Origin of the sequence: Streptomyces bottropensis ATCC 25435, assembly GCF_000383595.1 — a bacterium.
Classification (GTDB): Bacteria; Actinomycetota; Actinomycetes; order Streptomycetales; family Streptomycetaceae; genus Streptomyces; species Streptomyces bottropensis.
The window spans coordinates 5553387-5611057 of sequence record NZ_KB911581.1; the positions used below are offsets into that span (position 1 = coordinate 5553387).

Here is a 57671-nt window from a genome sequence, read left to right on the forward strand (position 1 = left end):
AGCCGCTGGCGACGGCCGTCTTGCGACCGAGGTTGTCGTAGCCGTAGGTCAGGACGGTCTTGCCGCCGTTGCTGGTGGTCTGGCTGATCTGCCCGTTGACGTCGTACTCGGTCGTCGAGGTGCCCGCGTCGGGGTCGTCGACGGTGCGGCGCTGCCCGGCCCAGTCGTAGGTGTAGAAGGTGTTGTTGCCCCGGGGGTCGGTGATCTGGCTTCGTAGGTGTTCGTTGACTCCGTTTGTCGGCGGGTTCTGACTCCACCTCGCGGCCGGAGAGTCTCGTTTGGTAGGTGAGAAGTGACTCCACTTTGCGTGGTGCCGACGAGGGGGTGCCTCCTCGATCATCACCTGGGAGGGCATAGAAAATACGGCCGCCCGATCCTTCCGCCCGTGCGATCATCACAAGGTGACCAAGATCGTTCCAGGCCGCTTGCGGGCCGCAGAGGCAAGCGACTGCGCCCAACTTCTGCATCTTTGGGCACTTTTGTTTGACGATGGTGGCACGCCGCGGGAGAAGCCCTGGTCGGGCCACGCACGTGAGTGGTTCACGCGCCATGTCGAGGATTCTCGCCAGGCCCGGTTCCCTGTGATCGAGGTAAACGGACAGCTTGTAGCTACGGCCATCGGCACCCTGGAGCTCGGCGTGCCCAACCCTCAGTGCATTCGGGGGCGCACCGTGCGCCTCGCGAACGTCATCACTCTGCCCGAGCATCGCGGCCACGGTCACGGAACGATGCTCGTACTGGACATCGTGGCGTGGGCCCGTTCGATTGCCGCCGACCGTGTCGATCTGAGCGCCACTCCCACGGGTCAGCGCATCTACGAAAAGCTCGGATTCACGGTGACCTCAGCCCCACGCATGAAACTCGTTCTCTAACGTGCAGCTCCGGTGTCAGCCGGCGGCCTGCTGTTCTGCGCGGGCTCGGGTGGCTGCCAGCCGGTAGGAGTCGGTGCCGGTCTCGATGATGTTGCCGCCGAACGTCAGCCGGTCGACGATGGCCGCGCAGAGCCTCGGGTCGGTGAACGTCTTGGTCCATCCTCCGAAGGATTCGTTGGAGGCGATGGCCACGCTGTTCTTTTCCTCCCGTTCCGTCAGAACCTGGAACAGCAGTTCGGCGCCTCGCCGGTCGAGCTCCATGTAGCCCAGCTCGTCGATGCAGAGAAGGTCGACGCGTCCGTAGCGGGCGATGGTCTTGGCCAGTAGCTTCTCGTCGGCGGCCTCCACGAGTTCGTTGACGAGCTTGGTGGCCAGGACGTATTTAACCCGGTACTCGTGCATCGCGGCCTCGGTGCCCAGCGCGATGAGCAGGTGGGACTTGCCGGTTCCGCTGTCGCCGATCAAGCAGAGCGGCAAGCCTTTCTTGACCCAGTCGCACTGGGCGAGGGTGTGGATCGTTGCCGGGTCGATGACGGGGTTGGCGTCGAAGTCGAACTGCCGGATCGACTTCTCGCGCGGGAAGCCGGCCGCCTTGATCCGCCGCTCCGAGCGCCGGCGGGCCCGGTCGTCGCATTCGGCCAGCAGCAGCTCGGCCAGGAACCCGCGGTAGGTCATCTGGTCCCGGACCGCGGCCTCGGCCAGGTCGGGGTACTGGTTTCGGATGGTGGGCAGCCGGAGCATCCGGCATGCCTGGTCCACTGCGGTGTCGGCGGCCTGTTCGGTCAGTCCGCGGTTGCGCTTGACGGTCACGGTGCCTCTTCCTGGGTCATGTCTGGCCGTCGGCGGGACGCCGGCGGAATCGCAGCAGCTGGTCGTAGGCGGCCACCGACGGCAGCGGCCTGGGATCGGGCGGCAGTGCGGCCAGGCGCCGCTCGGTCAGCGAGGTCACCGTCGCCCCGCCGTCCACCCTGCGCCGCGGCGCGCTGTCCTGGTCGGTGGGCTGTTCGCTGCCCTGGTCGGCCTCGCCCCACTTGCGGGCCTCCAGGGCGACCGCGTCGGCGGTCAGCGCGCCGGCCCGCAGCGCGGTCGCGATCCCGGCCACCACGTGTTCGTGGACCATGTGCCGGTGCAGCAGCAGGACCGCGATCAAGGCGCGGGTGCCCTCGGCGTCGCCGTGGGCCTTGCAGGCCGCCTGCCACCAGGCGTCGTGGACCGGGGTGAACTTGCCCGCCGATCTGGCCTGGTCCAGTGCGGTCGCGCCAGGCAGGGCGCCTGGTTTGCGGACCAGGGCCTCCAGGTAGTGGTCCAATTCCAGGCGGGAGCCGCCCTTGGCGATCAGCCGCTCGTGGCGGGCGACTTCCCTGTGCGCGTCGTAGACCACGAGCTCCGAGGCGTGCAGCACGACCCGCACCATCCGGCCGATCAGCCGCACCGGCACCGAGTAGTGGTTGGTGCGGACACTAACCTGGCCGTAGCGGTTCACCCGCAGCGAGGAGACCAGTCCGGTCTCGAAGTCCTCCTCGGGCAGCGCGACCAGCAGCGGGCGCTCGATGGCGAACATCTCACCGATGGTCAGCGCCCGCTGCATGATCCGGCGGGCGTCGTCCTCCTGGTCCCAGCGCTCGACCATCATGTTCAGCTCGGCCAGCGAGGCGACCTTCGGGACGGGGACCAGGTGGTTCCTGCGGAACCAGCCGATCTGCCCTTCGACGCCGCCCTTCTCGTGGGCGCCCTCGATGCCCGGATTGCAGTAGAAACTATTGATCGAGAAGTGCGAGCGGAACGCCGTCCACCGGTCGCTTTCCACCCGGCCCCGGGTGTGGCCCTGCACCTGGCTGACCGCGGCGCGGAGATTGTCGTAGCGGACCTTCCCGCGCGGCACCCCTCTAATATGCGGGTCTCGTTGTCAAGTCATCGTCGAATCGAGGGAGAGTCTCGCGCTGGAGGCGTTCATCTACTCCCAGATTCGGCCAGTCCAGGATGCGGCTGGCGAGACCGGGGACACGTTCTGCGCGTTGCGTTCCCTGGAAATCTTGGTCTGCGACTCGGCAGGACTGATGCTCGCACTCCTCGACCGGGGCGGGCTTGGCCAGGAGGAGCGGTCCACCATGCTCCGTGAATGGAACCGGCTGTGGACCACCGCAAGCTGGTGGAACTATCGCGACGGATACGACAGCGACCGCTGGAATCGACTGGAGCATGTGGACGCCCCTGCCGAAGCCTCACACCATGCCGAGATTGCACGAGCTCAGGCAGCCGCTGGGGAGGTCCCGTGAGGTGGGCAACTGTCGTACGAACTTGGCGAGTCGACACAGTCAGGAGGCTTCTCCGTCGAGTCGGCTGAGGAGTCCGTCGAAGATCTGCTCGCGTGCGACCTGTCCCTTGGCCGCCGCGTCGTCTCGCTGGCGTTCGAGGGTGGGCCGGAACTCGATCGTGGTGACGAAGAAGGTGCAGGACTCGCAGATCGACTCGAAGTGGCAGTCCATCTCGACGGGGCGAGCGCAGTAGCCGTTGCCGAGCATCCGGCGGTGCATCTCCCGCCTGAGCTTGGTCATCTCCGTTCCCTCGGCGTCGGCCGGCAGCTGGCGCGGGGCGTCGTAGAGTGCCTCGACCTTCTCCGAGACGGCGAAGTACTCGTCGGCAACGGTCCGGTCAGCGATCCGCGCGTAAACGCGTGTCATGGACAGTGACTTGTGTCCCAGGAGTGCGGCGATGGCCTCCAGGGACATGCCTCGGTTGATCGCCTGGGTGGCCAGAGTATGGCGCAGTTGGTGCGGGGTGACCCTGCCCAGTCCGGCCCGCTCGGCGGCCTTGCGGACGGCGGCCTCAATGCGGGAGGCATTGACCGGGCGGCCGTGGTCGGTGAACAGCAGGTTCGAGCGCAGGCCCTCGGGGCGGTGCAGCAACCAGTCGTCCAGCAGCGCCTTCAGCTGCGGATGCAGGGGAACATAGCGGTCGGTGTGCATCTTGCCGACCGGGACACGGAGCCAGTAGGCGGAGCCGATCTGCACGACCGCATCGATGGTGAGGCCGAGCATCTCGCTGCGTCGCATCCCAGTGCGGGCGAGAATTTCGATGGCCAGGCGGGCGAATACGGATCAGGATCCTTGCGAGCGGCGGACAGAAGTTTGGCGGCCGCGGCGTCGTCGAGGAAGCGCGGCAGTGGCTCGTCCGCGATCGGGAAGTCGCTGTCGAACACCAGCTGGCGAGGTGGCCGGTCGGCGGTGTCCCATTCGTCGAGGCGGCGGAGAAAGCCGCGGACTTTGCTCAGGCGGTCGCGGACGGTGTGCCGGTGCAGCGGGCCTCCGCGGGCGGCCGGCCGCTCCAGCAGCCACTGTCGGTAGCGTTCGACGTGTCGCCGCTTGAGCTCGGCGACGCAGCTGACGGCCGCGTCTTCGGCGGCGACCAGCAAGGCGAACTCTCGCAGCGTCAGCTCGGCGTTCTTCACCGTGCCCGGCCGCAGCGTCCCGGCGATCTGCTGCAGATAGTGCTGCATCGTCTCCGCCATCCTGGCCGGGACGCGGGCCCATTCGCGGGCTCGCATGTCGGCCCGGTCCGGGGTGCGTCGGCGCGGGAGCTGGTCGGTCAACTCGCAGTGGAACAGAGTGGCTTCGAGGTTGAACAGGGCGGTCGACAGGGCCTTGACGCCGCGGTTGGGGATGCGGCGTGCGGCGTCCAGCAGAAGGCGGCGTCCCTCGTCCCAGTCGCGTTGCTGCAGTTCGTGGGGCTGGTTGGCGAACAGTGCCACGAAGTGACCCAGCAGGTTGAACTGGGTCATGGCCACTGTGTCGCGAAAGCCGAGTGTGCGGGCGGTCTCCATGAACCGCAGGTGCAGTTCCGGCTCCGTGCGGGCGAGTACGATCCCCAGTCGCGGGCGCCGGGCGACCAGGTAGTCCGCGCCCGGCTGCATCCGTCCCGTGACCGCAAGCCAGCTGATGAACCGGTGGGTCTCGTGGTTGAAGGCGAGCTGACGTTCCAGTGGCAGGCGACAGAAGTCGGTCAGGTCAGGCACTGCGGCAAGCAGTGCCCGGGCACCCCAGCGGACCTTGTGGTCGGTGTTCATGCCCTGCGCGGCCCGGTGGGCGAGGTAGAACTCGACCAGGTCCGGGCGCACTATCGGCAGGGCCGCGGCGCGGGCCCGGCGCATCAGGACTCCGCTCGGTCGGCGTCGATCGCGGCACTGGCCTCCAGGTACTGCTCGACGAGCCAGCTGTTCGCGAGGTGGATGTAGACGCGGGTCGACTCGATGGAGCGGTGTCCGGCCTGGGCCTGTACCGCTTCCAGAGCCATGCCTGCCTCCCGCAGCCGCGTCAGGCAGGTGTGCCGGAGCTGATGGCATGTCAACTTCGGTAGTCCGGTTCGTCTTCGGACTCCGTCGAGGATCTCGTCGAGACCGTCGGCGGAGAGCGGCCGGCCGCGGGTCGGCCCGCGCAACACCACGAACAGCTGGTCGTGGTCCACGGGTGGACGCTCACGGTCCAGGTAGTCGCCGACCGCGCTGAAGAACTGCGCGGAGACGGGTATCAGGCGCTGGTGCCCGCCCTTGCCCTCGCTGATGAAGACCCGACGCTCGCCCGGTGAGAGGTCACCCAGGCGCAGGCCGAGGACCTCGCAGCGGCGCAGCCCGCCCAGCAGCATCGCCAGGATCATCGCCCGGTCCCGTGCGGTGTTCAGGGCGCCGAGGACCGCCTCGACCTCGGTCGGCCCGAGGACGCGTGGGAGGGTGCGAGGCGTGCGCAGCAGAGGTGCCCCGCGGGTGCCACTGCGGCGGCGGTTGGCCAGTCCCGTCGGCACCGGGTTGCGGTCGACAGCGAGGTCGTCGCGGGTCATCAGGTAGCCGAACAGCCCAGAGACGCTGGCGAGCCGGCGCTTGATGGTCCGGGCTGAGAGTCCGGCTTCACCGTCTTCGAGCCGGACGACCTTCGGGCCTTGACGCGGCTTCTTCTGCGCGGTGATGAACGCGAAGATGTCTGCGGTGACGACGTCGGCCGGCTCCTTGGGCACCACCGAGAAGAAGACCTTCAAGTCGTAGGCGGTGGCCAGCAGGGTGTTCGGCCTGCAGCGGGCCGCCACGAACTCCAGGTAGTCGTCGACCAGGACGTGGCCGAGCGATGCAGCAGGGTTGCCCGCGGCATCAACACGTCGTACCAACTCCGGCTGCCAGGCCATCCGAGCTCCTCGACGGGAGCGACCATCCTGACGGGCAACACGAGATCGAGGAAGAGTTGTCACCCACATAACCGTCGAAGTAGCGGAAGGCCGCGACGTGCGCCTCGGTCCACGCGTGCTGGTCCAGGTTCAGGACCGGGCGGACGAACATGTGCCGTGAGCAGGGCAGTACCATCACGAACGCCCAGACGCGGTGCCGTTTGCCGGTGCGGGGGTTGGTCCACTGGCCCAGGAAGCCGTAGTCGATCTGGGCCTCCTCGCCAGGCTCGACCTCGTCGCGCAGGACGGTGACCTGTGAGCGGCTCACCTCGTCGGGCAGTGTGGCGTGCACCCAGCGGCGGAACGAGGAGACCGACACCTTCAGTTTGTGCTCGTCCCGCAGCCGCTGGTGGATCGTGGAGACCGTCACCGTTCCCAGCAAGTCCTTGATGTAGTCGCGGTGTTGGTCGATGTCGGACCAGGTGACCTGCCGCAGTCTCCTGTCGACGAGGCCGGGGAACCAGCCTTCGATCAGCCCGGCCCAGTCGGCCTCGGTCATCGGCGGCCCGCCCGGGGTGATCCCGGACGCCTCCGCCGGCGCCAGGTACTTCCTGACTGTCTTGCGGTCCACCCCCAGCGACGCGGCCAGCGCGCTCTTCGAGCGGCCCGCGTACCAGTGGACGTAGATCTCGGTGATGTCGACCACGACGAACGTTCTCCTTGCCATCCGGGCTGCCCATCGGCGTTCGGGACCCACCGGGCGAGGGCCATCCGCAGCTCCGCGATGACCAGGTCCCTCGATCCCGAACTCCGCCGTACCCATGGCCAATCAGGAGGATTCAGAATAGAAGTCGCATATCTAGCAAACCGCCCCATCTGCTGAAAATCTGGTGCCAGTGACGCCGCCTCGTGTGACGCAGCCACTCCAAAGCATTTGATGCAAAGATTTCATTGCAAGCATTGCTTTGCATCGCTATCTTTGTAGGCATGAACGAGCCCCAGGACTCGCACGTCCGCAATCTCGATGCCCGATCCCTGCGTGGGCTCGCACACCCACTGCGCATGCAACTGCTGGACGCCCTGCGCTTCGGTGGCCCGGCCACCGCGTCTCAACTCGCCGAAAAGCTGGGCGAGTCAAGCGGTGCGACCAGCTACCACTTGAGGCAGCTCGCCATTCACGGGTTCATTGAGGACGCTCCCGAGCGCGGCAAGGGCCGGGAGCGGTGGTGGAAGGCGGTCCACAAGGGCCTGCGCTTCGACGACGCACTGCTCACGGATGCCAGTCCGGACGTGCGCGGGGCCGCCGACATGTACCTCCACGAGATCGCCACCACCCAGACCCGGGACCTGTCGACCTGGCTTGGCAACCGCCAGGCATGGCCGGAGGAATGGAACCGCACCTGGGACATGAGCAGCGCGACACTGCGGCTGACGCCCGAACTGACACGGGAACTCGTCGAGAAGATGCACGCGCTCGTCGACACCTACCGCGACCGGGCCACCGACGAGGACGACGCCAACACCGCCCAGGTACGCATCCACACACACGCGTTCCCCCTCACCACGGAATGAAAGGCCACAGCCCGATGCACCCCGAGCACCACCTTGCCCTGCACCATGCCCGCGCCGCCGAACTCCGCGCCGAAGCCGACGCGTACCGTCTCGCCGCAGCGGCCCGGCACCCACGGCACCCCCGGGACCTCCGTACCCGTCTCGGCTGGGCCCTCGTGGAAGTCGGCCTGCGACTGGCCGCCGCCCCCAAGGCGGCAGCCGCCATCCCTTAGCGCCGTTCGCGACCGCCGTCCCCGTGGGGAAACATGACCGCGCGGATGGGGAATTAGCTGACGCCGAACCCGCCTGAGGTGGCGAATTGCATGACCGTCGACACCAAGTCCTCACCATCCGGGACGAGGACCGCACCGGGTACGAGCGGACGAAGTTCCGACACCGGATCGACGCCGACCGCGACGGCTGCCACACCCGCTCGGAGGTCTTGATCGAGGAGGCCGTCACCGCCCCCGAACAGGGCGTCAACTGCGCGCTGAGCGGCGGCATCTGGTACTCGCCGTACGACAGCATCACCTTCGACCAGGCCCGTGCTCTCGACATCGACCACCTGGTCCCCCTCGCCGAGTCCTGGGACTCCGGCGCCTCCAGCTGGACCGCCGGCGAACGCCAGGCCTACGCCAACGACCTCGACGACCCCCGCGCCCTCATCGCCGTCTCCGCCTCCAGCAACCGCTCCAAGGCGGACCAGGACCCGACCACCTGGCAGCCGCCGGCCGAGGGCTACCGGTGCACGTACGCCACCGACTGGACCGCGATCAAGACCCGCTGGGCTCTGGCCGTCGACCCGGCCGAACAGGCCACACTCACCGACGTTCTCGACAGCTGCCCAGAGGCGGTCATCGAGGTCACCCGCGCCCGCTAACCGCTCCCGGCTCGTCTCAGGCGGCGTCGGCGATCTTTTCCGTCCGGGATTCGTTGCACAGGCATGACGCCGCACAACGCCTGGTCGAGGGCGGAGCAGTGCGCCGAAGAGCTCGCCGACACCGCCTGCCATCTCGCCGACACATCCAGGCCGGATGCCTGAAGCAGGGAGGCCAAGGACGATGCCCTGGAGGCGATCGACACCCTCGCCCAAGCGCTGTCGACACTCGGACCTGAGTAGGTGTTTTTGAAGGTGGGCAGAGGACTGAGGCTCCGCAAAAAGGGATTCAGGGTTGAGTAGTGGCTCGCGTAGGGTTCCCCAGTTGCGAGCTGAAAAGGTGGGTCGTGGACGTGGCACCTCGGGAAGTGATGCGGGACCAGCTGGCGGGGGCGGCCCGGGCCGCACTGGGGGGCGGTCGGCAGCTGGAGGCGGTCGAGCGGCTCACCGGCGGCACCACGAAGGGCGTGTACCGCCTCACGATGAACGACGCCACGACGGCAGTCGCCTATCTGTGGGAGAAGTCGGAGAACTACTGGCCAGCGGATGAGGGCGATGGCGACCTCACCGACCCGTTCTCGCCCGGTGTCGGACTTGACCTGTTCGAGGCCAGCCACGCGCGCCTGGCCTCGCTCGGCCTGCGGGTCCCCGAGGTCCACTTGGTCGACCGGGACCGCACTCACTACCCGGCCGACCTGGCGATCGTGGAGGACTTCCCTGGCGAGGACCTGATGGACCTGTTCAACCGCGACCCGCGCGCCGCAGAGCCGACGATGGCCCGCCTCGCCGACGCCCTGGCGGCGATGCGACGCCATCGAGCGCCGTCGTTCGGCAAGGTGGCCCAGATCGACAAGGGAGGAAGGTCCAAGGCGGCGTCGTGTGAGGAGGCAGCGCTTGGGTTCGCGCTGCGCTGCCTCGCTGAGGCGGCGTCCCGTGACCGGAGGATCGCGGACGCCCGCGGCAGGCTGGAGGAACGGCTGCGTGAACTCGCCGCGGAGGTGCGGCCGCGTGCCGAGTACTCGGTCGTCCATGGCGAGCTGGGGCTGGACCACGTGCTGGTGGACCGTGCCGGTAACCCGGTCGTGATCGACTTCGAGGAGTTGCTGTACTTCGACGTCGAGTGGGAGCACGTGTTCCTGCGGCTCCGCCACTCCGAGGACCAATACCGGCGGTTGGCGGTGGAGGACCTCGACGAGGACCGACTCGCCCTCTATAAGCTCACCCAGCACCTGTCCCTGACGGCGGGGCCGCTCCGGTTGCTCGACGGAGACTTCCCCGACCGGGCGTTCATGCAGGGGATTGCCGAGCACCACTTGAACCAGGCGCTGGCGCTGGTCTGAGGTTGTTGGTCATCAGGGGGACATACTTGGCTTTTTTTTATCCCAGTCGGTGCGGGGGCTTTTGCGGGTGAGGCGTCGGGTCATCATGGTGATGAGCGCCCAGTTCAGGTGGCCTTCGGAGTGCTGGGGCAGCCGTTCGTAGTCGCGCGCGTTGCGACGCGCGTTCATGCACCAGCCGATCGTGCGCTCGACTTTCCAGCGACGGGGCAACACGACGAAGCCCTTGACCCCTTTGGGCCGGGAGACGATGCGCAGGGTGAGCCAGAGGCGGTCGCGGGCCCAGTCCACGAGTTCGCCGGCGTAGCCGCGGTCGGCCCAGACCTGGGTGATCTGTGGCTGGGTGAGGCGCAGGCGCCAGAACACGTCGCGGGCGGCGTCGCGGTCCTGGATGTCGGCGGGCGTGACCGTGATCATCACGGGCAGGCCGAGCGTGTCCACGGTGATATGTCGCTTGCGGCCGTTGATTTTCTTCGCGGCATCGTAACCGCGGCTGTCCTTCCCAACAGTGGAGGCTCCCTTGACCGACTGGGAGTCCACGATCAGCGTCACCGGGTGGGGGCAGCGGCCCTTTCTGGTACGGATCCTCCGGCGGAGCTGGTCACAGATGTAGGTGACGACCCCGGCCCGGTTCCACCTCCAGAAAAACCCGTAAACCGTCTCCCAGGGTGGAAAATCTGCAGGCAGAGCCCGCCACTTCGCACCGTTGTCGACGATGTAGCGGATGCCGTCGACGATCTCCCGCCGCGACCACTTCTCCGGGTGACCGCCGGTCGTGGTCTGGCAGGCCGGGATGGGCAGCAGGGGTTCGAGAAGGGCCCATTCGGCGACAGAGGTTGAAGCCATGGGCTACCACAGCCACGATGAGGTCCCAGACGAGCTGCGCGAAGCGGCACTTTCCCGCCCCTCCGTACCCCGCGCGGTCACGGATCAGGAGCACGTGGCCCTCACCGAGATCGAGCTGTGCGGTGACCTGATCATGGCAGCGGCCAGCGAGCCGGGTGAACGGCTCAGCTGGGACCGCATCGACGAGGTACTACGCGTGCGAAACGACGAGAACGATCAGGCCGCTCCATCCACCGCACACAGTGAAGGCACAGACCGAGCCCAAACGACGCGATGCTGACCGCGAACAGTCGGATGCCCGGGCTCTGGTAGCAGTAGACCCTGCTGCAGCTGTGCAAGGACCCCGCAAGGGGAGCCTGGAACATAGCCGGTCGGGTTGGTGACCTCCGCAGGCGAACCCACCGACGCCCAGATACCGGCCCCAACCACAGCGCCGGCACCCGGTCTGACGCCGGGACACGAGTCATGTAAAGTCAGGGGAGCGTGCTGATCTTCAAAATCCCAGCTCAGCAAGGGTATTCCCCATACGCGTGGGGGTCTATCCCTTTTCGCCCGTCTCTACAGCGACCAGTTCCGGGTATTCCCCATACGCGTGGGGGTCTATCGTACCGAGCTCTGCGCACAGGCCAGACTCACTGAGTCTTCCCCACCGCGTTGGGGGTCATCCCCCCGCCAGCAGGGATCCGGCAGGGTGTTTGGGTCTTCCCCACACACGGTGGGGCACCAGCCCAAGGCGTGCGCGTCGGCACGGGCAGTCCAAGGATCGAGCGACGCCACCCATGGCGCGGTCAGCAAAGCTGTCGGCGGCACTCGCCCAGCAGCCCACTTCACTTCTTCCTGCCCTGCGGCAGCAGCACCTCAGTTCCCTCCGCCAGTGGTCACCACCAGGTTGTTCCCCACGTCGGTTGTGGTTGCCCTAAGGGGTGCTTTCAGAAAGCCGGGTGCTTGCGGGCGAGTGTCATGCAGTGGGCGAGTTGAAGGAAGGCGTCGTGCATGTCGTCACGTGCTTCCCAGCGGGTTCGTAGGCGGCGTGGGCCGTGGAGCCAGGCGATGGCGGACTCGGCGACCCATCGGACTTTGCCCAGGCCCGAGCCGTGTGGCTGGCCGCGTCGGGCGATCTTCGGGGTGATGCCGCGCTCGCGCAGGCGGCGGCGGTAGATGTCGTAGTCGTAGCCGCGGTCGGCGTATAACGTGCGGGGCTTGCGCCGCGGCCGGCCCCGCTTGCCCCGCACCGGCCCAAGGCTGTCGATCAGCGGCAGCAGCTGGGTGACATCGTGGCGGTGACCGCCGGTCAGCGACACCCGCAGAGGAGTGCCACGGGCGTCGGTCAGCACGTGATGCTTCGAGCCCGGCCGGGCACGGTCAACCGGACTCGGCCCGACTTTTGGGCTGCTTCGCCCCCGCTTGGCCTGCACATGAGAGGCGTCGATGGTGGCGCGCGAGAAGTCGAGACGGTCCGCCGCCCGCAACCCGTCCAACAGCACCCGCTGGAGCTCCTCCCACACCCCGGCCTCCTGCCACTCGGCCAGCCGCCGCCAGCAGGTAGGACCGGAACCGAACCCCAACTCCTGCGGCAAGAACTCCCACTGGACACCGGTGTAGAGGACGAACAGCACGCCTTGGAGTGTCTTGCGGTCATCGATCCGCTTGCGCCCCGGGTACCGGAACCGCCGCTCATGCTTCGGCAACAGCGGCTCGATCACCGCCCACAACTCGTCACTGACCTCCCACGGCTTCCGCCGCGCCATGGTCACACCCCACAAAAGACGGGATCCCATACATCTCCACCGTGCCACAACACGATCTTTCTGCAAGGACCCCTAAGAGGTCCTAACAGAAGTTGTTGATCAAGTGACTTTCGACTTAGGTGGTCGTTGGTCTGGCCGTGGGGAAGCGTCAGTCGCGGCCGTGGATCGTGTCGGACGAACTGTGGTCGCTCATCGAGCCGTTACTGCCCGAGCCGGGGCCGAAGCTGGTGGCGGGCCGGCCGCGGGTGCCGGACCGGCAAGCCCTGTGCGGGATCCTGTTCGTGCTGCACACGGGCATCCAGTGGGAGTACCTGCCCCAGGAGCTGGGCTTCGGCTCGGGCATGACCTGCTGGCGGCGCCTGGCCGCCTGGAACGAGGCCGGTGTGTGGGAGAAGCTGCACGTGGTGCTGCTGAAGAAGCTGCGGTCGGCGAAGCAGCTGGACTGGTCGAGGGCGGTGATCGACTCCTCCCACGTGCGGGCGGCCCGACGGGGCCCAAAAGCGGTCCCAGCCCGGTCGACCGTGCACGGCCGGGCAGCAAGCACCACGTCCTTGTCGACGGGCAGGGCATCCCGCTCGCGGTGTCGCTGACCGGCGGCAATCGCAATGACGTCACTCAGCTGATCCCGCTGCTGGACAAGATTCCACCCGTGGCCGGCACGGTCGGGCGGCCGCGGAGACGGCCGGACATGCTCTTCGCGGACCGCGGCTACGACCATGACAAGTACCGGCGACTGTTGCGGAAACGCGGCATCCGGCCCGCGATCGCCGAACGGGGCCAGCCACACGGCTCCGGCCTGGGCATCTTCCGCTGGGTCGTCGAGCGCACCCTCTCCTGGCTCCACGGCTTCCGCCGCCTGCGCATCCGCTGGGAACGACGCGACGACATCCATGAAGCCTTCCTCGGCCTCGCCACCTGTCTCATCACCCACCGACACGTCCAACGCCTTTGTTAGGACCTCTAAACGAACGAGGGTGCCGGTCGAGCCCTGCTTCGTGGACTTATTCGGGACTCCGGGGCAACCGGCCCATACGGTTGGGTTGGTTGTGGCGGGGTGTTCGTTGTTCGACACCTCTGGGAGGGTGGACGTGCCAGCTGCTCCCCAGGTGGGTTACCGGCCGTGGTATCACGATTGCTGCCGGTGCCGTGTTCAACGGCACTCAAGATGCCTATGTGGGCGGTGAGTTGAAGGCATGCTGTGTGCCGACGGATTCGGACGCATGCCGGCGGGGTCGGGGTGTTCGTTGGCGGCGACACCTTGCCGATGAGGAGGGCATGCGAAGGCCCTCCCGACGATCTCTTGGCCGAGTCCGGGAGGGCCGTGCAGCGCATGGAGGCGCCGGTGCTCACGGTAGAGGCGGACGCGGCCCGGATCGAGGCCAGGTTGTTGTCGGGCGAGGTCGAGTGCCCGGATTGCGGGGGTGTGCTCGCGCCATGGGGGTGGGCGAGGCATCGCGTGCTGCGGGACACGGACGGTGTCGTGCGGGTGCGGCCGCGGCGGGCCCGGTGCTCGGGCTGCGGGGGTTCGCATGTGCTTCTCCCGGTGTTCGTACTGGTCAGGCGGGTGGACTTGGCGGACGTGATCGGGACCGCACTGGTGGCGAAAGCGGCCGGTTCGGGTGCGAGGACGATCGCGGCCCTGTTGGGGCGGCCGGTGGAGACGGTGCGGGGCTGGCTGCGACGGTTCGAACAACAGGCTGAGCACGTTCGCGTGTACTTCACGGTGCTGCTGGTCGACACCGGGCCCGATCCCATCCCGCCCGCCGCGTCGGCGAGCCGGTTCGCGGACGCGGTGGCGGCCGTGGTCGGAGCATGGAAGGCCGCGGTCTCACGCTGGGCGGATGTCGGCGAGGTGTCGCCATGGCAGCTGGCCTCCGCGGCGAGCCGGGGCCAGTTGCTGTCGCCGAGCTGGCCTTGATCGCCGATCAACACCAACTGCCCCTGATCTTCGCGGTGTTGTTCCTGACAGCCTCGGCGGGCCCATGACCGTGACGAGACGGTGAGGAAGGTGGACGTGCCGAAGAGAGATGACGACGAGGCAGCCCGGACGGAGAGAGCCCGGCGGATCGGCCTGTTCCGCTACATGCTCATCCGTGAGGCCGCCGACCCGGGCCTGACCGGCCGTCAGCGTGGTGCTCTGGTGCGCAAACTGGCCCAGCAGGAGCACATCGACGCCGACGGCCGGCCGGTGCGGATCACCCGGTGGACGCTGGACCGCTGGATCCTGGAGTGGCGCCAGGGCGGCTTCGACGCGCTGGTGCCCTCCCCGCGTCAGTCCCAGCCCCGCACCCCGCCCGAGGTGGTCGAGCTGGCGATGGCCCTGAAGAAGGAGAACCCGGACCGCACGGCCGCACAGGTCAGAAGGATTCTGCGAGCCCAGCTCGGCTGGGCGCCGGACGAGCGCACGCTGCAGCGGATGTTCCACCGCACCGGCCTGGTCGCGCTCAGGACGGCCAAGCCCGCCCACGCTTTCGGCCGGTTCGAGGCCGACCGGCCCAACGAGCTCTGGGTGGGCGACGCGCTGCACGGGCCGCGGATCGACGGCCGCAAAACGTACTTGTTCGCCTTCCTGGACGACCATTCACGGGCAGTGGTCGGGCACCGCTGGGGCTTTATGGAGGACACCGTCCGCCTGGCCGCCGCCCTGCGTCCCGCGCTCGCCGCCCGCGGTGTCCCGCAGTACATCTACGTCGACAACGGGAGCGCTTTCGTCGACTCGTGGCTGCTGAGGGCCTGCGCGAAACTCGGCATCAAGCTGGTGCACTCCGCCCCCGGACGCCCCGAAGGACGCGGGAAGATCGAGAGGTTCTTCCGCACCGTGAACGGCGAATTCACCGTCGAGATCGCCTCCGACAAGGGCGAGGTCGGCCGGGAGATCAAGGACCTCGCGGAGATGAACCGCCTGTTCACCGCCTGGGTCGAGAACATCTACCACCGCCGTGTCCACAGCGAGACCAGACAGGAACCGCTTCAGCGGTGGATGGCCGCGGCCCCCTTCCCCGTCCCGCGGCCGGCGGACCTGGCCGAAGCCTTCCGCTGGTCCGAGCACCGCCGGGTCGCCAAGACCGCGACCGTCTCGCTGCACGGCAACCGCTACCAGGTCGAACCCGAACTGGTCGGCCACAAGGTCGAGCTGGTCTTCGACCCCTTCGACCTGACCTTCCTGCGGGTCCGCCTCGACGGCAAGGACGCGGGCACCGCCACCCCGTTCCAGATCAACCGGCACTCCCACCCCAAGGCCAGGCCCGAGATCCCCGCCGAGGAACCCAAGCCGGCCACCGGCATCGACTACCTCGGCCTGGTCGACAACGCCCACTCCAACCACCTCGGACAGAAGATCAACTACGCGGCACTGGCCGAGCCGCCCGCCGAGAGCCTCGACCTAACCGACCAGGGCTGAGCCCATGGCCAGGCCCTCCACCAGCGGCAACTGGACCGCCTTCCTGGCCGAGCTGCACGGCTTCTTCGAGGTCTGCGACGCCTGCGTCGACCAGGCGCTGGCCGCCCACTTCGGCTTCGACACCGCCGTCGACTGGATCACCGTCTCGCTGGAGCTGTTCACCGAACACCTCCAGGCCCCACCCGACCAGCCCTCACCTGCGAACTTCCCGGAGAATCACCGTGATTGAGAAACTGCAGGCCCACTACGGGTTCGAGCGCATGCCCTTCGGCCGCAACCTCGCGCCGGGCATGCTGCACCGGCACGACTCCCACAACCAGGCCGTCGCCCGCATCTCCTGGTGCATCGCCGAACGCTCCATCGGCGTGGTCACCGGCGAGGTCGGCGCCGGCAAAACCGTCTCCGTCCGCACCTGCCTGGACGCCCTCGACCCGTCGAAGTACACCGTCATCTACATCCCCAACCCGCTGATCGGGGTCCGCGGCATCCACGAGGAGATCGTGGGCGCCTTCGGCCAGACCCCCTCTCACCTGGGCTCCCGCCTCGCCGTCCAGACGGCCAGGGCCCTGCTGTCCGAGCGGGAGGAGCGCGGACGCACCCCCGTCCTCGTTCTGGACGAGGCCCACCTGCTCTCCTACGAACAGCTGGAAACCGTCCGTATGCTCACCAACCAGGGCATGGACCAGGACTCCCCACTGTCCTGCCTGCTGGTCGGCCAGCCCACCCTGAGACGGACCATGAAGCTCGCCGTCCTGGCCGCTCTGGAGCAGCGGACTGCTCTGCGTTACACGATGCCGGGCATGACCTCGACCGAGACAACCAGCTACGTCGCCCACCACCTGAAGATCGCCGGGCGCCCGGACCAGCTGTTCACCGAGGACGCCCTCACGCTGATCCACACCACCTCGCGCGGCTATCCCCGGGCGGTCAACAACCTTGCCCTGCAGGCCCTGGTCGCCGCGTTCGCCACCGGCAAGAACCTCGTCGACGAGGCCGCCGCCCGCGCGTCCGTGAGCGAGGTGGTCGGCGACTGAGATGTCCGTTTCACACTTCCCGGTGTCCCGCCGGTCTCAGAGCACACGTGGATGTCAGTGCGTTGAGCTAACGTCACGCGGCATGAGTGATCAACAGCATGAGGTCATCGTCCGCCGTGCCCAGCCAGCCGATGTGGATGGCCTGGTCGCATGCAGCAGCGCGCTGTTTGCCGAAGATGCCGGGACGAGAGATCCGAGCGTCGACGTGAGTTGGCCTCGCGAGTTCGGACCTGCACGTTTCGCTGCCGGCATAGACGACCCGACCAGGCTCCTTCTCGTCGCGGACTGCGACGGGCAGGTCGTCGGACACCTCACCGGGTCCGTGGCTGAAGGATCTGCGATGAGGCCGGTCAAGGTCGCGACGCTCGTGAGCATGTATGTCCAGCCGGCCCACCGCCGCGGCGGGCTCGGAGCACGTTTAGTCGCGCAGTTCTCGGCCTGGGCGAAGGAAGCGGGGGCCGAACTCGCCGAGGTGACCGCGTACTCCAGCAACGCCGATGCGATCCGCTTCTACGAACGGAACGGTTTCGCGAGTCAGTCAGTGACGTTGCAGACCGCTTTGTGAGATCAGGCCGCAGCCGGCATCGCGGCCCGGGGATCGGCGCTCGCGCTGATCCCCGGGCCGAACCACCGGCACCTCGCCGAAGAAAACGACACCTTGCCGACGACCGCCCCGCCAGGATGCCCACCGGCGGGGCTTCGCCGTCACACCCCGTCGGCATCGTGAACGCCGCCTTCGTCGGCATTTTCAGCGCCGGGCAACACCGGTGCCGCACCGCCAGCTCCGGTGGCGGTGCGGATGTGCCCAGACGCCGGGGAGGCGTGTATGTGGGAATGCTTCTTCAGTCGGGGTGACGTTGGGTGGGGTCGAGGCGGCTGAGGACGGCGCGCACAAGGTCCCGGCTGTAATGAGGTAGCGGTGCGGCTGCGCTGTGTGGGGTGGGCGGGTTCGTCGGACCTGTCCTATCGGCCTCCTGTGGGCCGGGGCCGTCGTGCTGTTCCCAGAGCAGGTAGGTGATTTTGGCCCACTGGCGGAAGTTGCCGTGGCAGGCGACGTCGTCGATCCACAGCAGTTCGTCGGTGGGTACGTGTGCCCACAGCGGGTGGTACTCGGGGATGACGGTGAGGACTTCTGCGGGTGTGAGGGGCTTGTAGCGCTGCCAGACGAGGATGCGGGAATCCAGCGCCGGACGGTTCTTGATCTTCTGGTAGCAGGTTTCGGCTCCGACCAGGACGACGGCGAGGCGGGTGTCCTCGTCGTCCCAAAGCTCGCGGATGAATTCGAAGGCCCGGGTGTCCAGCCACTGCGCTTCGTCGACGACCAGGACGCGCGAGGTCTCTGACAGTGCTTCCTTGAGCATGGCTTCGCAGCGGGTGCTGTTGAGGGGGGCCTCGCCCGGTAGGTCGAGCTTTTTGTACAAGGCGGCGCGTAGGGCCTGGATTTTGGCGGAGCCGACTTTCATGCGGAGCGTGGTGTGGGGAGCGAGGTCGTCGAGGTGGCTGTTGACGGCGAAGGTTTTGCCCAGGCCGACGCCGCCGTGGACGCACATGATGGCGCCCTTGCCGGCGTCGGCGTTGAGGGTGGTGACGAGGTTGGCGTAGGTCTCTGCGCTGGCCTGGGTCAGCATGGCGCGGGCGCCGGGCAGGCCCATGTAGTGATAGTTGGGGTCGGTGGCCGGCTGGCTCTTGGGCGTGGTCGGGTGGGTCACTGGGTCTCCTGGGGTTTGGGGTCGGAGAGGGGTTTTGTCCAGCGGGTGGAGTCGGGCTTGGGCCGGTTGAGGAGGTCGGGTCGGGCTTCGGCGTGCAGGTCTGCTTCCGGTGTCTGCAACTCGCGCAGCTGGGCAGATGCTTGGCTGCCGGTGAGCCGGTTGAGGGGCTCGGGCGCGGCGGCGATGCTGGTGGCGGCGTAGCGGGGGTTGGCGTTCTTGCGGGCCCGGCGGGCTTTGGCGGCGTAGCGGTCGGCTTCGCGTCGGCGGGCGTTGCGTAGTGCGCGGGATTGCCGGGGGCTCATCTCGTCGCTGCGGAAGGCGGAGCCGCGGTAGGTGAGGGTGTGAGCGTCGTAGAGTTCGACGCGGTGGTAGTGGTGGGGTTCGTGGCGCAGGCGGACCATCTCGCCGGCGCTTGAGTGGCCGTGCATCCAGTCGCCGACGTAGTAGGCGCTTTTCCAGCGGACGCCCTTGCTGGTGATCTTCCGGGGTGGGCCGGCGTCGGTGAGGGTGTAGGTGTGCAGGTCGGCGGGGTCGAGGGTGTCGATGGGGGTGAGGTCGGCGTGCCAGGCTTGGGCGGGGGTGCACCGGTGGAGGCGGGCAATGGTGTGGTCGTTGTTCCACCAGTCCACCCAGTCCAGGACGACGGTGATGAAGGTTTCGTAGTCGAGGAGGTCGTCCAGGGCCCACAGGGGCTGGCCGCGGCGGTCGCGACGGCTTCGGGGGGTGTGGGCGTAGCCGGGCAGTCCTTTGAACAGCATGTGCTTGGCGGCGCCGTTGATGGCTTCGACGGTGCCTTTGAGGTGGGGGCTGTAGGGCGGCAGGACGATCAGTTCGGTGCCGAACTTTTTGAACGCCTCGTCCACGCACTTGCCCAGGAAGTCACGGCCGCGGTCGGTGCGGATCTTGCGGGGGATGCCGCCGAAGGGCCGGTGGTGATCCGTGCAGAGGATGGCGTCGCGGGCGGCGGCCAGGATGGCGTCCTGGCTGGGCTGGTGGGGCGTGATGGCCAGCCCGCAGATGACGGCGGTGGTGTGGTCGATGAACCAGGTGATCCAGGGTTTACGGCGGCGCCCGTCGACGTTGACGAAGACGCTGGCTTCGACATGGTCCGTCTCCCAGACGTCGTTGCGGTTGCCGTGGGGGCGCAAGGCGTGCACATCGTGTCGGCGGCGGGCGGCTTCACCCCCTCTGAGGGCGACACGCTGGCCGGGGCTGAGTTCCCGGTCTACGGCGCGGTAAAAGGTTGCCTGGGATACGCGGGGCGGGTTGCCAAAGATGCCGTCGGCGACGAGTTCGCGGTAGGTAGCTGCGGCGTTGCCGTTCCATCGGGCCAGGGCTTCATGCATGGCCGGCGTGAGGGTGAAGTGGCGGCGGCCTTGGGGGGTGTAGGTGCCGTGGTGGGCGTCGGCGTTGTCCATCCATCGGCGCACCGTGCGCCAGTGGACGTCGAACCCGGCGGCGACGGTACGGACATCGTGGTGAGCGAGGCGGTCTGCGGCGCGCAGGCGCAGCAGTCGGCGTACGGCGGCAGCGCGCAGGGAGGTGAGGTCGTAGGGGCCGGTGGGTGGTGGTAGGGCTGGCACGGGTGTTCGGGTGGCTTCCTTGGGGTGGTGGGCGTCGGGGCGGTGGGTCAGGCGGGGGCGAGGGTGAGCAGGCCGGCACCGTAGGGCTTGCCGCGGCCGATGCCGGTGAGTAGGGCGCGGCTGAGCTGGTGGGGGTCGGTGATGGTGGCCAGGCCGTCGAAGCGGGTCAGTGCGTGCATGGGGCCGGGAGAGTGGGCTTGTTCGCCGGGCTTGTGGGCGCGGCGTGTGCGGGGGAAGCGAGCGGGGGTGATGTCGGTGGTGGCCAGGGTGAGGCCGGCTTGGTGGGCGCGGCGCTGCCACCAGGCGAGGGCGTCGTCGCCGTAGAGCGCGACGATTTTTCTGCCGTGCTTGTTGTCGACGGGGTGGTGGTCGTCCAGGACGCGGCGGACGGCGCTGGCGTTGGCGGTGATGCGGTAGCGCACCGCTCGGCCGGGGGTCAGGGCCTGGAACATGGGGTGCAGGGGTCGGGTTTCGGCGGTGCCGTAGTGGTGGGGCAGGCGGGTGAGGTCGGGCGGCTGGTGGGACTGGACGAGCAGGGTGGGTGGGGTGTCGTCGGTGGCGTCTTCCAGGCGGAAGAGCAGGCCGGCCTGCTGCCGGGGGTTTTCGCCGAGGTCGTCGGGGGCCAGGAGCATCACGCTCTTGTGCAGGCTGACGGCGTCGGCCAGGTCACGGCGGGCGGCCGGGCTGCGGCGGTTGAGGCGGATCCGGGTCAGTGTCGCTGTGGTGGCGAGGGCGGCGGTTGGGGTGCTGGTCACGGGGTGGCGTCCTGGCGGATGTAGGCGGTCAGTTCGGTGAGTGCGGGCGGCGGGGCGTACAGGGCGGCGGGCAGGGGTTCGGTGGTGTGCCAGGTGCGGCGGGTCTTGTGGAAGCGCCGTGTGGGAGTGAAGTCATGGGGGACATCGGCGACTTCGCGTTCGCTACGCGCGGCAGGCACGTGGGAGGGCGGGTGTTCCCAGACGAAGGCGACAGGCACGGTGGCCTGGTCTGCGCGGGGTGGTGTGGTGAGGCTGAGCGGGACGTGGTGGAGGAGTTCACCGACGGGGTCGGGGCGCGGGCCGCCGAGGACGAGGGGTTCGTTGGGGAGGCAGGCGCGCCGGCCGAGGTAGGGGCCGAAGGCGGGTTGTTCGAGCCGCTGAGTGAGGTGTTCCAGGAACGGGTCGGGTCCTTGGACGGCGAGGGTGAAGACGGCGTCGGCGAGGTAGACCCGTTTGGTGATGAGGGTGGACTTCTCGCGGGGGCGGTAGGCGCCGCTGCTGGTGCGCAGGCCTTGGCGGTGCGGGCGGCCGCCGCCGACGGTGTGGTAGTCGGTGTGCCGGGTGCCGGGGCGGTCGACGCGGACGGTGAACGTCAGGTCGGTGTAGGGGGTTTTGCCGGTGGCCGGGTCGGGGGCGAGGGCTTCGTTGCGGGGGCGTGCGTCGGCGGCGGCGAACAGGCCGATGAGGGCCGAGCGGGAGGGGAAGGGGAGAGTGTCGCGGTAGTGGAAGGCGGCGTGTTCTCCGAACGACATCAGCGGTGCGGCCAGGCGCAGCAGGATGCCGTTCATACGGGGGTACCGGTGGGCAGGGCCGCGTTTTTGGTGAGGGCGTCGATGAGGTCGTCGAGGCCGGCGTGGGCGGTGCCGAGGTGGTCGACGGGGCCGGGGTGCAGGGTGGCGTAGCCGCAGCCGACGAGGCGGCGGGTGCCCAGCAGCCGGTTCAGCCCGGCGGCGTGCTCGGACAGGGCTGTGACGGCGGGGGCGGTGTAGCCGCCGCCGGGGGCGTGCTTGACGGGCTGCTCGAAAGCGGCGGCGTAGGAGACGGGGCGGCGGTCGCGGATCGTGTAGTGGACCAGGTGGGGGTAGGTGTGCGGGGCGGTGGAGGTCTTCTTCGCGCCGGGCATGACGTCGATGAAGGCGTCGGCGAACAGGCGCAGCAGGTGCAGAGCCTGTTCGTGGTCGCCGTTCAGGTTGCGGGTCAGTTCGGTGAGGTTGACCGTGGCGTAGCGGTAGAGCAGGCCGGTGGTGAAGAACGCGGTCTGCAGGTGGGCGCTGCCGGCCTCGTTCGGGGCTGCCCAGTCCTCGACGGCGGTGAAGTAGTCGGGCTGGGGTGAGCTGGCGTGGACGGTGAAGGCGGGTGCCATCTGCACGGCGCCGTCGACGTGGGCGTCGGGCACCTCGGCGAGCATGCGGCCGAAGAGGTTGATGGTCGCGGTGCGCCGGCGGATCACGGAAGCAACCCTGGGCGTGGGCAGGACGGCCTCCGCCTTGGGCTTCTTGCGGGTGCCCTTGGCCGGGGCGGTCTGTGCGGCGGTTTCCTTGGCGAGGGCTTCTTCGAGGTGCGGGCGGTGTTCGGTGCACAGGTCGGTGAGGTCGTCGAGGACGTCGCGCGGCAGGTAGAGGGTGGCCGAGGTGATGCCGCGCTGGTTTTCCTCGGTCTTGAGGCCTTCCGTGGTGGCCGAGCGCACGATCTGGGTTCCTGCGAAGGCGGCCAGGTCGGGGGGCCAGCCGGCCGCGCGCAGGGCGTCGGCCACCCGCAGGGGCAGCATGCGGGTGCGGGCGGCGTGCTCGTCCAGGACGTCCTCCAGGCGCAGGCGCACGGCCCGCTTCCAGGACTGCGAGGACACCAGGGCGCGGACTACGCCGCCCAGTTGCAGGGTCTTGGGCAGGTCGTCCTCTCCTCGGTTGAGGAGGGAGGCGGGCAGCGGGTGCAGGATGTGGAAGTCGGCGTAGCGGGCGGGGGCGTAGGCGGTCATGTCACTGCTCCTTGGATGTCAGGGTGTGCAGGGTGAGGAAGTAGTTCTCGCGCCAGCGGGCGGCGGTCTCGAGGTGGTCGTCGTCCCACCAGGCCAGGTCCTCCAGCAGGACGGCGAAGTCGAGGCGGGCGGCGCCGCGGCTGTTCAGGTGGCCGGTCAGCGTCCACAGCCTCGGGTGCAGCAGCGAGGTGTCGAGCCGGGTGAGGGTTTTGACGCGGTTGGTCATGGTGGCTTCTTTGAAGCCGTAGCGGGCCACGGCGATGGCGAGGTGGGTGCCGAGATCGGGACGGCGGCGCCAGGGCCGCTCAGCCGTGCTCGCCGCCGGTGCCGGACCCGACGGGTTGGATGCTGGAGCGGTGTTCGCGGTCGGTGTGGTGGCGTCCTGGTCCTTGCCGGGGGCAGGCTGTTCCGGCTGGTAGGGGCCTTCTTCGTGGGGCAGGTCGGGGTGCAGGGCGATGAGTGCGGCCACGGTGTAGTGGGCGCGGCGTGCTCCGAAGCCGGCGATGTGCCGGGTGAGGTGCTCGGGCATCCGGGAGCACTCTGCGACGGGCCGTCCGAAGCCCGAGTTGAGGTCGGCGCGGATGCCGTTGACCGCGCACAGGGTGATGACCTGGTGGACGAAGTCGTCGTAGTGGGCGCGGCGTTGCGCGGTGGTGACGGGCATAGGGGCGGCAGCCTCCGAAGGCGGCAAGAAAGAGTGGGCAGAGGGATGTGGTGAGGGAGGATCAGCGGCTGCGCAGGCGCAGCTGGGCCAGGGCGGTGGCGACGGCTTCCGCGGCGCGGAAGTGCTGGGCGATCGCCGGGCGGGTAGCGGTGCGCAGGGCGTCGATGGCGTCCGCGGCGAACGCCGCGCGGGCGCTGCGGGCGGGTTCGTTCAGCAGGTTCCAGAAGGTGGCCTCGGCGCGGGGCCAGTACAGGGTGCGGGCGCTGCGGGTCCAGGGCGGCAGGTGGCGGGGGCTGCCGGCGTTGGTGGTCTGCTTCCAGGCTTCCTGGGAGAGGCGGTCGAGGTGGGCGCCGATCTCTTCGGCGGCCTTGCGGCATGCGGCGATCCGCTCGGCCGCGGCTGGGTCGCATTCCTGCATCCAGGGCCAGATCGGCGGGGTCAGGGCTGTGTACCAGGTGCGGTTGGTGGTCTTGCCGTCCTGGTCGAATCCGTAGACCCGCACCCGCAGGGCGGCGCGCAGGTCGGGGGGCAGGTCGTTGAGGGTCGTGAAGGCGTCGGGTCGCTGGACGGTGTAGCGGCCTTTTCCGCTCTTTGCCTGGGTGCCTTTGCGGTCGTCCTCGTCGCCCGCCAGCAGCAGCGCGTCCAGGTCGCGCCACAGGGCCCGGTCGGCGTCCGCGCGGCGTGGTCGGTGGCGTCGGGTGACCGGTTCGTCCGCATGGAAGTGATGGATGAGGTACGGGTCGAGGGCCGGGAGTTTCTTCTGGGTGGCCCAGGTCAGGTAGGCGTCGGTCACGTGGCGTCCGTCCGGTGCGGGGATGAGGAGGACGGCGTGACGCGAGCGGCCGGTCAGCAGACGGCCCGGTGAGGACACCGGCGGCGGCGCGGTATCGGGGTCCGGGCCCTCGACGGGGTCACCGTCGTCGTCGGGGTCGGGGTGGGGCAGCGGTTCCTCCCACGGGCAGTGGTCCACTGTGTCCGGCCAGGACGAGTCGGGCTTGGGGATGCCGGCCAGGAGGGTCTCGTACAGGGTCCGGCCCAGGGGGTGGAAGGACAGACTCGAGCGCAGTGGGCCGGCTTTAGCCCGGTTGAGGGAGCGATCGCCTACGGTGCGCACGGACCATTGTCCGGCCGCGCCGTAGTAGTGGTGGATGAGCATGTGCCACAGCGCCTGGGCGCTGGGCACCGGCTGCGGGTCGGTGTCCGTATGCGGGCTGAGCCAGGAAAGGTTGTTGCCCTCGGGACGGCCGAAGACCAGCTTGTTGACGCCGGCGCGTTGCGGGCACTGGCTGGCCAGTCTCGGGTCTTGCAGGAACGGCCGCGCCGGGTGGAACAGGTCCCAGATGTAGGCGTCGAAGTAGGCGTGAACGGCGTCGGGGTCGAACCCGGCGGGATGCGCCAGTAACTCCCTTCGGCGGGCAGCCCACTGACGTGCCGTCATGCGCCCCGGTCCTCGTGCGTCCAGGCCGCTGACCCGTGCGGCCATGACCACGAGTAGGCGCAAGACGGCAGATGCCGTCGGCGGGACGGGAAGTGCCAGGTCCTTGATGAGGTGGGCGCGCAGCAGCACGTCCCGCCATCCCAGCTCCTCCTGGTGCCCGTCCGGGAAGAGGACGGGAATACACGGTTCTTTGTCGGTCTCAAAACGCGGGGAAGACACACAGGATCCATTGCAGGGTGCGAACAAAAGAGGGACTTCAGGGAAGATTCGTGCGCCGGGGCGGGAATTCTGCGCACGCTATGACGCCGGGGGCGCATCAGGGCGGCAGGAAAGAGAAGGAAGGGGAGACTGTCAGGGCGCGGGCCGGGTCAGGCCACACCGACGTGCCGCCCCGGCTACACGGGGACACCAAGGGTGTGGTGCACACAGCGCAGCAGGCAGGGCGCGCGAGACCGGACTCGAACGTCAGTCCGGCTCCGCGTTTCCATATTAGCTATAGACAAGCAGCTTCCGAACCACATAGTTCAGCCGAAAATTACCGGTCGGTTCCCCTTTTTTGAACGTAAGTCATTTCCGGACCGCACTCCTCAATCCGTGCCGACGGTGCGACAACTGTCACTTCTCATTTCAGTGTCACCGCCGGTTCTCGCTCAGATGTCAGGCATTCCTGTCTGGCCCCAGCTAGCGGCAGGGTGGCATCGGATGAGAAGCCCTGGCGGCCTGGGATGAGAATTCGCCGCCTTCTGTCTTCTGGCATCGCGCTGCTGCGTGCCTCGGGCAGGAAGATCCGGCCTTCCTGCAGCGGCGATGCCCGTGAGGGGAGTTCGGGCGGGCGGTGTGAGGCGGGAAGCGGCTCAGTCTTCGGTGTGGACGAGTCCCAGGGCGTCGTCGAGGTGCAGACGGTGCCGGCCGAAGCGCACCGGCCGGGAGGGGTCGCCGGCGTCCTGCGGGAGCAGGACGAGGTCGGCGAGGAGGGCGTGGCTGCGCCAGGAGGCGGGGATGTGGTGGTCTCTTGTGCGGCCGGCGACCCAGGCGGCGGGGACGGGCAGGGTGTGCTGGAGGATCGTGCGGATCTGGGCGGTGGTCGGTTTGCGGTGCTCGGGCAGCGGCCGGGTGCCGGCCGCGTCCAGAGTGAGGCGGCCGCCGGACATGCGGTAGACGGGCAGGAGACGGCGGGGCATGGCGCCCAGGCGGGTGGCGGCCTCGCGGGGGTGCAGGTTCTGGCGGTGCAGGTCGGACAGCGAGAGGGTGTCGTGCCAGGCCGGCACGAGGTGCAGGGCACTGTGGTGTTCCTCGGTGCGGGTGCGGGCCTGGTGCAGGGTGTGGCTGCGGCGCAGGGCGGCGTCGGTGCGGGCGAGGGCGTCGGCGTCTCCGTGTACGGCTTCCACGAGCTGCTGCACGTCGTCGGGCAGGGTGAGCGGCTGCTCGGGCCGTCGGGCGAGGTAGGCGGCGGTGGCGAGCGGCAGGAACGGGGAGTCCAACGGGCGCCAGGCGGGCGGCAGGAGGGTGCGGCCGCGGTGGTCGGTGGGCTCCAGGACGATCAGGCGGGGGACGTCGCCGCAGAGCCAGTCGGGCCGCTTGATGTGGTCGAAACGCCACAGGCGGCCCAGGCGTTGCAGGAGGGTCTGCAGGGGGGCCAGGTCGCTGACCATGACGTCAACGTCGACGTCCAGGCTCATGTCCAGCAGGCTGGTGGTGATGACCACCAGCCTTCGAGGGCGCTCGCCGGTCGCCGACAGGGCGGTGCGGACGCGGCGGGTGAGGGCCTCACGTTGGAAGCCCGGCAGGCGGGCGTGCAGCAGGAGCAGCTGGCCGTCGGGGCCGCCGTCCGGCCAGTTGAGGGCGGTTGTCAGGTGTGCGTAGGTGGTCTGGGCGTCGGCCATGGTGGCGCAGTAGACGGCCGCGCAGCCGCCCGAGCGGGCGACGGGGGCGATCTCCTGGGTGATGCGCCCCAGTCGGCTCTCGCGGGCCGGGGCGTCCTCGGGGTCGGTGCAGGAGGGGTGGCGCACCGGGTGGAGACGGAGGTCGGCGCGGCGGCGGTGGCGGTCGGCGTGGGCGTCGGCCGCGGCTGGGTCGATGCGGGTGAGGGAGGCGTCTGAGGCGGCGGCGTAGAGCCAGCCCGGGTAGGGGGGCCGGCAGTCCAGGTGGGCTGTTGCGGGGTGCGGGTGGCCGGCGCCGTCGAGATAGCTGCGCACGAGCTGGCTGCTGATGTGGCCGGGCAGAGTCGCGGACAGCAGCACCACGGGGCAGCCCAGGGCGCCGAGCCAGTGCAGCAGCCGGGACAGTGTCTGCCGCATGAACGGGGGCAGGGCGTGGACTTCGTCGACGATGACGGTCCGCCCGCACAGGGCCAACATGCGCAGGGCGCTGAAGCGGACCGGAAGGGCGGCCATGAGGGCCTGGTCGTGGGTGGCGACGGTGAACTGGGCCAGCAGGGCCCTGTCCCAGCCGCGCAGCCAGCCGTCGGGCACCGTGACGCGTTCTTCGGGCCGCTCCCCCGCAGTCGGCCTGCCCTCATCACCGTAGCCGTCGTCGCTGTCGGGCCAGTAGGCGTCGCTGGTGGAGGGTTCACGGGCGGCCAGGCGGTGGTCGGTGTAGGCGGTGTTGTTGTAGCTGTGACTGTGGACCAGGGAGACCGGGGCGTGCTCGGGATGGTGGGCCGCAACGTAGGCCTCGAGGAGGTCGTAGGCGGCATCCGTGGTGGCCATGGTCGGCAGCAGCCACAGAATGCCTGAGGTGTCACCGGAGGCGTTGAAGATCCGTGCTGCTTCCAGCGCGGTGACGCTCTTTCCGCCACCGGTGGCATCGGTGACCACCAGGATGCCGGGCCCCTTCTCCCCCACCACGGCGGGCAGTTGCCCGATCATCGAGGCCTGCAGGGCGTTCGGCCGCTCCAGGCCGCCGTGCGCCTGGGTGAACGGCACCTGCGGCAGAGTGATACGGACAAGCCCGGACTCCTCGACCACGCCGGGAGCGTCCCGGACGGCCAGGGAAAAGTGCTCGCCGGCGCCAAAGGCCGGCGCCTGGGCCTTGGGCAGCCAGTAGTGGCGCTGGCTGGCCAGCCGGTCCGCGATGACGCCGACCCCGGTGATCAGCACGGCCGCCGGCACCGACACGTCCGAGGGCACCGCGGTGGCGCCGGTCAGATGACGCAACAGGGCGAAGTAGCGGCGGCGCACGTCCTGCCAGGCCGACCCGCCCAAGGCGAGGTTGACTCGAGATGCCTTGGCTGCGCCATCGATGTCGACCTGCAGGAACCGGCCGTGATGGCCGCCCAGGATCTGCGCAATCAACACACCGGGGCTGTCGGAAGTGTCCGCCGGATAGCCTGCCTCGGCCAGCAGGTGCAGCACACTGTGCATGGACGCCCGCTCATGCGGCATACGCCGCCAGTTACCGGTGTCGCTGCGCAGGGTGTCACTGACCCGGGCCCAGGGATGCGCCTCCTGTTCCTGGAACGCGGACAACTTGCCCAGATCGTGCAGGCCAGCGATGAACATCACCTGGCAGCGCGCCTGAGCCAGAGTGAGCCCCAGTCCGGCGGCGATCAGCCGGCGCTGGCCGCGGGTCAGGTACCCGTCCCAGACCGCACCCGCGAGCGCCGCGACATCCAGCAGATGGAACAGCAGCGCATACACCGCCCGCTCTCCGCGGTCGAACTTGCCCCACGGCGACAGGTTGATTCCGTCGCGCCGGGCATCCTCCCGCACCCCCACCGAATGCTCCCGCTCCGCTCTACGTCAACCCACCCTGGAATCAGGGGTGTTTCACCCATCCTGCCGCATGTAGAGCATCTCCCCCGGTACGCGGCCTTGGGAGGTCAGGGTGTAGCCTACGATTCGATCTCACCGGTTTCCTCATCCCGTGAGGGTGCACCCCTGCTGGTCATCAGGCCGCTCAGGAACCTGTGTTTCCCCACAGCGTGGGGGTCTTTCCAGCAGTGCGGCGAGCTGTGCCATTCGCAGGCCGTCTTCCCCACACGCGTGGGGGGGTTCGTCCGCGCCGGTGAACACGACGAGGCCACATTCGACGTCTTCCCCACACGCGTGGGGTCTGTCCGCCGTCCGCGACCGTCACCACACCGATGCTGGGTCTTCCCCACGTGCGTGGAGGTCTGTCCAGGGTGTTGATACTGCCGAAGGTCCGCACAACGTCTTCCCCATACCCGTGGGGGTCTGCCATCGTCCAAGGTGAGGCCGACGGCGGGGTCCACGGCTTTTCTACCCTCACGTGGGGGTCCGTCCTGCAGCACGTCACCGTTCTCGCCCAATCTGCCGTCTTCCCCACACGTGTGGGGTCGTCCCACCCCGTAGTCCTTCTGCGTCTTCTTCGTGATGCCTTCCACACGCGTGGGTTCACCGCGGCGTCCTGGCCAGCCTCGAGACGCAGCGCGCCCGCGCCCTCGTTCTCATCGGCCGCCCCGCCGCGCAGCCCGGGATTCCGCAGGACACCGTCAACGGCGTGCTGCGTACCGTCGACAGCCATCTGGGCCGCATCGGGGTGCTGACGTACCAGGAGTTCCTGGACCACACCGAACGCGCACTCGGGAATGATGCAGCCAGCTGAACTGCATGGTGCCGCTGGGCAGGGCAGGCGAAGCGCGGACGACCCCACAGACAACGAAAGGGCAGGGAAGTCATGGTCGAGATGAGCCCGCAGCAGGCGCGGGAGTTCTGGAAGGCACTGATGGACAACGCGTCCTCGCTGGTCACCGACGCCCACACGCTGCTGACGGCAGGGTCCTTCGGGCGGGCGCGGTCCCTCACCGTCCTCGCGCAGGAGGAACTCGGGAAAGCACTGTGGATCTATGACGCCTTCCAAACCGCCTGGAGCCAGGGCGATGGAATGTCACGGACGGTGGACGCGCTGGCTCAGCACGGGCGAAGCCACACGAAGAAGTACCTTGCGTCCGTCGTCTTCGGAGACGAACTCGCCGAGTTCTGGGGTGACTACAGTGCCGTGCCCGGGGAGGGATCGGGCTATGCGGCATGGGAGGAAGCGCACCGCAAAGGCCAGGAGGAGGCCGAGTTCGCCGCCGGTGAGGCCAACCTTGCCAAGCAGCAGGGCTTCTACGTGGATCGCGGCGCGGATGGCACCGTCTCCTCCCCGACGGACATGGAAGCCGGCACCACGGCGGACGACCTGCAAACGGCCGCGCGCGTGATCGAGATGCTGCTCATCAGCGACCACAACCGCATGAAATCGGCTGCTACGCCGTATGACAGCACGCACGCCCAGCAGTTTCGGCTGCTGCCCATCTCCCACCCGGATGACTGGGCAGCATCCTCCGACGGGCCCGACCGTCCGGTCGAATACAGCGGCGAGTAGCCCCCAACGCGCGCGTGGGTCCGCTCCGTCCGGCGGCGCCAGCACCGGACTGCCCCGGTTCCCGGGGATGCCTCCCGGGCGAGTCAGAAGCTGTCCGATCGCACACGGTCGGTTCCGGTGCGAGCTCGCTGCGCCGCAAGGCTAGGTCGCCTCGCGGTACTTGTCCCGGCTCCATCGCGTCGTGGAGGGGAGGGTTTGCGGCCCACCGGCCCGGGGCCGACCGCTCCGGACTGCCGCAGCAGTTTCCGCGCCGCCCGCTCAATCATCTGTACTGGGTCCTCGACGTCACGGAAATCGAACCACTCGCCGCCCAGGGCTCGTACGGCAAAGCGTTCGTGCAGGCGTTCCTCCAGCCAGCCACCACCGCAGGAGGTCCACCGCACGACCAGCGGTGAACCGGAACCGGACTGCAGTGTCTTACGCCGCACAGGAACGTCCTTGGACACGCCGATCTTGACGGCCTTCGGATCTACCTGCGAGGACACGGCATAAACCAAGCGGTCGTCTCGGTCTTCCTGGCCAGGGGGAGCATCACGCTGCACGAGTCCGCCCAGGTCCTGGTCGTAGAGTTCCTCTCCACGCTCAAACTCCTCCCTCAGTTCCCCTACGGTCTCCTCCAGTACACCGCGCACCTCGCCAGCACTCACCGCTCCCCGGTCAATCAGCTCCAGCATCTCCATGACCGCCAGCATGTCTATCTCCGTGCGGGGTTCAGGCTTGGCTTGCGGGGCGCGGCCGCGCCTGTGCGCCACGGTCACGGTCAGCGAGACCTCGCGCAGCCAGTGATCATTGAAGCTGAAGTCGACGCTGAAACGTGCACCGCGCATGACGCAAGTCCTTCCAGATCAGCCGCTGCCTGCGAAGGGGGCCCGGCAGGCTCTTCCTTGAAGGCACCGCACGTCCAGCGTGCGGACCGCGAGTATGGCAGCGAGGTCTGACAAACGACCGCGTCTGCAGGCATCGTCCCTGGACGCACTCCCGCGGGAGGCCGTTGCCACAGGCCCGGCAGCTGCGGGTGCATAAGGAGGAGCTCGGGCTCTGCTTCATGGCCGGCCAGAGGTCCGGGCGTCCCGCCATCCTGAGTTCAGGCCCCGCCAGGCCCCCCGTCTTGCCGGGATCCCCTTCACTACCGCTGCCGTCCCCGCGGCACCCTTGAGCGTGGCCGCAGGACTCGTATCCGTCTGGCTCCAGCCCGCACTTTCCGTTCAACGACTGCTGTCGGCTGCAGTCCCATAGGTCAGCCCGCGCCTAACGGATGAAACCCCGCAGGCAAGCACAACCGGCACGCTACCGATGATCCCAACACCCCTTGCCAGTAAGTCAGTTCAGGTCGAACGGCGACGGCAGCGCTCGCCGGCAGCGACTCTGATCAGCACGGCCAGCTCATGTAAAGTGAGCAAAAGACAGTCGGCTTGTCTCCGAAACCGCAGGTGGACAAAAATCTTCCCCGTACACGCGGGGGTCGTTCCTCAAGAACCACCGGGACCACTCGGAATCCTCCGTCTTCCCCGTACACGCGGGGGTCTTCCCAGCTCCTCACAGCTGCCGAGGGAGTAGTCGCCGTCTTCCCTTACGTCTGCGGGGTCTGCCGTTCGCCAACCGGGCACAGCTGTCCGTCGTCGCATTCCCCACACGCATGGAGATCGTTCCCTCTCATGCACCCAGGTAGCCCAGCTGGAGGTCTTCCCATATGTATGAGGGTCCATCGCGCAGCAGGTAGCGTGCCAGTGATTGAGGATTGCGCTCCCCACGCGTGCGCGGGGGGGTCCTTTCGGGCTGGATCCGCCTGACTACCCAAAACAGCCCTCTCCGTTCTTCAGAGCCCCAGGTCACGAAGAGTCTTCCCCACACGCGTGGGGGTCTGCCCGAAGCAGGCCGAGCTGCGCTGGAGCGCTTCGCGTCTTCCCCACCACGCGTGGGGGTCTGCCCACTGGCCGATGCACGCCGACCGCGGCGCCTTCATCTGCCGCACACGCGTGGGGGTCTTTCCTCTTCCTGTGCGTCACCGCGTTGGTCGCGAGTGTCTTCCCCACCCGCGTGGGGGTCTTTCCGCCCAGCCTACGCGGCACCATTCGCCCGCGAGGCTTCCCCGCGCCCGTGGGGGTCTGTCCGCCGTGAACCCACCAGACCTCGCTCTGTGTTGGTCTTCCTCGCGCCCGCGGGGGTCTCTCCACGGTGACGCCTCCCCGGTCGTCCAGCCGCGCCTTTTCGCCACGCGCGTGGCGGTCAAGCAATGAGGCGGGTATCTCAGCCCCTCACTCATGTCGAGCAGAGTCTCAGGATCGCCCCCAGCTCTCGCCCTGCAAGAACAAAAAGCAGCAGGTCAGATGACCAGTCTCTATGGCCTTCTCGTTTCAGTGCGCTGGAGATTCTCACGCAATGTCACTAAAGCCTTCTCACTCGCTGTCACCACTTCTCCGTCTTGAACAGCAAAGATGCATGACACCCAGATGACAACTACCGGTGACACCGAAATGAAAAGTCGCAGTGAAGGTGTCCGCCGGGTGGGCCGATCACCAGGCGATGGTCAGCGTGCGCAGTGCCGAGAGCCGCACGAGCGCCGAGTCTGCGATGAGCCTCCAGCCCCGTCCCTCGACCTGGGGCGTATGCGGATATGTGGGCGGCACGGACGCGTTCGCCGTCGTCCGACTCGCGCGGCGGATTCCCCGGATCGACTGACCCAGAGCTTCCCGCCCCTGCCTGGGCGGGCAGGCGGGACCCGCCGGTCCATAGCCCGAGGGCCCCGCAGCACCACCCGTGCGGGCAGCCGGCCCGCACCACCACAAGGAAGAAGGAAAAGCCCATGGAAGCCAAGTCGCAGGCCGCCGCCAGGACCTCGACCACGCAGACGCCCGAGAACCTCGCCACCGAAGAGGTGGTCATCGCGGTCGACGTCGACGACGAGGAGTAGTCCTCACCACTAGTTCTCACCTGGGCGCCCTTCTCCGGCCGACGGTGGCCGGGGAAGGGCGCCCGCCCTTTCGAGGAGGTTTCAGCAGTGATCCATGTATTTGCCGGGCCGACCCTGTCCCGGCCTGAGCCGTTACTGACGGCGCCGCAGGTACGGTCCCGGCCGCCGGTGCGGCACGGCGACCTGTTCCCCGAGTCGGTCCCCGACGGCGACACGGCGGTGATCATCGACGGGCTGTACCACCAAGCCCCCGCGCTGCGGCACAAGGAGATCATCGCGGCGATGGCCCGCGGAGTCCGGGTGATCGGGGCGGCGAGCATCGGCGCCCTGCGGGCGGCCGAACTCGCGCCGTTCGGGATGCGCGGCATCGGCACCATCTACCGCGGGTACGCCGTCGGCGCCCTCTGCGGGGATGACGAGGTGGCGGTGGGGCAGGCCCCGGACGGCCAGGAGGAGTCACTGACGTGGCCGCTGGTCAACCTCAGGTACGTCCTGAAGACGGCTGCCGCGCGCGGCATCGTCGGCCCGGAGCGGGCGGCCTGGCTCCTGGCGGCACTGCGGGAGGTCTACTACCCGCAGCGCACCCGGGCCGCGGTGCGGGCCGTGTCCCGCAACTGCGGCGAGGAGCAGTTCGACCGGTGGCTGACCGAACGCCGCCGGCGCAACCCGCACTTCGGTGACCTCAAGCGGGCCGAGGCACTCAGCGCGGTCCGGGCCGCCCTGCGCAGCCCGCACCGCGGGGCCCCTGCCGAGGAGCCGACGGTATGGCGGACGGTGCACTTCCAGCGCTGGTCAAACACCTTCGCCCGCTCACGGGTTGACGGGCTAGACCTGGCCACCGAGGACCGGCTGATCTATCAACAGGCGTTCGCCCCGGAGTTCACGCGGACGTGGACGGCCTACCTCGAACACCGCTCGCTGCGTCCCCAGCACGGGCCGGGGCTGCCGCTCGGCACCCGGCTGCAGCAGGTCACCGGCGAGGGCGGGTCTCTCGCCGCGCATCAGGTGTTCCACCCGGCCATCGACCTACGCGACGAGGAGACCGTGGCCCTGCTGCTGGCCGAGGAGACACCCGAGGACCGCCAGGCGGTCGCCCGGTACGCCGAAGCACTGGAGAGGGTGCGCCGCAGTGTGGCGGGGTTCTCGACCGCGGCCGTGTGCGACGACCTCACCGGCCGCACGCTCCGGCAGATCTGGCGGTGCCCGGCCGGCGATTTCGACACCGTCGCGTCCGCCCGGGGACTGGTCAGCGGGGCCCGCGCCGTCGAGGCGGCGAAGCGGCTGATGCCCGGATTCATGGACGAGCGGACGGAGGCGGCCCGGTGAGGAGCGATGACGACATGGTGGTCCTGCCGGGCACCCTGCGGGCCCGGGGCCCCGAGGAGACATGGCAGGCCCTGACCCCGTATCTGCCGGGGTTCGGGATCACCCGCGTGGCCCGGCTGACCGGCCTGGACTGCATCGGAGTGCCGGTGTGGACAGCGATCCGGCCCGCCTCCCTGACCCTGGCCACCTCCCAGGGCAAAGGCCTCACCGACGGCCTGGCGCGGCTGTCGGCGGTCATGGAGGCCATCGAGCTGTGGCACGTGGAGCAGCCCCTGCCCATCGTCGCGGCCGGCCCGGCTGCCGAGGTCGCCCCCGCCTGCCCTGTCGCCGATCTGCCGCTGACCGTCCCCCACAGCGCGGACGATCTCGCCCGCATCGTGTGGGAGTGGACGCCCGGCACCCATCTGATCAGCGGCGAGCCAGCTGTGGTGCCGGTCGATCTGGTCCGCCGCCGGGCCCAGCGGCCCGAGTGGGCCCCTGATCTGCTGCGGGCGACCAGCACCGGCCTGGCGTGCGGCAGCACCCGCGACGAGGCCCTCTTGCACGCGCTGTACGAGGTCGTCGAGCGCGACGTGCTGTACCGGGACGGGTGGAGCGGCGGCGGGCGGAACCGGATGCTGATCGCCCCGCACACCGTCACCGACCCCGACGCCCGGGAGGTGATCAACCGGATCCTCGACGCGGGAATGGGCCTGGAACTCTTCCTCGTCGACGGCCCGTACGGGCTGCCGGTGTGCGTGGCCTACCTGTGGTCGGAGGACCACCCGCAGGTGTTCGCGGGCGGCGGCTGCCACGCCAGTCCCGGCATCGCGGCCACCCGCGCCCTGACCGAGGCCGCCCAGTCCCGCGCGGCCGTCATCGGCGGCACCCGCGACGACCTGCCCAGCGACAGCCCCGATTTCGGCACCCTGCCGCACCGGCAGGCCACGGCACGCTCGGCAATGCCGTGGCCGCACGCGACAGCCCACTTCCCCCCGCCCGGCGGCGGGTTCACCGGCCACATCGAGGAGGTGGCCGAGCGGATCGAGATCGTCACCGGACACGACCCGGTGGTCCTGGACCTGTCCGCGCCGGGCCTGCCCGTCCACACGGTGCAGGCCGTCTGCCCCGGCACCCGCTCACGGATCAGGAGGGCGATGCCCCGATGACACACCCCACCACACACCAGCCCGCACCCCTGCCGCCCACCGAAGACCCGGCGGACCACTTCGACGCCTTCCACGCCGCCCGGGCCCGCACCGATCTCGTCGCCCGCCTGTACGAGGCGGCGATGGGCGAGGACTACCCGCACGAGGTCAACGCCTCCAGCTCGTGTGACTGGCCCCTGCTGGGACTGATGACGACCCGGCTGCGGATGCGTCCCGGGCAGACGCTCGTGGACGCGGGATGCGGCATCGGCGGGATCGGGCTGTGGCTGGCCCGCGCCCTGAACGCCCGCCTGGACGGCATCGACATCTCACCCGTCGCCCTCGCCCGCGCGACCAGGCGCCGCAGCCGGTTCGTGCCCGCCGACCGCGCCGCCTTCCACGTCGCCTCCCTCGACGCAACCGGCCTGCCCGACCGTCATGCCCACGGCATCGTCTGCGTCAACGCCCTCTCTTTCACCCAGGACCGCGGCGAGGCGGTCCGCGAGCTGGGCCGCATCCTCGCGCCCGGCGGCCGCCTCACCCTCACCCGGTCCCTGCGCCAGGGCGCCGAGCCCGTGTGGGAGGAGCAGGCCCGTGCGGCCGGCCTCACCGTGGAGCACGTTGACGAACGCCCTGGCGAGCCGGCCATGTGGGAGCGGCTCTACCGGCTGTGGCTCGTGCACGCCGACGACCTGCACCGCGAACTCGGCGACCAGGCGCAATTCATGCTCCACGAGGCGCACCGGATGCTGCCCGCCCTGCCCGGCCGTCGTGCGGTTCTGCTGACCCTGCGACGCCCCCCGACACCGCACGTCGAGGACGAGGGGGCCGATAGGATGCCCGAGCCCGGCCGCCTCGCGGAGGGCGCTGTGACCAGCGAGAGGACCCCGCAGTGAGCCAGCGCAAGCACAGCCGCGCGGCGGTGTTCTCGGCAGGGTCCTGGGGCACGGCCGTCGCAAAGATCATGGCGGACGCCGGCAGCCGGGTCACCGTGCACGCCCGCCGCCCCGAGATCGCCGACGCGATCAACATCCGGCACCGCAACCCGGCCTACTTCCCCGAGACCGAGCTTCCCGCCCTGCTCACGGCAACGACCGAGCCGGCGGCCGCCCTGGACGGCGCGGACTTCCTGGTCCTGTCCATTCCCGCGCAGGCTCTGCGCGAGAACCTGACCGCGTGGGCGCCGCTCATCGGGCCGGACACGGTGGTGGTGTCGCTGATGAAGGGCATCGAGACCGCAAGCGGAAAGCGGGCCAGCGAGATCATCGCCGAGGTGACCGGCATCGGCGCGGAGCGGATCGCGGTGCTGTCCGGGCCGAACCTGGCAGGCGAGATCATGCAAGGCCAGCCGGCCGCCGCCACCGTCGCCTGCCCGGACGCTACCGTCGCCCGACGCGTCCAGACGGCCTGCCTCACCCCGTACTTCCGGCCCTACACCAGCACCGACGTCGTCGGCTGCGAGATGGGCGGCGCGGTCAAGAACGTCATCGCGCTCGCCGTGGGCATCGCGGCCGGCATGGGCATGGGCCACAACGCCACCGCCATGCTCATCACCCGCGGACTGGCGGAGACCACCCGCCTGGCCGTGGCCATGGGCGCCAGCCCGGTCACCCTCGCAGGCCTGGCCGGACTCGGCGACCTCGTCGCCACCTGTTCCTCACCGCGTTCACGCAACCGCACCTTCGGCACCCACCTGGGCCAGGGCATGAGCGTCGAGGAGGCCACGGCCGCCACCCGGCAGACCACCGAAGGCGTCAAGTCCGCAGGGGCCGTCCTCGAACTCGCCCGCGCCCACGGCGTCGAGATGCCGATCACGGACATCGTCTGCGCACTCCTACACGAGAAGGTCACGCTCGATGAGGCCGCCGCCGCACTCATGCAGCGGCCCCCCAAGCCCGAGCACTGACCCCCGGCGACCCTCGCGCGGCGCCCCTCACCACGTCACCCTCCCCATCACGGAGACCCCTTTCCCATGCACGCCACATCTGTGCTGTCCGCTGTCCAACTCGCCGTCACCGCCGCCCTCGTCGGATGGATGCTCACCGGGTTCACGAGCCTGCCCGGCAGGTGGCTGCGCTGGAGAATGTTCTGCCGCGCCCGCTTCACGATCATCACCCTCGACGGCACCAGGAACGGCCGCACCGAACCGGTGAACCCCTACCACTACCTCTCCCCGGGCAGCTTCCTCCTCAGCCCCGAGCGGCTCCAGACGATCATCAACCACCTGACCCGCACCGGCGGGTACGACCGCATCGACGGCCGCGGACGAGTCCTCTGCGCGCAGGGCGAGCAGCCGATCGAGGTGACCGACAGTGTGGTTCGTTGACGCCCTCGCCTCCGGCTTCCAGCACCCCACCGATCCCGGACGGCTCCACTTGTTCCGCATCCTCTACGGCACCGTCTGTACCCTGCGGTTCGCCCTCTCCTTCGGCCAGGACGGATGGGACCGGTTCACCCCCGGCTCGCTCAGCACCCACACCGCCGAGCAGCGCTACGGCCCCGCACGGGCCCGGTGCCTGACCGGCGCCTACCGGCCCGTGCTGATCGCCCGCACGGCCGCGGCCGCCGCCCTCGCAGCGGGCCTGGCGCCCCGGGCAGCGCTCGTGATCGTCCTGGCCGGTACCGCGATGGAACTGTGCTACCTCAAAAGCCCCAACGCCGTGCGCTACACCCTGCTCACCGGCGGCTGCCTCCTCGTCGCCGGCGACCTCGGCCACGGCCCGACAATCGAGCACGGCTCCAGCACGGCCAACACCTGGGCACTGTGCCTCCTCGTACTGATCACCACAGACGTCTACTGGAACAGCGCCTGGCACAAACTCACCTCCCCACAGTTCCGCACCGGCCTCTACCTGGCCCAATGGGTCCACACCTACACCCAGGTCAAAGACCGGCTTCCCTACCGGAGCCAGCACGCCATCCCCGCCCCCGTCCGCCGCCACATGGGCAACCTCACCAGCCGGGACGTCCGCCTGTGGCGCCTGGTGGCCACGACCGTCATCACCGCGGAAATCGCCCTGCCCCCCGCCCTGCTCATCGAACAGACCACGCCCTACGCCATCGCCACCGGCATCACGATGCACATCGCCTTCACCTGCCTCAAACCCCGCCAACTCATCACCTTCTCCGGCCTCACCACCGGCACCTACACAGCCTTCGCCCCCTGAGCTTGGCGTTTAACGTTGCAGGTCACCCGACCTGCAACGTTAAACGCCAAGCTGAGTGCCCTGCGCGGGTCTGTCAAACGAGCGGTGTAACCAGGGTGGTTGGAGTTACTGGCGGGCTGCGGAGAGTCGGCCGTCGAAGGTGATGTCGAAGGCGTTGAGGGCGGTCTTCCAGCGCATGGTCCAGCGGGCCTGGCCCTTGCCGGTGGGGTCCAGCGACATGATGGCCATGTAGACGCACTTCAATGCGGCCTGCTCGTTCGGGAAGTGGCCGCGGGCCTTGACCGCCCGCCGGATCCTGGCGTTCACGGACTCGATCGCGTTGGTGGTGCAGACGATACGGCGGATCTCGGTGTCGAAGCGGAGGAACGGCGTGAACTCCTCCCACGCGTTCTCCCAGAGCCGCACGATCGCCGGGTACTTCTTGCCCCAGGCATCGGCGAACTCGGCGAACCGGTCGAGGGCAGCCTCCTCGGTCGCCGCGATGTAGACGGGCTTGAGGACGCGGGCGATCTTGTCCCAGTCCTGGCGGGCGGCATAGCGGAAGGAGTTCCGCAGCAGGTGGACCACACAGGTCTGGACCGTGGTGCGGGGCCAGACGGTCCCGACGGCGTCGGGCAGGCCCTTGAGACCGTCGCAGACGAGCATGAGGACGTCGTTGACGCCGCGGTTCTTGATCTCGGTGAGGATGTGCATCCAGTGCTTGGCGCCCTCGCCGCCGTCGCCGGCCCACAGGCCCAGGATGTCCCGCCGGCCCTCGACAGTGACAGCCAGGGCCACGTAAATGGGCCTGTTGGCCACCGCCCCGTCACGGATCTTCACGTGGATGGCGTCAATGAAGATCACGGGATAGACGGCATCGAGCGGTCGGTTCTGCCATTCGGCCATGCCCTCGAGAACCTTGTCGGTGATCGTGGAGATGGTCTGCCGGGACACCTCGGCTCCATAGACCTCGGCAAGGTGGGCCTGGACCTCACCAGTCGTCAGCCCCTTCGCGGACAGTGAGATGACCATCTCGTCGACGCCTGACAGACGCTTCTGCCGCTTCTTGACGATCTTCGGCTCGAACGAGCCTTCACGGTCGCGTGGCACGGCTATCTCCACCGGGCCGACGTCCGTGAGCACGGTCTTGGCCCGGGTGCCGTTGCGGCTGTTGCCGCCGTTCTTCCCGGCCGGATCGTGCTTGTCATAGCCGAGATGGTCGGTGATCTCACCCTCGAGAGCGGACTCCAGCAGCCGCTTCGTCAGCTGCTGGAGCAGCCCGCCCTCACCGGTCAGCTGCAGGCCCTCGGCCTGAGCCCGGCCCACCAGCTCGTCAATGAGCCGGTCGTCCACAGACTTCGCCGACGCCGCCTCAGACGGCTCGCCGGGTTCAACCTCGGTCACGTTGTCGCTGGTCATCGATGCATCTTCCTTGATCAGGAGTTACACCGAACGTTTTACAGTCCCCCCTGCGCTGATAGGGGCCCGCCAAGGAATCTCGGCTGGTGCTTTACGAATGGGTGCAACTCTCCCAATAGGGTGACGTTGCATGGGCAAGGCTGCTTTGATGGGGCGAGCATCGGGTATGCCAGCGCAGCACTGCGCTGGTAACCGGACGGGTACTGCCGTCTCGCGGGCGCTGCCGGGGAAGGGACAGACAGTCGTGACCCCCCGAGATCACTCCCTGGGGCGTGGCCTCAGCCGCAGGTTGAGGCAGCGAAGGGCTACCAGTCTCGCAAGGTGCACTGCCGCCACGAGCCCCGCTTGTCGCCCGAGGCACTCGCGGGTCACACATAGTCGCTGGTCAGCTGGCTTAAGCAGTGCCCTGGGCAAGGCCCCCGCCCTGCCTGCCGCGCCTTCGCGATTGTCAGTGCCCGCCTCTATCCTGGTTGGCGTAGGGGGCGGTCGTAGACTGCAGATTTCTGCGACTGAAAGCCTGTTGCCAGGACAGGATAGAGACAGGGGGAGAGTCGTTGGAGACGGTGTCCGCGCTGCTGCAGGGGGCGCACGTGTGGGCACGCAGAGGGAGAGGCCAAGGAGGTGACGCGGGTGAGCAATGAGGCCGCAACCTTTGATGCCCGCGCGCTGAGCAGCCTGCTCTCCCGTAACGACGTCACTCCGTCTGTGTTGATAGAGCTCTTCGGATCGCCTGAGATCGGGGATGAGCTGCTGCAAGGCAAGCGTCTTCCTTCCCGGCGGGAAGCATCGCTCCTAGGGGCGCTGCTGGGAGTGGATCCCACCGTCCTGACGGGCGCGAAGAAGCCTTCACTTGGCGTGAGTCTGCGTCTGGGTACTGCGGAAGTCGAACACGATGTGGTCGAGCCGGTCGAACATGCCATGAAGCTTCTGGCAGCCGATCGACTGGCCGAGCATTGGGGCTTCACTACACCGACTGAAGACCTTTCCCGCTTTCCTGTGTCAAGAAGGCTGTACAAGCCGAAGGAAGATGGCAAGACGACTGCCGTCCGGCTAAGGGCTCAGCTCAATCTGGATCCGTTCGAGCCGATCGAGGATCTTACAGGCTTCGTTGAGGGCCTGGGGTGCCTGGTGGAATATCGGCCTTTGCCCACGAACGTTCACGGCATTTCAGTTCCAGAAAGTCGCGGGAGTCGCAAGACCTGGGCGATTCTCATTAATTCGAACGACTACTGGGCGCTTCAGCGATTCACACTTGCGCACGAACTGAGCCATGTCCTGTATCAGGACAGTGGGCAATTCATCATTGATCGGGCGCAGAATTCTCATGCCATTCCAGAGATCATCGCAGACTCTTTTTCTCGCCACTTCCTATTCCCGGAAGATGCACTGGAGGAAATTCTGGAGAAGCATGGCCCAGCGAAGGACCTGTCGGATGTGAACCAGGTCGTCGTCGATATCATGCTCTCCTACGGGATAAGCCGGCAGGCCACACTCAAGGCGCTGAGGGAGTCGCCGTACCCGCTGACGCCCTCGGACTCGCTGCTGGATCAGTGCGAGGACCTGGCGGTCGCGTCGATGATGGCCAGCGTGGGAGCTGGTGCAGCGTGGGCTCAGATGGCGGAGGCCGAGGGCCGACGGTACGCCTCACCCCGGCTGACCGACCACGTTCTGGCCGCGTTCGCGGGCAACGTCGTAAGTCTGCCGACGGTAGCCGACGTGATCGCGGACGGGGACGAGGGGGAGGCCGCGCGGCAGTTGAGCGCCGCGGGGTGGGACCTCGCCGCGACGCCAGAGCGGTAGCGGGCTGGGCTAACGCGTCAACGGTCACCGCAGAAGTGGCACACACCGGCGAGGGCGCGGCACCGGAAGGCGGAGGAGTCGGCCGGACGGACGTCGGCGGGCAACGTGCCGAAGTCGACCGTCATCTCGTTGAACGCTGTCAGGAGGTCTTCTTCCTTCATGTCCGGGTTCTCGCAGGCCAGTTCGGCGAGGATGTCGCGCAGGTTCCGCGCGGACACCCCCTGCCGCCATGCCACCCGGCTGGCGCCCCCGTCGTTGGTCAACACGATGGCTGTACCACCGGCCTTGATGATGTCGGTGGCGACGAGGATGCTCTCAATCTCGCCGTTATGGCGCTTCGCCCTGTCCGCATCGACGGGACGCCACACCGTACCCCGCCGCTCCGCCGCGGCGCGGTCGAGCTCCCGGAGCTGTTGCTGCACCGTGGACTCCAGCTCGGCCGACTCCTCGGAGGGCTCGAGCACGGTGATGGTCTTGTCGTCGAGCTTGGCGACGAGGCGGTCCGCACAGGCGCCCATCAGCACCAGGTTCCGGCGTGCACGGGTGACCCGCGGGACCCGCGCGATCTTGCGGATCTCTTCCTCGACCGCCGTGGCCACGGCCACCGTCTCCCCGTAGGACTCGAGAAACATCTCCAGGTACTTCGGGCGGTGGGCCAGGGCGTAGAGCATGCCGGTATCCGCCAGAGCAGTGGTGACGGGACGACGACGCCGGGGAAGTGACGGATCGACCGCGTACCGACGCGCCGGCGGCAGGGACGGCCGGGGCCGAAGGTTCGCGCCGCGGGGCAGCATCCCCCCGGGGGTGGGTAGCGGCCTATCCAACTACCCTCCCGTAACGCACTCGTACGACCTCGTGCCGATATGCTCCTCACGCAAGCCTAGCCCTCTGCCGGTCTGCCGTGCACGTGTTCTCCGTGGGGCTACTCGGACAAGCCCGTCTGCAGGCCAGTGCACGGCTCGTCATACACATGCGACTGCTCGCCAACACTGCTCTGGGCGTCCGCCGCGTCAGGGCACCACCGCCTGACGGGACACCAGGTGCACTGACGTCCGGGTGACGGGGACCATGCAGCGTCCCGAATCCAGGAACTGGCCCGCTGGCGGACCTCGGCCCGCGCCATGCGGACCACGTCCTGATCACGCTCCAAATCCCAGGAGAACACCCGTGTCTCCTCTGGAGTGATCACCTCTAGTTCAATTTTGGGAAGTCCTTTGGATTCACCGAAGGCATCTTTCGCGGTGAAGGCTATATTGATCAGCCAAGGGACCGGAAAGAAGCGATCGAAGGCGTCACTCTCGTCTGCAGGCATCTGCGTTGTCGTCTTAGTTTCGCGTACGAAAATTCTTCCGCTCGCGTCTCGGTAAACCAGATCAGGCTGGGAAGCGATCACCACGTCCGCGTTTTCATCGTATCCGTAGACCGAGGGTTCGACCGAAACAACTTTGGCACCATCATCGGACAATGGACACGAACGAGCATGCGCGATAAGGAACTCACGCACCTTGCCATATTCTTCTGCAGTGAGGGTTCCCGTGAATACCCCGGTCTGGCCGTAAGGCGCGACGTCCTGATCGGTACACCTGGTGCCGCGCGCGTGAGCTTGAGCAAGCCACCTATGGATGGCGCGGCCACGGTCCGACGCGTCCGACGAGGTGTTGTCCGCTGGCAGCCTGAACTCCGACTCGAGATACCAGCGGGAGGGGCATTTCAAGTACAGCTCGAGATCGGCAGCGCTCACCGAGCGGGTGTGCGTACCCGGCCGTCGCTGGCCAAGACAGCCCGAAAGGTCCTGCAGGCTGGGACAGCACCCCGCCAGCTTGCACTTCTGGCACGGCTGACCGGGGCGGTAGCCGACGGGCTCGACGAGGCCCCTGATAACAGGGCGTCCATGCGCCTCGTAGCGCGCGCGGACCTCATCCGGCGTGCCCTCGAAGACGACCGCGGTGGAGCCGTCGAACAAGCCGACCTCAACGACACGGATCCTCGTAGGCGGCATCCGCATCGGCACGCCGTTAGCGATGTAGGCGGCGACCGTCGCCCAGCGATCATGTTCCTCGGTGCTGCCGCGGGCCTTCTTCACGCGCAGTCGTCGGACCTCCCGCACTCCGTCGGCGCTGCAGTACAAGGTCGCCCAGACGATGACCTCTCTGCCCTGCCCGCCGATGACGGGGTCAAAGGCGACGAACCGCATCTCCCCGTACTGCGCAGCGAGTTCATCGTGCGCGTCCAGATACTGCTCCACCGCGTGCGCAACGTACCTTCTCAGCCCCGGATGGAGATCGGCACACTGTGCCATCTGCTCGCGGAGGGCTTCCTGCAACCCTTCCCAGGTGGCGGTGCGCTCATCACGGTGGAGCGCAACGATGATCTTCCGGATCACTCCGAGCATGAGCGGATCGTCGCCGTAACGTCGCTCCCAGCCGACCGCGGTGAAGCGTCGACGAGCCTTGGCCGCCGAGAAGACACCGCAGCGGGCGGCGTAGCTCTCCGCGTCAGAGGCCCATACCCGAAGGGCCCCCTCATAGCGGCTGAGCTGCTCCCGCGGGTCCAGGGTCGACACTGACCACACCCCCTATTGCGTGGACCATCAGGAGTTCCTGCAGACGCCGCAGTATAAAACCGGCACGGAGCATGGGGGTTTCGGTTTGACAGCGGCGACTTCGTCGCAGCACCAGGTCCACGGTGCGCATAGCGCACCCCGGACGCTGCTGCTCCCCGCCGTCACGCCGCCATCATGCAACGCTGTGCCTTGGGCCAACGAGCTGTACTGGGTTGCCTAATCACACCGGCCGGGCCGTGCCAGCTCTCCTATCGTCGTCTCCAAAGAGTTGAGCGCTGGTAGGAGATGTGCATGCTCCGCGCCGTAGGCAACCATGTTGCTGCCGGCTTCGAGGAACGCTCGTACGTCGGCATACTCAGCGGACAGCAGTGCAGATCCCTCCGGCGAGGAGAGCCGAAGAAAAACCCGTGGCCGTCCTCGCTTCCCAACGTCGGGCCAGACACTGACGTCGCCGAGCCCGTTTCTGCGTTCCAGGCCGTCTCTCAGGAGGTCCCTGGCAAAAATCCACACCGTTTCGCCCTGGTCGTCTGCCCGAAAGCGTGCTTCCACTGCGTAGGGGTCAGATACGCGATATGTCAGCCGGGTGTGCAAGCTTGAGGTCAGCGCCAGTGACTCGCGTTCCTCGATGTGGAGCAACATAGGCAGTTCGGCAGACAGTTCGTGCACCCCGCCAACCAGCGTCTGCCGCAGCGTCATTCCGCCTGAGGCGGCCGGTTGCCTCCGGTCCCGACCTGTTCTGCTGCTGTCTCGGGCGCAGCGAGGGTGTTGAGGCGCAGCACCTGTCTTCGGAAGCAGCAGTCCGCCGCCGACCGCCGTGTAAGCGCAGGTGGTGAAGCGCGCGATGTGGAGGCGTGCGGCCGGTGCAGGATGCACAAGAAGCCCCGTGGGTGTGGCACTGAACAAGGGCTGCGCGGGATGCGCCCATGGCTCGATCATGTGCCGCAGGTTCTGCAGTCTCTGCTGTTTCCGCCCCGCCCATGCCCAGCCGAGCGTGTGGAGTGTAGGGGATGCGTGCATCTGGATGTCCGGCGCGAGAAGCTGCATTGCCTGTCGGCATGCATCGGTGAAGGAGGGGATCGCCTGTGGTTCACCGCTTGGGCTGCGCAGCACGGAGACCAGCATGTCGTGCCATGGCTGCGTGTCCTGGCGCCTGGAGAAGATCACCGTCCCGTCGCCACGAGGGATGCCGCGTTGTGCTCTGCCTGACCTGACGGCTTCGTCGAATCCGCCCGTCGGCCTCAGTGTGCTGCGGAGTAGGTCGGCTGCCGAGGGATCCATCCAGAAGCGTGGTGCAAGTAGTTGGCGTCTGCTGCCGAGGCTGAGGTGCCGATAGGCGAGGAGAGCAGCCAAAACCGCGCTCTTGCCGGTGCTCGTTGCCCCGATCAGGATCCCGCAGCGCAATAGCTGGACTTCCTGCGCTGCCTCTTCCGCATCCGTGGGCGCGGCAGGGCGGCTGTCGGCTTCGTCGTCCGGCTGCGGGTATGAGGTGTTGTCGGGCATGCCGAGCGACTTCGGTGGCCGGCTGGCAGCGTGCGCCATACGGCGCCGGGCGGTGGCGGGAATGTCGCCGGTGGTGGCGACGACGTGCGGGGCTCCCAGGCTGGAAGCGTCGAGCAGCGCGTCGAATTCTTCATCGGTCGCAGCGAGGTGGTCCATGGGTTCGCCCTTCCGGACGGTCATCGTGCTCCCCCTTCCCCGAGGTCGGACTTCTCGGCCAGGTCGGTGAGGATGCGGGCGCGGAGTCGGCCGATGCGGCCTTCCAGCGCCTTCTCGGTCAGCCCGACCTCGGCGGCGGCCTGCTGCTGGGTGTGGCCCAGCGCGCGCAGGGCGAGTCCTCTGCGGACCTTGGTATCGGTGATGTACGGGAGGATGCGCTTGATTTCGTCGTGGGTGGCTGCGGCGTAGAAGGGGTCGGTAGCGCGCTGATCGGGGATGTCCCGGTCGCTGGACGCTCCGTCGTCGCTTGGGGGCAGGACCAGTTCAGCCTGCCCCAACTGCACGCCGCGGAACCAGCGGATATAGACGGTGCGGAAGGAGCGAATGGAGGCGCCGACGAAGTAGGTGGCCAGGCTGGCGCCGCCGTACGGGTTCCACTTGCCGCGGATGAGACCGTGCTCGAGGAACAGGTCCAGGCCGGCGACGACGGTCTCGGTGGCGACCTCGGAGCGGGCGTCGGCGTCCCAGTCGGGTGCGGTCATGTGAAGCGGGACGGGCCGGCCGGCTCGCCGGGACTGGGCGAAGATCTCGCCGGTACCCGTCCACTTGTTGATGGTCAGCCACCCGTACTCCATCAGCCGGGTGGTGGTCTTCTCGTAGCGCGGGCCCTGGAAGTTGTCGGCGCGCAGGATGTCGACGATGCGGACCTCTGCGGCACGGCGCGCAAGGCGGCCAGCTTCGTCGGAAGGGGTGGCGGCGAGTGTGTTCTCCAGGCTCAACAGGCCTGCGGTGCTGAGCTCCTCGAGCTCTTGGTCCTCCCGCAAGAGGCCCTGAAGGGCATCCCCCAGGCACATCTCATCCGGCACACTCGCTCCCTTGCGCTCTGCCGCCCCCGTGGGCCCGCTTTTCAGCCTGTCGCAGAGGTCATAGGCCCCGGCTGCACCTCTCCCCTCGCCCAAACCAAGAGAAAATTATGAGACTCACGTCACACCCTGGTGGGCGGGGGGAAAGCGGCGGCTGATGGCTAGAGCATTCACGACCACACGCCCCGCCCGGGGCGAAATGCCACCAAGAGAAGCGGACTTCACCATGACCCACGACACCCAGCAGCCCGCCGGCCAGCCGCTCCTCGGACTGCGCAGCGCCATCGTGCTGATGCTCGGCGTCCTCACCGGCACTGGTGCCGGCGTGCTGACCTACCTCGCCCAGAGCTCGCTGCCCGCCGCCGGCCTCGCCGCGGGTGCCGGCTTCGGAGTCGGCGTGATGTTCTTCCACGCCATCATCGGCTGACCTCGCCGCGAACCGGGGGGTCTTGGGGGCAGCAGCCGAGTCTGCGACTGCCGCCCCCAAGACCCCCCGTCTTGACGGCTGTCTGAGCCACTTGCAGGCGAAATGCCGCAGGTTCGGCTGACAAAGGTGACCAAGGCGACCACACTCTGTGTCTAACAGATCATCAGACGTATCGGGGGATGCCGCTGTGCCGGTGAACGCGGTGAGTGCGGGGAGAGTGCGGATCGCGGCGGTGAACGCGGACGACGAGCAGCTGCTGGCCGCTGTCATCGGCCTGGGCGACCGCAATCGCAAGACGCTGGGGTTTTTGCCGCACGCGGCGTTCCGGCAGGCCGCGCAGGCCGCCACGTTGCTGGCCGCCGTCGAGGGCAGTCGACTGGCTGGCTACGCCCTGTACGGCCTGCCCGGCGACCGGGTCCGCCTGACGCACCTGTGCGTCGACGACCACTACCGCGGCCAGGGCATCAACGCGGAGCTGGTCAACGCCATCTCCGAACGGCATGCCGACCGGCTGGGCATCACACTCAAGTGCCGCAAGAACTACGGCCTCGAGAAGATGTGGACCCGGCTGGGCTTCCAGATGCGCACGGAGGTCGCCGGCCGCGGCCAATCACGTGAACCACTGGTGGTGTGGTGGCGCAGCCACGGCCATCCCGACCTGTTCACCGACATCGAGTCGCCGGCGCTGGTGACAGCAGCGATGGACTGCAACATCTTCGCCGACCTGCACAGCTCGCTCCCACGAAACGGCGCGCAGGAAACCAAGGCCCTGGCCGCCACCTGGCTGGTGGACCTGCTCAAACTGGTCGTTCTGCCACAGCTCGTCGCCGAGATCCATAACAGCGGCCATGCCGCCGAACGCAAGGTCCAGATCCATGCGCTGATGGGCTATCACCACCCTGAACTCGAACAGATCGACGAGGACCAGGTCCTCAGGAACTTGATCGAGGCAGCCTGGGAAGACCTGGGCATCGAGCTGCCCCGCACGCCCAATGACAGCGCAGATCTTGCCTATGTCGTCCAGGCCCACGCCGCAGGCGTGCAACTGCTGGTGACCCGCGATGAAGGTCTGATCGCCCTCAGCCCTGTGGCGGAGAAGGTGTGCGGGGTGCGGATTTTGGGGCCGACCGACAGCGTGCTGGCCATCGATGAACTGACCCGCGCGCAGGCCTACCAGCCTGGCAGCCTGCTAGGTACTGCCATGACCACGGCAGCGGTCGCCGCCGGCCAGGAGCAGCAGCACTTGGTCTTCCTCAACAAGCCCGCCGGCGAGAAGCAGAAGGCCTTCAAAAAGCGGCTGCGGGACTTCGCCGCCCTGCCGGGCCGGTGGATTCGCCAGCAGATCACCGACCAGGACGGTCGGCTGCTGGCCACCTACTGCCACGAGATCCGCGACGGCGAACTGCACGTCTCGCTGCTGCGCGTGGACGAGCAGCATGCGCTCGGCGCCACTTTGGCCCGGCAGCTTCTGTTCCTGCTGCGGCAGCGCTGCCGCACCGAGGGCGTCGAAATCCTCCGTCTGAGTGATCCCCATTTGCAGCGGACAGTCCGGGCGGCCGCCGAGGAGGACGCCTTCCGCCCGGCCGGCGACAGAAGCCTCGTCGCGCTCGTCCTGGACCGGCTCACCGACACTCCAGCCCTCGACGCCCACGCGGCCGAACTCGCCGAACGGCTCGATCTGACGCTGCCTCCGCTCACCGCTCCGTTACCTGCCACCGCCGCGTCCGCAGTCGAACACGCCTGGTGGCCCGTGAAGATCACCGACGCCGAGCTGCCCACCTTCCTCATTCCCGTCCAGCCGCGCTGGAGCTACGAGCTGTTCGGCTACCCCGAAGGACTCCTCGCGCGCGACCACAACCTCGGCCTCAGCCGCGAGCACGTCTACTACCGTGCCCCGCTCCCGCGCGGGGAGAGCGCCCCGGCACGCATCCTCTGGTACGCCAGCAGCGACGACACCATGAAAGTGTCCGCTGTCTTTGCCTGCTCCAGACTCGAGCAGTGCGTCATCGACGACGGCGAGCGCCTTTACGGGCAGTTCAAGCACCTCGGCGTCTACCGTCGCAAAGACGTGCTGGAAACTTCCGAGAAGTACGCGGGCCAGGCGATGGCCCTGCGCTTCTCCGACACCGCACTGTTCCCATCCACGGTGTCCCACCGGCGACTTGTCGAACTCGGTGCCAGGCACGGGCAGAAGGTCAACGTACAGTCGGTCTCCAAGATCTCACCCGACCTGCTCCGCGCCCTGTACGAGGAAGGCCACCGACTGCGGTGAACACCCCCGAACGAGCCCTGCTGCTCTCGCTCCACCCGCGGTTCGCCACAGCCATCCTCACCGGCACCAAGACCGTCGAACTACGGCGCCAACGCGTCGCCGTCCCCCCCGGCACACCGGTAATCATCTACACCACCTCACCCGTCATGGCACTGACCGGAACAGCCCGCCTGACCGGCGTGGACACCGCCGCCCCCGGACAGATCTGGCGCCGCCACCGCAAGAACTGCGGCATCAGCAAAGCCGAATACACCGCCTACATGGACGGCGCAGCCCGCGCCTCCGCCCTCCTGTTGGACTCCCCCCGCCCGCTGTCCAGCCCGGTCCCCCTCGACCACCTCCGCACCACCAGCGCCTTCCACCCCCCACAGAGCTACCGCTACCTCACCACCGAGACACTGCAGCACCTGGTCGCCGGACACGACGCCGCCGACGAACTCCTCGACCAGCTCCCCACGCCACCTCCCCGCCCTGGTAAACCTCACGTCGCTCCCCCACACCCCACGCCCGCGCGAACACCCGACCCCCTGCGCTCGGCAATGCTCGTCACCAGCGCGCCTACGCGATAACCCGCCCGAAAGAGCGTCCGCGCCGTCACCGCGCGGGCGCAAGACACGCGCCGAACGGCCGTGGCCGGGACATCCCGCTGAAGAGGCGTCCACCGCCGGGAGCGGCCCTGACTTGGCCCGTTCCTGGCCGTCGACTACACCAGCCCCCACTGCACATCTGGATCCACACCACCACCTTCCCTGGCGAACGCGCCCGCCCTGAACGACAGACGCGAGAGTGTGGTGACATGCCCCCTCATCCCGGCCTCCTGCGGACCGCTCCTCTGCAGGGTGAGACGACCGCGTCGCTGATCTGCCGCTTAGCCGGCAGCTACGGGCTGGAGGCGAAGACGCTGCGCTCCTGCTGGCAGTGGCGCAACTACCCTCCGGGGCACGACGGCGGGGGCGCGCGGGCCGACGCCGAGGTGCTGCTCAACGCAGTCGGACGGCAGCTTCTGGCAAGCCTGTGCGGCGTCGAGGAGAACGTCCTGGCCCGGGCGTTGCCGTCCTGGGGACAGGAGGACGCCAAGCTGTCGGCCGGAAAGGACGGGGTGCCGTCGGCGGCGTGGCGGACCGGGGGCGCGGTCGCCGGGCCGGTGGCGTTCGGCTGCCGCCTGTGCGCGGCCCGGCGTACGGGGACGGCCGTGCGGGTGGTGCGGTACGTGCCGCGATGGGAGCGGGTGTGTGTCCGGCACGGCCGGTGGCAGTTGGATGCGGACGCCGACCAGCCCCTCGAGCACCTCGACCTGCGGGATCTGCCGGAGGTGACCGCGGCGCAGCGGCGGTGGACCAAGGTGGCGCGGCGGGCGGTCCGGGCCGGAGCCGAGCCGGCAAGGGTGTTCGCCCTGTCGCATGCGGTGGTGGCCCGGTGGTGGGAGCAGGGCCTGCATTGGGAGCGGGAGACGATCTGGCCGCGGCGGCTGCACCAGGTCGCGGGCGGTAACGCCGGCGGTGATCTGGAGCGGTGGCGGATCGTGGGGCGGGACGCGGTCGTCTTCCCCGAGGTGGTGGCCGTCGCCGACGCGCTGCTGGACCCGGCCATGGCCCAGCTGGCGTGGACCGACAGCGGCGCCAAGCAGCCACGGCCACTGCCCGCCGACGGCGCGTTTTGCCGCCGGCTCGGCGAGCGGGTGGACCGCCCGTGGCTGGGGCCACTGGCCGCGACCGACTACGGCGGCCCGCTGACCTCCTGGATGGGCAGCGTCATCCGTCTGCGCCGCGGGACTGGCGGACCACCCGGATACGACAACGACCCCTGGTGGCTGCGCCAGGAGAACCAGAGCGCGACCATGGCCGGGCAACTGCGGGTGCTGGGCAAAGAGAAGAAGGCGCCCGGATCGGGGAGGATGTGGCGGGCGACGGTGTCCGCCGAACAGCGGGCGCTGATCACCCGGGCGATCGAGGGCGCCGAGGAACAGCTGCTCCAGCTGCGCAGAGTGCAGACCGGGCCCACCGCCGACGTCGCCCGACAGCTCCTGCGCAACCTTCGCCACAGTGCCACCCTCATCGAGAATGCCTGGAAGCGGACTGCCTTGGCGGCCGCGAACGCCGGGATGCCCCTGGAAGAGGTCGCCCAGTGGGCGGGAATGTCCGCCGACGCCTTGACGGACATGCTGGCGGCCAGCCACGAAGACGGCGGGTGAAGGACCGGCGGCAGCGCGCGGGCAGCTTCCCGGAGGGCTCGTCAACTGTTAGCGCATGCGGTGCCCGTTCGTGGCAGGAATCCCCAAAACCACCCTGCCTGCACGCGGATACAGCTTGGCTGAAGCAGGTGATCAACGCAGATACAGCCGGGCCGGGGAGCCGGAACGGGCGGATGACGGCCGCTCGCGGGGCCGGCTTCGAGGCGGTCTTCCTCGACCCCATCGGGCAGGTGGTCCAGCAGCGGTGGGCGGACGCCGCCCTCGCGGTGGCGTTCGAGGACCTGCCGCCGGTGTCCGCGTTTCCGGTGATCCCGGGGCGGCGGTGGGGACCTGGCCTGTGGTGGTCGGCCACGACCGGACGGCACGTGTCGGCCGGCTCGAACGCGATGCGCACCCAGTTGATGGTCCTGGACCGCGACCCGGACGTGACCGCCCTGGCGGGGCAGCCGGTGCGGCTGCTGTGGCGCAACCCCCGCGGGCAGGTGCGTTCCTGGGTGCCGCAGCTCTTCGCCCGCTACACCGACGGCACCGCCCTGCTCGCCGACTGCCCCAGCCACCCCGACGCCGGCGGCGAACGCGCCCTGGGCGCCGCCCAGGCCGTAACCGAGGCGTGCGGGCACATCGGCTGGACCTACCGCCGCCTCCCACCGCTCGACGACATTCTGGCCGCCAACCTGAAATGGCTGGCCGGGTACCGCCACCCCCGCAACGCCGGCCGCCCCGGCCTGACGGCGGCCGTCCTCGAGGCGTTCGCGCGGCCGCGGCCGCTGATCGAAGGAGCCCAAGCAACCGGCGACCCGATCGAGGTCCTCCCCGCCGTCTTTAATGCCCTGTGGCACAGACAGCTGACGACAGACCTGGATACGCCGCTGCACGAACGCGCCATGGTCGTCAGTCCCGGCTCCCTCCCCCCTGCCGATGCAGGCGTGACGGCGGGCTGCCTTCAGGAAGAGGCCGGTGAGGGGGAGGACGGCCACGACGAGGAGACCCAGGACATCAGCGAAACCGCGGAGAACGCGGACACGGACGCAGGTGGCGATGAGGCCGGCGCCCGGCGCGGGGAGGCGGTGTGAGCAACGGGCGGCCGACGGTGGCGGTCGGGGGGCATGTCCGTTTCCGCGGATCGCGGTGGCAGGTCGTCGCCCTGGCCGGACAGCGGGTACATCTGGCCAGCGAGGACGGCAGCGATGAGACGGTGCTGGCGGGGCATCTCTTCGCCGACCCAGGCTTCGCCGTGCTGGGAGCGCAGGCGGAAGTGGAGCAGCCTCAGGCGGTACCGCGGTGGGGGCTGTTCGAGACCGCCCCGGCCGCGGCGCGGGAGAAGGCGCTGGCCTGGCAGCGGCACGTGAGGGAAGTCGAATGCGGTCTGCCTGGCGGGCCCGGCAGCGGTGGGGCGGTGCGGGAGCAGTACGACCCCGAACGGCACACGCTGGCCGAGCGGGAGCAGGCCAAGGCCGAGGAGCTGACCGCGCTCGGCTTCGGCCGGGTGTCGCGTACGACGGTGCAGCGCATGCGCCTCGCGTACCGCCAACAAGGGCTGTGGGGGCTCGTCGACCACCGCACGACCCGAGGCCCCAGCCTCTCAGGGCGGCAGGACGAGAGGGTGGTCGCCGCGGTCAAAGACGTGCTGCGCAAGCAGCGGGGCCGCTCCAAGGGCACCGTCAGCGCGCTGATGCCGCGGGTCGCGCAGGTCCTTCAGGACCGTCACGGCACCAGCGTGTCCATGCCGGCGCAGGCCACCTTCTACCGGCTTGTCCGCCAGCTCGCCGGGCCCGCCGACCATCCCGCACGCCCCGTGCGCACCCCACCCATCACCGAGGACGGACGCGGCCACACCCCCACCGTCGCACTGCGGCCCGGGGAGCAGGTGCAGATCGACACCACCCGCCTGGACGTCCTCGCCCTGTTCGACGACGGGACGCTCGGCCGGCCCGAGATGACCATCGCGGTAGATGTCGCGACGCGCGCGATCCTGGCCGCTGTGCTGTGCCCGGGCGGCACGCAGGCCGTGGACGCGGCCCTGCTCCTGGCTGAGATGGCCGTGCCCCACCCGGCCCGCCCCACCTGGCCCGACGCCCTGCGCTTCGCCCACACCCAACTGCCCGCCCACAAGCGGCTGCTGACCCTGGACGAACGCCTCGAGAAGGCGGCCGCCCGCCCCGTCGTGATCCCTGAGACGATCGTCGTCGACCGGGGCAGAGTGTTCCTGTCCCGGACGTTCACCGCCGCATGCGAGTCCCTCGGCATCAGCGTGCAGCCCGCCCCGCCCTTCGCTCCCACCGCCAAGGGCATCGTCGAGCGCACCTTCGGCTCGATCAATTCGCTGTTCTGCCAGCACCTGCCCGGTTACACCGGCTCCGACGTCACCCGCCGCGGCCGCGACGCCGAACGCGAAGCGTGCTTCACGGTCGCGCAGCTGCAGGACCTGCTGGACGAATGGCTCGTCCACTACCACCACCGGCCTCACGAAGGGCTGCGCCATCCCGTGCTGCCCAGGGCCGCGCTGACGCCGAACCAGATGTGGGCTGCCCTCATCTCGGTCGCCGGCTATGTACCCGTGCCCCTCACCAGGGACGACTACCTCGAACTGCTGCCGGTGCGCTGGCAGGCCATCACCGAACGCGGCATCCGCCTGAACCACCGCACCTACGACTGCGACCTGCTGGGCCCGTACCGCGGACAGCCCTCCCCCATCGCGGCGCGCGGCGGGAAGTGGGAGATCCACACCAACCCCCACGACGTCCGCCAGATCTGGCTGCGCCTGCCCGACGGACAACTGGCCGAGATCCCCTGGATCCACCGCGCCCACGTCCACCGGCCGTTCAACGAACAGACGTGGCAGCACATCCGCACCACCATCACCCGCCACACCGGCCCCACCGGGCCCGACAGCCTTGAGGCCGACCTCGCCGACGCCCTCGACCAGCTCATGCGCCGCGCCCGCACCGGCCATGCCACCAAGGCCGAACACCGCCTGATCACCCGCACCGCACCTGCCAGAACACCCCTGCCGCCACCGCGCTCAGAACACGACCAGCAAAAGCAGGAACCGCCAACTCCCACCCCGGTGCCCGGGGCGGACACCGACAGCCTCGACCATCTCGACGACACCCCCGATGAGCCCCAAGACCTCGACCAGGACGCCGAGGAAAGCGACGCCATCATGCCGGCCGTCCCCTACACCGGACTCGGGCTCTACGACGCACAGGCAGAGGCACTGAAGTGGTGAACACCCAAGGCACCCACGGGAAAAGCAGCCGCGACCGCGCACTGACCCCCGATACAGCAGACACGACAGGGCCGTCCTGGCCGGTGACCACCTGGCAGGGCTGGCAGCATTTCGCCACCACCCCACCACCGACCCCACCCCAGCCCGGCCAAGCGCCCCGCAGCCCGGAAGAACGCCTCGCCTACCACTCCGCGTTCGTCACCGTCCGCACCCCCGCCATTGACACCCTCGCCCGCCACGTGCGCACCCTGATGATCCTCGGCCGCCACCAGACCACCACCGCACGCCCCTCACTGATCGTCACCGGCCCCGCAGCCGCGGGGAAACCCACCGCGCTGCTTCACGTCGGGCGCACCTGCCACCTCGCCCACACCCACCGCAACCCCACCCCGCCCGGCCACCACCCTCAAGTGCCGGTCGCCTACGTCCTCGTCCCGCCCGGCGCCACCGCCAAGACCCTCACCGCCGAGTTCGCCCGCTACCTCGGCATCCCCGTAACCACCCGCATGACCCAGGCCCAGATCACCGACGCCGTCTGCCACACCTACAACACCGTCGGCGTCCAACTCGTCCTCATCGACGAGATCCACCGCCTCAACCCCCGCACCACCACCGGCGCCCAAGCCGCCGACCTCCTCAAAGACCTCACCGAACGCATCCACGCGACCTTCGTCTACGCCGGCATCGACGTCACCACCACACCCCTGTTCAGCGGGGTGCGCGGCGCCCAACTCGCCGGCCGCGCCACCCTCATCACCTGCGGCCCCCTCCCCGCCCGCCACGGCCAGACCCGCCCCTTCACCGACGTCATCACCGACCTCGAAAACGCCCTCGACCTCGCCTCACACCGCCCCGGCGTCCTTCCCCGCCACGCCACCTACCTCCACCAGCGCACCGCCGGCCGCATCGGAAGCCTCACCCGACTCATCCGCCAAGCAGCCATCACCGCCATCACCGACGGCACCGAAAAAATCACCAAAGCCGCCCTCGACGCGGTACAACTCGACCACCTCGCCGAACAACAAGCCCGCGCCACACCAAGGCACTGACAAACCCGACCACGAGAGGCCGGGCCACTCCCGCAACGAGCGGAATCAGCCGTACTCAGCCGTTCAGGAACCGACACGGGCCGATCACTGCGAAACTCTGCCCGACAAAGCAGTCGCACCGAACGGGGGACGTGTAGCTGTGGCAAAGCCGACGAACCGCAAGGGGCATTACCGGGCAGGGCACTACGTGAAGCCGTCGTCGGCGTCCAGCCGGTGGAAGAAGCCGTCCACTGGCCTTGTCCTGGTGGTCGCAGTTCTGGCCATCGCTGGGTGGAACACCCTGTTCGGCAGCGAGTCCGACGACTCGAACACGACGCCTCACCCCCAGCCATCAAGTTCCTCGGCCCCTGCAGTCTCCGGTCAGTGACCCCGCTCCCGGCGGAACACCGACAAACGCCCCGGCCATGCCCTTCTCTTCTCGGGCGCGCCGCCCTCGGAAGCTGCCGGGCTCGCCGCCTGAGCTGACGCGGTCTGCGCGCGCAGCTGCTGCCATACGGCCTGCCACTGCGTGATCTGATCGCCGGGAACGCCGCAGGCCGAGAGGTAAGCGGCCGTTGTACTCCACGTGGCGGGAAGCGAGCCGCGGTTGAGCAGACGGCTGACGGCACCGGCCGATATACGCCCGGCAGAGCGCTCACTGACCGCCTGCTGGGTCAGACCGCTCACCACGCGCACACCCGCGAGAGCGGTGAAGAACCCCGTGACCGTACGGATCGCACGCGGATCCGGCCACGACCGCTCCCCGGTGCCCCCACCAGGCGCAGCAGTGACTGGTGCGGCGGGCAGAGCCGCGTGATTGCGTCCAAGCGCGACCTGAGCACCGCTGTTACGGTCCCGGGCCTGCGGAACAGGGTGCCCCCGCGCCTCCAGCGTCAGACGCACATGCCGATAGACAGCCGCGAGATCCAGCAGCACGGGACCGCCGGGTATCCCGCGACGCAGCGTGTCGAGCAGCGCCCCGGTGAAAGCCGTATAGGTCTCCCCCACCGGCGCCAGGGCGGTACGAGTCTCAGCCGCAGCCGCCAGGAGGAAGCTGCCCTCCACCGCGGCCTGGTCGGCAAGCGGCGACCCCGCACTCATCCTTCCCAGGGCCAGACCGCTGTAGCAGCAGTCCAGAATCACGACATGACGCTCCGCCCGGGAATCCAGCAGGAGAACCTGACGCAGCCAGTCATACGGCAGACCGGTCTCCACACGCCCGAACTCCGTGTGCGTCAGAGCCAGAGTCAGCTGATCCTGCACATCCACCAGGCCGTGCCCGGCGAAGTAGACCACCAGCGTGTCGGTAGCCTCGGCGGCCGCCCGCCTCACCGCACCCACCACCGTGTGCGCGGCCACCGGATCCTCGACAACGGTCACATGCCCGGTGGGCAGTTGCAGAGACAACGGGCCACACAGGAGATCGGCCATGGCCTGCAGATTGTTCG

The 57671-nt window shown here is 68.7% G+C and carries 50 protein-coding genes and 2 pseudogenes (2 of these 52 cut by a window edge); 28 read left to right on the forward strand and 24 right to left on the reverse strand.

Going from position 1 to position 57671, the window contains the following annotated elements; translation table 11 throughout:
* Positions 1 to 205: pseudogene (locus STRBO_RS45515) on the reverse strand (polymorphic toxin-type HINT domain-containing protein) (its annotated part extends 2459 nt beyond the left edge of the window); the annotation flags it as partial.
* Between the two features lie 196 nt (positions 206 to 401).
* Here STRBO_RS45515 and STRBO_RS0124770 point away from each other — a divergent pair.
* Entirely contained in the window at positions 402 to 872 is a 471-nt protein-coding gene (locus tag STRBO_RS0124770; protein WP_028796831.1) for a GNAT family N-acetyltransferase, read from the forward strand.
* Between the two features lie 15 nt (positions 873 to 887).
* On the opposite strand, the gene istB is transcribed toward STRBO_RS0124770, so the two are convergent.
* The 6 genes from istB to STRBO_RS40510 form a co-directional block, all read right to left on the reverse strand.
* Positions 888 to 1682, reverse strand: coding sequence for an IS21-like element helper ATPase IstB (gene istB / locus STRBO_RS0124775; protein ID WP_005477162.1), 795 nt, complete (start codon positions 1680 to 1682; stop codon positions 888 to 890).
* A gap of 16 nt (positions 1683 to 1698) precedes the next feature.
* Positions 1699 to 2754 (reverse strand): Mu transposase domain-containing protein, encoded by a 1056-nt coding sequence (locus tag STRBO_RS0124780; protein WP_005477164.1) that lies wholly within the window; start codon positions 2752 to 2754, stop codon positions 1699 to 1701.
* A 433-nt stretch (positions 2755 to 3187) separates the two neighbouring features.
* Positions 3188 to 3910, reverse strand: a complete 723-nt coding sequence (locus tag STRBO_RS44185; protein ID WP_245170656.1) for a tyrosine-type recombinase/integrase — start codon at positions 3908 to 3910, stop codon at positions 3188 to 3190.
* Positions 3799 to 5019: a hypothetical protein gene (locus tag STRBO_RS44975; protein ID WP_005479606.1), complete on the reverse strand. Its 1221-nt coding sequence runs from the start codon at positions 5017 to 5019 to the stop codon at positions 3799 to 3801. The genes STRBO_RS44185 and STRBO_RS44975 overlap by 112 nt, the downstream gene beginning before the upstream one ends.
* Positions 5019 to 6041: a tyrosine-type recombinase/integrase gene (locus STRBO_RS0124795; protein ID WP_005479607.1), complete on the reverse strand. Its 1023-nt coding sequence runs from the start codon at positions 6039 to 6041 to the stop codon at positions 5019 to 5021. Before STRBO_RS0124795 ends, STRBO_RS44975 begins: the two co-directional genes overlap by 1 nt.
* Positions 6007 to 6726, reverse strand: a complete 720-nt coding sequence (locus STRBO_RS40510; RefSeq protein ID WP_020114985.1) for a hypothetical protein — start codon at positions 6724 to 6726, stop codon at positions 6007 to 6009. The genes STRBO_RS0124795 and STRBO_RS40510 overlap by 35 nt, the downstream gene beginning before the upstream one ends.
* A 281-nt stretch (positions 6727 to 7007) precedes the next feature.
* On the opposite strand from STRBO_RS40510, the gene STRBO_RS0124805 reads away from it, so the two are divergent.
* From STRBO_RS0124805 to STRBO_RS0124820, 4 genes are all read left to right on the forward strand, one after another.
* Positions 7008 to 7592 carry an ArsR/SmtB family transcription factor gene (locus tag STRBO_RS0124805; RefSeq protein WP_005477175.1) on the forward strand — a complete coding sequence of 195 codons (585 nt, stop codon included), beginning with the start codon at positions 7008 to 7010 and terminating at the stop codon, positions 7590 to 7592.
* A 14-nt stretch (positions 7593 to 7606) separates the two neighbouring features.
* Positions 7607 to 7804 (forward strand): hypothetical protein, encoded by a 198-nt coding sequence (locus STRBO_RS0124810; protein WP_020114987.1) that lies wholly within the window; start codon positions 7607 to 7609, stop codon positions 7802 to 7804.
* Between the two features lie 86 nt (positions 7805 to 7890).
* Positions 7891 to 8451 (forward strand): HNH endonuclease family protein, encoded by a 561-nt coding sequence (locus STRBO_RS0124815; RefSeq protein ID WP_005477176.1) that lies wholly within the window; start codon positions 7891 to 7893, stop codon positions 8449 to 8451.
* 368 nt (positions 8452 to 8819) lie between these two features.
* Positions 8820 to 9788, forward strand: coding sequence for a phosphotransferase family protein (locus tag STRBO_RS0124820; protein ID WP_020114920.1), 969 nt, complete (start codon positions 8820 to 8822; stop codon positions 9786 to 9788).
* A 33-nt stretch (positions 9789 to 9821) separates the two neighbouring features.
* Here STRBO_RS0124820 and STRBO_RS0124825 read toward each other — a convergent pair.
* Positions 9822 to 10631, reverse strand: a pseudogene (locus STRBO_RS0124825) (IS5 family transposase); the annotation flags it as partial.
* Between the two features lie 34 nt (positions 10632 to 10665).
* On the opposite strand from STRBO_RS0124825, the gene STRBO_RS0124830 reads away from it, so the two are divergent.
* A complete protein-coding gene (locus STRBO_RS0124830) occupies positions 10666 to 10911 on the forward strand; it encodes a hypothetical protein (protein WP_237547400.1) in 246 nt (81 codons plus the stop codon).
* Positions 10912 to 11560: 649 nt separating this feature from the next.
* On the opposite strand, the gene STRBO_RS0124835 is transcribed toward STRBO_RS0124830, so the two are convergent.
* Entirely contained in the window at positions 11561 to 12379 is an 819-nt protein-coding gene (locus tag STRBO_RS0124835; protein WP_020114989.1) for an IS5 family transposase, read from the reverse strand.
* 164 nt (positions 12380 to 12543) lie between these two features.
* Between STRBO_RS0124835 and STRBO_RS42140 the strand changes: the two genes are divergently transcribed.
* The 6 genes from STRBO_RS42140 to STRBO_RS42145 all read left to right on the forward strand — a co-directional run bounded on the left by STRBO_RS42140 (position 12544) and on the right by STRBO_RS42145 (position 17378).
* A protein-coding gene (locus STRBO_RS42140; RefSeq protein ID WP_408994925.1) for an IS5 family transposase occupies positions 12544 to 13334 on the forward strand; the annotation gives its coding sequence in 2 pieces (ribosomal slippage) (positions 12544 to 12865 and positions 12865 to 13334; 792 coding nt in all).
* A gap of 387 nt (positions 13335 to 13721) precedes the next feature.
* The gene (locus STRBO_RS0124850) at positions 13722 to 14297 is read left to right on the forward strand and encodes a hypothetical protein (protein WP_028796833.1); all 576 of its coding nucleotides are present in this window, start codon (positions 13722 to 13724) and stop codon (positions 14295 to 14297) included.
* 96 nt (positions 14298 to 14393) lie between these two features.
* Positions 14394 to 15779 (forward strand): DDE-type integrase/transposase/recombinase, encoded by a 1386-nt coding sequence (locus STRBO_RS0124855; RefSeq protein WP_020114992.1) that lies wholly within the window; start codon positions 14394 to 14396, stop codon positions 15777 to 15779.
* 4 nt (positions 15780 to 15783) lie between these two features.
* Complete coding sequence (locus STRBO_RS0124860; protein ID WP_005477194.1) at positions 15784 to 16008, forward strand: hypothetical protein; 225 nt, start codon at positions 15784 to 15786, stop codon at positions 16006 to 16008.
* Entirely contained in the window at positions 16001 to 16813 is an 813-nt protein-coding gene (locus tag STRBO_RS0124865; protein WP_020114993.1) for an ExeA family protein, read from the forward strand. Before STRBO_RS0124860 ends, STRBO_RS0124865 begins: the two co-directional genes overlap by 8 nt.
* Positions 16814 to 16895: 82 nt before the next feature.
* On the forward strand, positions 16896 to 17378 hold the full coding sequence (locus STRBO_RS42145) for a GNAT family N-acetyltransferase (protein WP_028796834.1): 483 nt from the start codon (positions 16896 to 16898) through the stop codon (positions 17376 to 17378).
* A 277-nt stretch (positions 17379 to 17655) separates the two neighbouring features.
* On the opposite strand, the gene STRBO_RS0124875 is transcribed toward STRBO_RS42145, so the two are convergent.
* The 8 genes from STRBO_RS0124875 to STRBO_RS0124910 form a co-directional block, all read right to left on the reverse strand.
* Positions 17656 to 18522: an AAA family ATPase gene (locus STRBO_RS0124875; RefSeq protein WP_005477200.1), complete on the reverse strand. Its 867-nt coding sequence runs from the start codon at positions 18520 to 18522 to the stop codon at positions 17656 to 17658.
* Complete coding sequence (locus tag STRBO_RS0124880; RefSeq protein WP_005477203.1) at positions 18519 to 20105, reverse strand: Mu transposase C-terminal domain-containing protein; 1587 nt, start codon at positions 20103 to 20105, stop codon at positions 18519 to 18521. The genes STRBO_RS0124875 and STRBO_RS0124880 overlap by 4 nt, the downstream gene beginning before the upstream one ends.
* A gap of 47 nt (positions 20106 to 20152) precedes the next feature.
* The gene (cas6e, locus tag STRBO_RS0124885; protein ID WP_005477205.1) at positions 20153 to 20860 is read right to left on the reverse strand and encodes a type I-E CRISPR-associated protein Cas6/Cse3/CasE; all 708 of its coding nucleotides are present in this window, start codon (positions 20858 to 20860) and stop codon (positions 20153 to 20155) included.
* Complete coding sequence (gene cas5e / locus STRBO_RS0124890; protein WP_005477207.1) at positions 20857 to 21648, reverse strand: type I-E CRISPR-associated protein Cas5/CasD; 792 nt, start codon at positions 21646 to 21648, stop codon at positions 20857 to 20859. The genes cas6e and cas5e overlap by 4 nt, the downstream gene beginning before the upstream one ends.
* Positions 21645 to 22835 (reverse strand): type I-E CRISPR-associated protein Cas7/Cse4/CasC, encoded by a 1191-nt coding sequence (gene cas7e, locus STRBO_RS0124895; protein WP_005477209.1) that lies wholly within the window; start codon positions 22833 to 22835, stop codon positions 21645 to 21647. Before cas7e ends, cas5e begins: the two co-directional genes overlap by 4 nt.
* Position 22836: 1 nt before the next feature.
* Positions 22837 to 23499, reverse strand: coding sequence for a type I-E CRISPR-associated protein Cse2/CasB (locus tag STRBO_RS0124900; protein ID WP_005477211.1), 663 nt, complete (start codon positions 23497 to 23499; stop codon positions 22837 to 22839).
* A 61-nt stretch (positions 23500 to 23560) separates the two neighbouring features.
* On the reverse strand, positions 23561 to 25156 hold the full coding sequence (gene casA, locus STRBO_RS0124905) for a type I-E CRISPR-associated protein Cse1/CasA (protein ID WP_245170618.1): 1596 nt from the start codon (positions 25154 to 25156) through the stop codon (positions 23561 to 23563).
* A gap of 635 nt (positions 25157 to 25791) precedes the next feature.
* The gene (locus STRBO_RS0124910) at positions 25792 to 28653 is read right to left on the reverse strand and encodes a CRISPR-associated endonuclease Cas3'' (protein ID WP_005477215.1); all 2862 of its coding nucleotides are present in this window, start codon (positions 28651 to 28653) and stop codon (positions 25792 to 25794) included.
* 922 nt (positions 28654 to 29575) lie between these two features.
* Here STRBO_RS0124910 and STRBO_RS0124920 point away from each other — a divergent pair.
* Positions 29576 to 30265, forward strand: coding sequence for an AbiV family abortive infection protein (locus STRBO_RS0124920; RefSeq protein WP_005477217.1), 690 nt, complete (start codon positions 29576 to 29578; stop codon positions 30263 to 30265).
* 83 nt (positions 30266 to 30348) lie between these two features.
* On the opposite strand, the gene STRBO_RS0124925 is transcribed toward STRBO_RS0124920, so the two are convergent.
* The gene (locus STRBO_RS0124925) at positions 30349 to 31092 is read right to left on the reverse strand and encodes a GIY-YIG nuclease family protein (RefSeq protein WP_005477219.1); all 744 of its coding nucleotides are present in this window, start codon (positions 31090 to 31092) and stop codon (positions 30349 to 30351) included.
* Positions 31093 to 32752: 1660 nt separating this feature from the next.
* Here STRBO_RS0124925 and STRBO_RS0124930 point away from each other — a divergent pair.
* From STRBO_RS0124930 to STRBO_RS0124965, 7 genes are all read left to right on the forward strand, one after another.
* Positions 32753 to 32944 (forward strand): hypothetical protein, encoded by a 192-nt coding sequence (locus STRBO_RS0124930; RefSeq protein WP_020114995.1) that lies wholly within the window; start codon positions 32753 to 32755, stop codon positions 32942 to 32944.
* A gap of 319 nt (positions 32945 to 33263) precedes the next feature.
* The gene (locus STRBO_RS0124940) at positions 33264 to 34502 is read left to right on the forward strand and encodes a TfuA-like protein (protein WP_106438184.1); all 1239 of its coding nucleotides are present in this window, start codon (positions 33264 to 33266) and stop codon (positions 34500 to 34502) included.
* A complete protein-coding gene (locus STRBO_RS0124945; protein WP_005477225.1) occupies positions 34499 to 35650 on the forward strand; it encodes a YcaO-like family protein in 1152 nt (383 codons plus the stop codon). Before STRBO_RS0124940 ends, STRBO_RS0124945 begins: the two co-directional genes overlap by 4 nt.
* Positions 35647 to 36525: a class I SAM-dependent methyltransferase gene (locus tag STRBO_RS0124950; RefSeq protein ID WP_005477227.1), complete on the forward strand. Its 879-nt coding sequence runs from the start codon at positions 35647 to 35649 to the stop codon at positions 36523 to 36525. Before STRBO_RS0124945 ends, STRBO_RS0124950 begins: the two co-directional genes overlap by 4 nt.
* Positions 36522 to 37535 (forward strand): NAD(P)H-dependent glycerol-3-phosphate dehydrogenase, encoded by a 1014-nt coding sequence (locus tag STRBO_RS0124955; RefSeq protein ID WP_005477229.1) that lies wholly within the window; start codon positions 36522 to 36524, stop codon positions 37533 to 37535. The genes STRBO_RS0124950 and STRBO_RS0124955 overlap by 4 nt, the downstream gene beginning before the upstream one ends.
* 66 nt (positions 37536 to 37601) lie before the next feature.
* Positions 37602 to 37955, forward strand: a complete 354-nt coding sequence (locus STRBO_RS0124960; protein WP_020114998.1) for a hypothetical protein — start codon at positions 37602 to 37604, stop codon at positions 37953 to 37955.
* Positions 37942 to 38796, forward strand: coding sequence for a hypothetical protein (locus STRBO_RS0124965; RefSeq protein WP_005477233.1), 855 nt, complete (start codon positions 37942 to 37944; stop codon positions 38794 to 38796). The genes STRBO_RS0124960 and STRBO_RS0124965 overlap by 14 nt, the downstream gene beginning before the upstream one ends.
* 105 nt (positions 38797 to 38901) lie before the next feature.
* On the opposite strand, the gene STRBO_RS0124970 is transcribed toward STRBO_RS0124965, so the two are convergent.
* Positions 38902 to 40194, reverse strand: coding sequence for an IS256 family transposase (locus tag STRBO_RS0124970; RefSeq protein ID WP_005477235.1), 1293 nt, complete (start codon positions 40192 to 40194; stop codon positions 38902 to 38904).
* 630 nt (positions 40195 to 40824) lie between these two features.
* On the opposite strand from STRBO_RS0124970, the gene STRBO_RS42150 reads away from it, so the two are divergent.
* On the forward strand, positions 40825 to 41994 hold the full coding sequence (locus tag STRBO_RS42150) for an ImmA/IrrE family metallo-endopeptidase (protein ID WP_078531407.1): 1170 nt from the start codon (positions 40825 to 40827) through the stop codon (positions 41992 to 41994).
* Between the two features lie 17 nt (positions 41995 to 42011).
* Here STRBO_RS42150 and STRBO_RS0124985 read toward each other — a convergent pair whose 3' ends face one another.
* The 4 genes from STRBO_RS0124985 to STRBO_RS0124995 form a co-directional block, all read right to left on the reverse strand.
* Positions 42012 to 42665: a hypothetical protein gene (locus tag STRBO_RS0124985; RefSeq protein ID WP_020115001.1), complete on the reverse strand. Its 654-nt coding sequence runs from the start codon at positions 42663 to 42665 to the stop codon at positions 42012 to 42014.
* Positions 42666 to 42916: 251 nt separating this feature from the next.
* On the reverse strand, positions 42917 to 44557 hold the full coding sequence (locus tag STRBO_RS0124990) for a PD-(D/E)XK nuclease family protein (protein ID WP_020115002.1): 1641 nt from the start codon (positions 44555 to 44557) through the stop codon (positions 42917 to 42919).
* Between the two features lie 216 nt (positions 44558 to 44773).
* Positions 44774 to 46237, reverse strand: a complete 1464-nt coding sequence (locus STRBO_RS42155; protein ID WP_005477242.1) for an SsgA family sporulation/cell division regulator — start codon at positions 46235 to 46237, stop codon at positions 44774 to 44776.
* Positions 46234 to 47079: a hypothetical protein gene (locus STRBO_RS0124995; protein WP_158690957.1), complete on the reverse strand. Its 846-nt coding sequence runs from the start codon at positions 47077 to 47079 to the stop codon at positions 46234 to 46236. Before STRBO_RS0124995 ends, STRBO_RS42155 begins: the two co-directional genes overlap by 4 nt.
* Positions 47080 to 47302: 223 nt before the next feature.
* Here STRBO_RS0124995 and STRBO_RS0125000 point away from each other — a divergent pair, with 223 nt between their 5' ends.
* The 7 genes from STRBO_RS0125000 to STRBO_RS0125030 all read left to right on the forward strand — a co-directional run bounded on the left by STRBO_RS0125000 (position 47303) and on the right by STRBO_RS0125030 (position 56244).
* Positions 47303 to 47503, forward strand: a complete 201-nt coding sequence (locus STRBO_RS0125000; protein WP_005477246.1) for a hypothetical protein — start codon at positions 47303 to 47305, stop codon at positions 47501 to 47503.
* A gap of 187 nt (positions 47504 to 47690) precedes the next feature.
* The gene (locus tag STRBO_RS0125005) at positions 47691 to 49775 is read left to right on the forward strand and encodes a GNAT family N-acetyltransferase (protein WP_245170619.1); all 2085 of its coding nucleotides are present in this window, start codon (positions 47691 to 47693) and stop codon (positions 49773 to 49775) included.
* Positions 49772 to 50344: an ASCH domain-containing protein gene (locus STRBO_RS0125010; protein ID WP_005477249.1), complete on the forward strand. Its 573-nt coding sequence runs from the start codon at positions 49772 to 49774 to the stop codon at positions 50342 to 50344. Before STRBO_RS0125005 ends, STRBO_RS0125010 begins: the two co-directional genes overlap by 4 nt.
* A gap of 227 nt (positions 50345 to 50571) precedes the next feature.
* Positions 50572 to 51966: a TniQ family protein gene (locus STRBO_RS0125015; RefSeq protein ID WP_005477250.1), complete on the forward strand. Its 1395-nt coding sequence runs from the start codon at positions 50572 to 50574 to the stop codon at positions 51964 to 51966.
* A 173-nt stretch (positions 51967 to 52139) separates the two neighbouring features.
* Complete coding sequence (locus STRBO_RS0125020; RefSeq protein ID WP_005477251.1) at positions 52140 to 53039, forward strand: TnsA-like heteromeric transposase endonuclease subunit; 900 nt, start codon at positions 52140 to 52142, stop codon at positions 53037 to 53039.
* A complete protein-coding gene (locus STRBO_RS0125025; protein ID WP_005477252.1) occupies positions 53036 to 55195 on the forward strand; it encodes a DDE-type integrase/transposase/recombinase in 2160 nt (719 codons plus the stop codon). Before STRBO_RS0125020 ends, STRBO_RS0125025 begins: the two co-directional genes overlap by 4 nt.
* A gap of 83 nt (positions 55196 to 55278) precedes the next feature.
* Positions 55279 to 56244 (forward strand): TniB family NTP-binding protein, encoded by a 966-nt coding sequence (locus tag STRBO_RS0125030; protein ID WP_005477254.1) that lies wholly within the window; start codon positions 55279 to 55281, stop codon positions 56242 to 56244.
* 360 nt (positions 56245 to 56604) lie between these two features.
* On the opposite strand, the gene STRBO_RS0125040 is transcribed toward STRBO_RS0125030, so the two are convergent.
* Positions 56605 to 57671, reverse strand: partial view of a caspase family protein gene (locus tag STRBO_RS0125040; protein WP_020115004.1) — the 3' portion only. Its footprint extends 88 nt past the window's final position; only the last 1067 of its 1155 coding nucleotides appear in the window; its start codon lies off the right edge, out of view; its stop codon occupies positions 56605 to 56607.

Coding starts and splice junctions, on each gene's coding strand:
- STRBO_RS44185 (WP_245170656.1), bottom strand. CDS start 3,910: ATGCTCGGCCTCACCATCGATGCGGTCGTGCAGATCGGCTCCGCCTAC.
- STRBO_RS44975 (WP_005479606.1), bottom strand. CDS start 5,019: ATGCGCCGGGCCCGCGCCGCGGCCCTGCCGATAGTGCGCCCGGACCTG.
- STRBO_RS0124795 (WP_005479607.1), bottom strand. CDS start 6,041: ATGGCCTGGCAGCCGGAGTTGGTACGACGTGTTGATGCCGCGGGCAAC.
- STRBO_RS0124805 (WP_005477175.1), top strand. CDS start 7,008: ATGAACGAGCCCCAGGACTCGCACGTCCGCAATCTCGATGCCCGATCC.
- STRBO_RS0124810 (WP_020114987.1), top strand. CDS start 7,607: ATGCACCCCGAGCACCACCTTGCCCTGCACCATGCCCGCGCCGCCGAA.
- STRBO_RS0124820 (WP_020114920.1), top strand. CDS start 8,820: ATGCGGGACCAGCTGGCGGGGGCGGCCCGGGCCGCACTGGGGGGCGGT.
- STRBO_RS0124835 (WP_020114989.1), bottom strand. CDS start 12,379: ATGGCGCGGCGGAAGCCGTGGGAGGTCAGTGACGAGTTGTGGGCGGTG.
- STRBO_RS0124860 (WP_005477194.1), top strand. CDS start 15,784: ATGGCCAGGCCCTCCACCAGCGGCAACTGGACCGCCTTCCTGGCCGAG.
- STRBO_RS42145 (WP_028796834.1), top strand. CDS start 16,896: ATGAGTGATCAACAGCATGAGGTCATCGTCCGCCGTGCCCAGCCAGCC.
- cas5e (WP_005477207.1), bottom strand. CDS start 21,648: ATGAACGGCATCCTGCTGCGCCTGGCCGCACCGCTGATGTCGTTCGGA.
- cas7e (WP_005477209.1), bottom strand. CDS start 22,835: ATGACCGCCTACGCCCCCGCCCGCTACGCCGACTTCCACATCCTGCAC.
- STRBO_RS0124900 (WP_005477211.1), bottom strand. CDS start 23,499: ATGCCCGTCACCACCGCGCAACGCCGCGCCCACTACGACGACTTCGTC.
- STRBO_RS0124920 (WP_005477217.1), top strand. CDS start 29,576: ATGGTCGAGATGAGCCCGCAGCAGGCGCGGGAGTTCTGGAAGGCACTG.
- STRBO_RS0124925 (WP_005477219.1), bottom strand. CDS start 31,092: ATGCGCGGTGCACGTTTCAGCGTCGACTTCAGCTTCAATGATCACTGG.
- STRBO_RS0124950 (WP_005477227.1), top strand. CDS start 35,647: ATGACACACCCCACCACACACCAGCCCGCACCCCTGCCGCCCACCGAA.
- STRBO_RS0124960 (WP_020114998.1), top strand. CDS start 37,602: ATGCACGCCACATCTGTGCTGTCCGCTGTCCAACTCGCCGTCACCGCC.
- STRBO_RS0124970 (WP_005477235.1), bottom strand. CDS start 40,194: ATGACCAGCGACAACGTGACCGAGGTTGAACCCGGCGAGCCGTCTGAG.
- STRBO_RS0124985 (WP_020115001.1), bottom strand. CDS start 42,665: ATGCTCTACGCCCTGGCCCACCGCCCGAAGTACCTGGAGATGTTTCTC.
- STRBO_RS42155 (WP_005477242.1), bottom strand. CDS start 46,237: ATGACCGTCCGGAAGGGCGAACCCATGGACCACCTCGCTGCGACCGAT.
- STRBO_RS0125000 (WP_005477246.1), top strand. CDS start 47,303: ATGACCCACGACACCCAGCAGCCCGCCGGCCAGCCGCTCCTCGGACTG.
- STRBO_RS0125015 (WP_005477250.1), top strand. CDS start 50,572: ATGCCCCCTCATCCCGGCCTCCTGCGGACCGCTCCTCTGCAGGGTGAG.
- STRBO_RS0125020 (WP_005477251.1), top strand. CDS start 52,140: ATGACGGCCGCTCGCGGGGCCGGCTTCGAGGCGGTCTTCCTCGACCCC.